Source organism: Brucella sp. HL-2, assembly GCF_025846885.2.
GTDB lineage: Bacteria > Pseudomonadota > Alphaproteobacteria > Rhizobiales > Rhizobiaceae > Brucella > Brucella quorumnocens.
Window position 1 is genome coordinate 1 of sequence record NZ_JAOYTK010000004.1, and the last position, 57,671, is coordinate 57,671.

Below are 57,671 nucleotides of genomic sequence, written 5' to 3' on the forward strand. Positions count from 1 at the left end.
TCTCAAGGCAACACTGATCGCCATCGCAGCCGGACACCCCCAAAGCCGCATCGACAACCTGCTCCCATGGAACTTTAATACGTCAAGCTAGATCACAGGTGCTCCGCAGCGAACGCTTACGTTTCTTTGGCCTGATGTTGAATTCTTCGTTCGCAACACTCAACGTTGTTGTTTTGCCGGTGATGTTAACCTTACCTTCGATGCTCCCTGCACAACCAGGTTGGTTTTCTTTGATTGGTACGTTTGTCGATAGTTAAACAGGATAATGGTCTTCAGCCTTGCGGACCAAATGAGCATCTAACATAGCGGCCGTATTGTTGTTTGAATAATGGCCTTCATAAGATGTTTGATTTTAAGTAGCAGCGGACAATGCTGCAATTGCAAACGACATTCCCATCAGAAAAACTCGAAGCATATGTCACCTGTTGCTCGTTGCGGTCATCTCAAGCTTAATACTATCCAGAAAATACAATGTGGATAGCGACCGGTACCCTTTTGTGTTTAACCGTATGGTGAAGCACACACAATATAGTCAAGCGCTCATAAGCCGATGAACCGCCTAAGAGAAAGATCTGCAGATGAAAAGCTGGATAACCATTCCGATTTTTCTGTCTGTTTTTGCGGCGGGATGCAGCCCGAACAAAATTATTGCCATTCTGCCTTCTCCGAGCGGACAATATCATGTTGAAGTTCGCAAATGTCCTCAAAGCGGGTCCCTGACACGGACGGAAAAGACGCAGGTTTCTGTTCTTAAAACGGGCACATCAGAAAAGTGTCAATCAGCCATAAATGCTCTGGTACAATTCGACGGACCAGCACCTGCCGATCAGCTGCAAATCAAATGGGCATCCAATACAGAACTGACAGCTTGGCATCCGAGCTTCAATGCGAAGTACGGACCTTCTACTGCAACCTTTAAGCATAATGCTCCGGTTAAGGTAATTTTTTTACCGGAAAACTAAGTGGGCGAGTTGCTTCCCTATAATTGAACGGTCTACGTACAAAAAGAACGCACTTCACATTGGCGCGTTGATTAATTGTCCTCACGGCTATATTTTGAAGCCATCACATCCGTCCAGTCGTCGATGAACCTTTTGCGCTGCGCCGCATCTTGGGTTGCAAGGAGGGCGGGGCCAATACGGACTGGACGACCGACACCGCTTTCAATGAGCGATGGCGGCCCGTCAATTCCCACGGGTAGGGTGCCGTCGCGTGAGAAGAAGAAAGCTTTTTCTTTCGCTACCCGACGTCCGCGTTCGGACAGAAGATAGTCTATAAAACGCGCGGCAAGATCAGGTTGTTTTGCATTCTGTGGAATGAGCGTAGCACGGCTCAGAACCAGCGTGTAATCGCGCGGCAAGATTATTTTCAGCTTTGGATTACGCAGACTAGCTGCATAGGCATACGACCCTATGATATTGTAACCTATATATATTTTCTGATCTTCGATGTCAGTCAGGATTGAGTTGTTGCAACAGCGCAGCTGGGTGTCGACACGGCTCATGCTCTCGAGCAGCCGTCCATAGGCAGTGGAGTTTTGTTCGGAGTCCAGGAAAGCAAGAAGGTAGCCAACTCCAGATTGGCGCAGGTCATATGTTGCAACATGGCCCCGAAAAAATTCCTGTTTGCGGCGCAGAAGATCGGCAAGCTCACCGCGCGTATGAGGAACGTCCTGTGGCAGCACATAATCACTGTGATATACGATGACGGATGGCTCAAAGGTGAAACCATAGACCTCATCGCGCCAATTATTGGCATGGTTCTCGATTGCCCGCGTTTCAGCTGAAACATGCGGTACAGCACATCCGTCATTAGCAAGTTTTACCATCTGGTCCACAGAGGAAGACATCAGAAGATCGCCGAAATTCTTCCTTTCACGACAAGCTGCATCCGATTCGCGATAGAGATCATTGGTGACAAAGTCGGTATAATCGACTGAGATATGAGGCTCTACTTCCTGAAAATCTCGTACCAATGGCTTCAGAGCTGAAGTATCAGCGGCACCATTTATGACAAGTCGTCCCGTTTCCTCGCGCAATGCAGGAAAGTGCGTCGTGGTCCCTTCATCTGACTGAGCGTGTGCTACGCCCATTGCCATGGTTGTGAACAAAGCGGCCAGAAGACAGATTTTCATTATGTCGTCTCCTGTGCACGGGGCAGGTCCAGTATCACTGTAAAGCCTGTTGAACCGTTTTCGCGAAAGCGGATCAAACCATCATGTGCAGCAGCAACTTCTGCCGCTATGGCAAAGCCTAGTCCTGAGGCGGCTGCAGCTTTGGAAGAGGTGGCGTTAAAACGACGCGACATCTGATCCCATTTTTCTGGGGGAATACCTGGGCCATCATCTTCGACTTCAACACAGATACGCTGTTCAAATTGCATCACACGCACATCCAAACGCGAGATTGCACCATGGCGCAGTGCATTACTAATGATATTGGCAATAGCTTCCCGCAAACTGACCGGATCGCCATTAACGAACAGAAGAGGTTGTCCTGCCTCAAAAGAAATGACCATGTCGGGGTCAACGGTCAGCGGAATGGTATGATGGAAGGCCATGCGTGCCACATCAACCAGGTTCACTTTCTCAAGCTGTATAACCCCTGAACGGTGAATGACCATAGCGTGGCTGAGCAATTGATTGGTCAATTGTGCCAGCTCGCCGGTTCGCGTTTTAATACGTTGTGTGCGTTCCCGATCCGCCTGGCTCATACAATCTTCGTCCAGCATATCTACCTGAGCCGAAAGAGCCGTCAACGGCGTGCGTATTTGGTGTGCAGCATCGGCAATGAATTGCTGAAGCCGAACAACACGTTGATCCAGCCGTGTCATGAAATGGTTGATTGCGCCCACAAACGGCTGCAATTCCTGCGGGGCAGATGTCCGCATGGGCGTCAAATCCTCAGGATTACGCCGACGAAGTGCGTGAGCCAAGCTCGTTACGGGTTTAAGTGCATAACGCACAGCCAGAATTGTTCCGCCCAGCCCAAGTAAAATCATGATACCAACGATGAGTATGGCACCTTGGGTAACTTCTCCGGCAAGCGCCCGGCGCGCCTCGGTAGTTTGGGCCAGAACGACATAAACCCATCCACTTTGTGCTTGATCGGCAAGCGCCCGAGCGACCGTAATAACGCGGACTTCCGACCCGCGATATGTCTCAGTTTCAAGTTTCGGATCGCGACGCGCAGCAATCAGATCATCATTGATGCTGAGATCAGGATAGCCACTGACAACCGCACCGTCGGGGCCAACGATGCGATAGAAAATGCGGTCTCTTTCGGCAAAGCCAAGCAGTTCAAAAGCGGAAGGTGGCAGATTGACAATCAATTTGCCGTCGGTCTGCGTAATTCCATCGGCGATCTGAAGGGCCGCTCCACGCAACAGCTGATCATAGGTTTTATTGGAGGCTGTCTGACCATAGTACCAGGCCGCAGTGATAAGTGTGCTCGCCCCGACAAGCAGAACGAGCCCGACGCGTATGACGAGGCGCGAGAACAGTGAGGGTTCAGGCGTTCTCATCGATCACCAGTTGATAGCCGATACCGCGCTGAGTAATGATTGATACGCCTGATCCCTCGATCTTCTTGCGTATTCTGGATATGTAAAGCTCGACCGCATTATGATTGACGCCTTCATCGAAGCCGAACAACGTGTCCATTAACTCATCTTTGCTAAACAAACGGCCTGGGCGGGTAGCGAAAACTTCCAGAATAGCGATTTCTCGCCGTTTCAGCTGAACCTCACGATTGCCTATACGGACATTGCGGCTTTGCCGATCGAGCTGAAGATTGCCAAACACGATTATATTTGTTGTCTCACCGCTATTCCGGCGCAGTAAAACACGAACCCTAGCTTCAAGTTCTCTAAAGTCGAATGGCTTGACCAGATAATCATCCGCACCAAGGTCGAGTGCACTGACCCGATCCTCTATCTCCGAACGTGCTGTAAGAACCAGAACCGGAACAGTTTTTTTAGCGGCTCGCACACGACGCAATATCTCAAAGCCGCCAAGCCCGGGGAGCATGACGTCAAGAATGATTAGATCATAATCGGTAAAGTCGAGAATTTCAGCCGCGGCTAACCCGTCTGTCTCCCAATCAACCGAGTGTCCCACTCGCTCCAACCGTTGATTGATTGCCTCCCCGACATCCCGGGTGTCTTCGACCAGAAGGATGCGCATAATTCATAATTTGCATGGAAATTTAATCATGACAACAAAAACCTGTTCAGTTTTGACAGGTTGCTGACAGTTTGGACAATCAATCTATGTATTATGGCGAACTGCTCGTGGGAGCGAATGGTTTTCCTATATCCTTGGGAGGATATCGATTTGCTGAAAGCTTTGGTCTGCTTTGTAAGAGGCGGAGATACTTCTGCTTTGTCCGGTATAATCGAAATGTAGAGTGTTAGATTCGCAGTATAAATTCTGCTATGTCGCGCCACATGTCCTTCCTTGAGATTAAGAATCATTTTGGGAGGACTATGGAAGTGAAGCATTCTTTCTCTTATGCCCTGATAACAAGTGCGACCACTCTGGTAATGGTAATGCCTACCCTGGCGGCAAGCGACGATCTGTTGGAAGCGGCACGTAAAGAAGGTTCAGTCACCATTTATTCGGCGACTGATCAGGCACAGGCGCAGGCAGCTCTTGAAGCCTTTGCAAAAAAGTATCCCGGCATTCGGGTCGATTATAACGATATTGGTACAAACGGCGTTTATAACCGTGTGATTTCAGAAGCTGCTGCAAAACAAGTCAGTGGCGACGTGTTCTGGACCTCGGCGATGGATCAGGGCGTTAAGCTCGCAGTTGATGGTTATCTGGAAACCTATAAGTCGACGGAGAGCGCCTCACTGCCAAGCTGGGCTGTCTACAAAGATATCGTTTATGCGACGTCAATCGAGCCAATCGGCATGATCTACAACAAGACTGCGCTGTCGAAAGACACGGTTCCACAGACGCGTGAAGACCTGATCAAATTCATTTCCAGCGGCGAATATAATGGTCGTATTGCGACGTTTGATCCGGAAAAATCCGGCGTCGGCTTCCTTATTCAGACCAATGATATGGACAATACAACAAATTTTTGGGATCTGACCAAAGCGCTTGGCATGGCTAAGGGCAAATCTTACTCTTCGACTGGCTCCATGCGTGAAACTGTGGTTTCGGGTGAGAATGTCCTCGCTTACAATCTGATCGGCTCCTATGCACTGGATTGGGTGAAGAGTGCACCAAACCTTGGTGTTGCCTTCGGCAAGGATTACACGCCTGCCTTCTCACGCGTTGCTGGTGTGTTGAAAGATGCGCCGCATCCAAATGCCGGAAAGCTGTTCATCGACTTCCTGCTTTCTCAGGAAGGCCAGACAGCACTTGCGTCTAAGGGCATGCCTGCGCTGCGGAAGGATGCAACAGAGGGTTATAACATCGACACGCTCAACGAGCTGGTTGGTGGTAACCTCAAGCCAATCGCGCTTGATGAAACCTTGCTGCAATTCATGGACCCCATGAAGCGCCTGAAATTCCTCAACGAATGGCGTGCAGCGTTGAAAGGCTGATCAAACTCAAACCCAATACTTTTGCCCTTGTTGCCTAAATTGGCTCATCCCGGAGCGGGGCCAGTGCATCGGGTCTTTACCCCTGAAAACCCAGATGCCTGGCCCGTTCTGAGAGCACTATAGCCCCACGGCAGTTCCATTCTTGCAAATCGCTTGTTTTCCCGGAGGTAACAATCCATGCTGGCGGATACCTACACCCAAAAAATAACTCAGGAATCGCCCCGCCAGATGCGCTTGAAAACACCTCGCGCACCCGGTGAAGCTCGCTTGTTCAGGCGCCTTGTTATCGGGTTGCTGACATTAAGTGTGCTCACACCCATTTGCCTGATTATCTATCAAAGTTTTCTGGATGGCCCATTTTTTAGCGCGAATGCAAAAATGGGGCTGAGCGCTTATGAATACATCCTCGTTGATCCGATGTTTTACGATGCGCTATGGAACACGGTCATCATGGCTGTGGGCATGGTGGTGATCGCTGTGCCGCTTGGCGCGGCGCTCTCCTTCCTGCTCACTCGTACTGATGTTCGGTTTCGCAAAGCACTCGAAGTCATTGTGCTGGTCCCGATGTTCATTTCGGCACTGGTGCTTGCATTCGGTTATACGGTCGCTATTGGGCCTTCCGGCTTTGTATCGATCTTCGCACGTGACATCTTCGGCTTCGTACCATGGAATATCTACTCGCTGACCGGCATTGTACTGGTTACCGGGCTTGCACATGTTCCCCATGTCTATCTTTATGTGTCGGCTGCAATGCGTAACTTGCCTTCTGATCTGGAAGAGGCTGCACGCATCACCGGTGCACCCATCTGGCGTGTATGCTGGGACGTCACAGTTCCTATGGTTTTGCCTGCACTCATCTTCGCAACAGCACTCAACCTGCTGATTGGCTTTGAGATGTTCGGCGTGCCTCTGGTTCTCGGTGATCCAAGCGGCATTAATGTTCTGACCACCTATATTTACAAGCTCACAACGCTCTTCGGTGTTCCAACCTATCAGCTGATGGCCGTTGTGGTCGTGTTGTTAGTGCTCTTAACTCTGCCTTTGGTGTGGTATCAGCGCCGGTTGTTGCGTCACAGCCGTCGATATGCCGCACTTGGCGGAAAAGGTTCACGCACAACTGTCATGCGCCTTGGTCGTGCCGGGCAGATAATTGCGCTTTCAATCATCGGTTTCTGGTTATTCCTGTCGGTAGTCTTGCCAATCGGCGGCATTATTCTGCGCGCTTTTGTTGATGCATGGGGACAGGGCGTCAATCCTTTTGCTCATCTGACAACAAAGCACTTCAACGCCCTTTTTGAAGTCCCTAGCCTTTATCGTGGCGTTCTCAATACCATCATGCTGGCTGTCGTGGGTGGAGCGGTAGCGGTTGCATTCTATCTGCTTGTCGGTCTGGCAGGTCACCGCAATCGCGATGTATCCAATACCGTTCTTGACTATATGGTCTTGTTGCCGCGCTCGATGCCAAGCCTGATCATCGGTCTCGCCTTCTTCTGGCTTTTCCTGTTCATCCCGTTCCTCGTACCGCTGCGCACAACACTGATAAGCCTATTCATCGCGTATCTGATTGTCGGTCTTTCCTACGGCCTTCGTCTCCTGCAGGGCACACTCATTCAGGTCAGTCCTGAACTTGAAGAGGCAGCACGTACGACCGGTGCAACCATTGGCCAGACCTGGCGAGATATCGTCATTCCGATCGTGCGTCCGGGACTTGTCGGCGCATGGGCACTGATCATGATCGTGTTCTTACGCGACTACGCAACCGGCATCTATCTCATGAGTGCTGGAACTGAAGTGATCGGTTCGCTGATGGTTTCCATGATCCAGTCCGGTGCAATGGACACCATTGCAGCACTTGCATTTGTCAGTATCGTTCTTACCGGCGCAGGCCTTGGCCTCGCCCTTCGTCTGGGAGCAAAAATCCATGACTGAACTAGTTGTACGCGACGTTCACAAATACCTTGGTGGCCTGCATATTCTTCAAGGCGCATCGTTTTCTGCCGAACGCGGTTCCATCGTCTCGCTACTTGGTGCATCTGGCAGCGGCAAGACGACCTTGTTGCGTTGTATTGCGGGCCTTGAGCAGCCTGAAGAGGGTCTGATCAGCATCGGTGGTAAGCCGATGCTCGACGGCAGCAAGGGCCTAACTATTGCACCGGAAAACCGCAATATTGGCCTCGTATTTCAATCTTACGCGCTGTGGCCTCATCGTACCGTGATGGAAAATGTCGCATATGGTCTGAAATTGCGCGGCGTCAATAAGATGGAAGCAGGTAAGCGAGTGCAGGCAACGCTGGAAAAGATCGGGCTTGGCCATCTGGCAGAGCGCTATCCGGATCAGCTTTCCGGGGGACAGCAACAGCGTGTCGCCATCTGCCGCGCGTTGGTGTATGAGCCGCGTGTGCTTCTCATGGACGAACCGCTTTCCAATCTTGATGCGAAGTTGCGTGAGGAAGCCCGTTATTGGATACGTAAATTGATCCTTGATTTGGAAATCTGTGGCGTGCTCGTCACGCATGACCAATCAGAAGCCCTTGCTGCATCTGACAACATCCTGCTGCTGCGCAACGGTGCCATTGTACAGGAAGGAACACCTCAAGACATCTACACGAAGCCGAAAAGCTTCTACGCAGCTGATTTCCTCGGGGCGAATAATATCGCCAATGGCGTGATTCGTCGGATAGGTGAAGAAGCCAGCATTCATGGAACCAACTGGCAATTGGATGGAGTTATCGTTGGGAAAAGCGATGAAAATGATGACAAGGCCGTGATCCGGGTCGAACAGATTGCCGTTTATGATGCACCTAGCCAGCATCGTAAGGAAATGCATCTCGACGCATGCTTGTATCTCGGTGATCGTTGGGAATATCGTCTGCGCGCTGGAGATTTTGCCGCGAAAGCCTTTGGTTCCAAGGCTTTACCAGAAGGTCCGGTTTGGGTCGATATCCCCCGCGAGAGTGTCTGGCTTTTTGCACGTGCCGCTTAACGAGAGCTGTGTCCGTGAACAGGGGACCGGTTTCGAGGTGATGATATGCGCTAAAGCAAATAGATAGCACCCTTCCAAAGGTTGATCTTTTACCGTTAAAGAATCCAGAAGGCGTTTTTGGGTTGAACCCAGTTGGTTGATTGGCCAACTGGGTGTCGTCATTTAATTAATGCACGCCCCATGTTCTCAATCAGATAATCTATGTTTTGAGCATTTTGAGAAACTCGTCGCCAAAGCCAAATCATCAGGCAACACATAAGTCCCCATGCGATGATAACGTCAGAGAGAAAATGGGCGCCAAACATTACGCGATTAAACGACGCAAACAGCAAAACTGGTACAATAACGGCAGTTGCAACGGGGCGCCATTTTGCGGGTATCAGTATGAGCACTGAAAGTGTTGCCGCCGCAGTTGCGGCTTCGCCTGATGGAAATGAGCAATTGCGACTGCATTGAGCAGCGTATTGCCAAACAGGTGTAAATTCTGCAGAGCCCCCAAATTCAAGTAGGCTACGTGGTCGTGCACGAGCAAAAAAGTTTTTGAGAAATTGTACAGTAAGAAATGGCCCAATAAGAAAAGTTAAAATGACAAAGAAAGCCTTATGGGGCTGAAAAAATTTAAATCTTAGCGGCTTAACAGCATAAAGAATGATTATCATAATCATCAGAATGAGCAGGTAAATTATGGAACGACGGTTCGCGTCACGGACGGCCAGGAGCACCGGATTTTCCGACCAAGGAAAACTGTGTGTGTTTGCGAAAAAGCGAGTGACCGCTAAATCGAACGTGGGGAACATGATAAAAATTAAACTTGACACCAATAAAAAGCTGACGGCCGATGTAGTCCATCCAGACAGCCATATGCTATTGACGTAGCGCGCCCGATAAGGAGCGTCGCCTCGGCTGGGAGCAGGGTTGCGCATTTTTAAAGCCTTGCAAAATTAACATGGCCGCGATTTGAACCCCGATTGTCAAGAAACGGTGGAGAGCACACCTGTGCTTTGTCAAAATACAACAACAGACCCGTCAATCTGTTGTTCGGAAATTGCGTGTTGGTTTTTTCTACGGCATAACTTGCCTGACACTACCAAGATTAAACATGAGAAAATAAAGAAGTTCGGAGCATAAGGTGGAAAATAGCCTCGTTCTAATCGTAGAGGATGAGCCCGAAATCGCACAAATTTTAAGCGCTTACTTGGAACGGGAAGGATACCGGACAGTGCGTGCTGGAGATGGTGAAACTGCACTGCAACATCATGCGCTCCTCTCGCCAGATCTTGTTCTGCTGGATATCCGCCTCCCGAAAATGGATGGTTTTTCTGTGCTTGGTCGTTTGCGTCAGACGGAAAACACACCCGTGATTATGATAACCGCCTTGGCGGAGGATCTGGATCGGTTAAGTGGTTTGCGTCTAGGGGCCGACGACTATATTGTTAAGCCGTTCAATCCGCAGGAGGTTGTAGCGCGCGTAAGGGCTGTACTTCGCAGAACGAATGGAGCTCAACCCGAAACGGTCCGGCGCTTTGGTAATTTCGAAGTAGACTTTAAGGCTTATTCGGCTTTTGTGTATCAGGATGAGAGGCGAGTCACCTTACAACTCACCCTAAGTGAATTTCGAATTCTTGCTTACATGATCCGCCGCCCGACCCACGCTTTTGAACGCGCTGACATCCTTGACGCATGTTTGCCTGAAAGCGATGCATTGGCCCGGACTGTGGACACCCATATTTCAAATCTTCGACGGAAGCTTGAAGAACTCGGGCAGAGTGGCTTTTTCTCCGCAGTCCGAGGCATCGGCTATCGGTTCTGTGATCCAAAATGAAGCTTCCGGCTCTTTCACTTGCAACACTGACCGCAATCATCATCACAGCAATGCTTTTGTTGAGTGTTGGTTTGGCGTATCTCGGCGTCAACTGGTATTCGTCTTATCTTGAAGAAGGACTCTTACAGCAACTCCCCACGGATGCGGCGCGTGCCTACCGAGAAATGAATGCGGGCGTGGTGCCAGACACCGCGGCGCTCAAGGAGCTTTTTGAGTATCTTAACGGGTTTTCAGAACCGTTGGATTGGAATCTTTATATCTCGGTTCTGGTATCGGGACTTATCTCAGCATTGATCTGTAGTGCGATCGGGGTCTTTTTGGCCAGAAAGATTGCGCAACCACTAGAGCAATTGACGGCTGTTGCGGAAGCGTTGAAGTCGGGTGATTTTTCCGTCCGCATGACGGATCCCCACAAAAGCACTATAGAAGTGTCCAGCCTCATAGATAGCTTTAATGCGCTGGCTACGAGTCTTCAAAACATGGAAAACAGACTGCATTTCAACAATATGGCAGTAGCGCATGAACTGCGTACCCCGCTCACGATTCTGAGGGGCACGATGCAGGGTATGGTCGACGGTGTATTCCCTATGGAAAAGAAGTCCTTGGGCAACCTTCTTTTGCAAGCTGAGGGATTATCCCGGATTGTCGAAGACCTCCGTACTTTATCCTTGGCGATAGGCCAAAAGCTGGTCATGCACCTTGAGCAGATTAATCTGGCTCAGTTGATCGAAGGAGTTCTACATTCGGCTCAACCGATGCTCGATACAAACAATATTAAAGTGGCAGCAGAACTGCCGCCAACTGTTGTTCTGGTTGATTCACAGCGCATAAGACAAGCTATCCTCGCACTTGTTGAAAATGCTTGTCGTTATGCTGCGGAAGGCACGAGCTTACGATGCGAAATTGATAAGTTGGCTGACGGATTTCTGGCTATTCGGCTTCTGGATCGAGGCCCCGGATTTCCGGATGATATGTGTGGAGTTGAAGTGAAGCCCTTTTGGCGTGGGGAAGTGTCCAGATCACGCGCTACTGGCGGCACGGGATTGGGTCTCTCGGTGGTGCAGGCTATCGCTGTCGCGCACGGTGGAAGGCTCGAGTTGCAAAACAGATCTGGCGGTGGCGCCTCACTGTCAATTGTCCTCCGCAGAATGGATGATGACACTCGGTAGAGCGCGTTTCGCTGTGTTTAATGTAATTTGTAGTTTCATGAACAGATGCGATCGAAATGGCTTAAGCAGCTTCTATATCCCGCAGTGGCGGGTTACCGTAAAATCGACTGTACTCGCGACTAAACTGCGAAGGGCTCTGATATCCCACACGATGGCCCGCGGTGCCAGCATCGAGCCGTTCAACTAACATTAGTCTTCGCGCTTCATTCAGTCGTAATTGCTTTTGATATTGAATTGGTGTCATCGCAGTGATTGCTTTGAAGTGATGGTGAAATGATGAGACACTCATATTCACGTGTTCAGCGAGTTGTTCTATCTTAAGTGGAAGAGCAAAGTTCTGCCGAAGCCACGAAATTGCACGTGCTATTCTGTTTGCCTGGCTATCGACGGTTGCGATATTGATAAGCCGCTCGCCGTCCGAGCCGGTCAACAACCGGTATAGGATCTCTTGTTCTACAAGAGGTGCCATAACACGTATTTCACCGGGGGTCTCAAGAAGACGTAGCAATCGGATTGTAGCATCGAGCAACTCAGTAGGGGCAGCATTCACAGCTATACCCCTTTTTACCTCGGACGTATTCGAATGTCGACGAATATCCATCTGACCAAGGAGATGAACGAGTTTCTCGCTATCGATTGCCAGCGACAGACATAAGTGTGGTGCCTCAGGGCTCGCTTCAGAGACGCGCCATGTAACGGGTAAGTCCAGCGATGTCACCAGATACTCACCTGTTGTGTAGTTGATAGTTGCAGATCCAAGCTGCAAAGACTTTGCGCCCTGTAGGACCATTGCGAGGCAAGGCTTGTAACTACTATGACACGGAGTACTTGGCGTTGAACGTCTGCTCAACGAAAGCCCCTCGATGGCTGTTCGGACTTCACCGTCTTCCTTTACAAAGCGAGCCGCCAGTGATGCAAGTTCGCTATAAGCGTCTGCCGGTGATCTCATATGTGTCTCGTTTCATAACTAATTGAACTGCCACTTACTTATGTCTGGCTGTTCGACTTGCGAAGAGGATACACCAATTTTTGCAGGATCGTGCAAGAAGCTTGTAGGATTGGTATACCTCATGGCGCGAAACTCGTTCATATTTCGATGTCCCTTCTCCCCCCAATTTCACTTCAATGATTGGAGTTCATTATGGCTATTGCAAGAGGTTACGCCGCTACCGACGCGGATCAGCCGCTGGTTCCGTTCACATTTGAACGTCGCGAACCAAATGCCGACGATGTGGTGATTTCAATTCAGTATTGCGGCGTCTGCCACTCCGATATTCACACTGTCCGCAACGAATGGAAAAATGCAGTCTATCCGATTGTGCCGGGACATGAGATCGTCGGCATCGTAACGGCGGTAGGTGCGGATGTAACCAAGTTCAAAGTTGGCGATAAAGTAGGTGTCGGATGTTTTGTCGACTCCTGTGTCGGTTGTGCCACGCGCGATCTCGACAACGAACATTATCTGCCTGGTCTCGTACAGACCTATAACAGTGTCGATGCGGACGGAAAAACACCGACACAAGGGGGTTATTCTGATCAAATCGTCGTCAGGGAAGGATATGTTTTATCCATACCTGATAATCTGCCGCTTGACGCCTCAGCGCCTCTTCTTTGCGCTGGCATTACTCTTTATTCGCCATTGCGTCACTGGCAGGCTGGTCCTGGCAAAAAAGTTGCGATCGTTGGTATGGGTGGTCTTGGACATATGGGCGTGAAACTGGCAAATGCCATGGGCGCGCATGTCACTGTGCTTAGCCAGTCGCTCTCAAAGAAGGACGACGGACTGAAGCTCGGAGCAAAAGAGTATTATGCGACCAGCGACAGTGAGACCTTTGAGAAACTTGCAGGAACATTTGATCTGATCATCTGCACCGTAGGCGTAGCGATTGACTGGAACGCCTATCTTGGTCTGCTCAAAGTAAATGGCACCATGGTGGTCGTTGGTGCGCCAGAAGATATGGTGCCAGTCCACGCATTTTCGCTTATTCCGGGCCGTAAGAGTCTTGCTGGATCGATGATTGGGTCGATTAAAGAAACACAGGAAATGCTCGATTTCTGTGGTCAGCACAACATCGTTTCGGAAATCGAGAAGATTAATATCCAGGACATCAATGAGGCTTACGAACGGGTTCTCAAAAGCGATGTGCGTTATCGGTTCGTTATCGACATCGCATCTCTAAATGCATAAAAAATGGGCGGCCTTTTGGTCGCCCTTTTCTTGACCTGTTTAAGCCCTCAATGAGTCCCGACAGCTTTGCCATATGTGCGAATGACATTGCGGACGGCTTCCACCATCAGCGCATGTGGAGTGGCTTCAACGTTACCTGAGACAACAGCGGGGTAAAGCGTACCGAGATACTGGCTGATCAAGGTTTCCGGAATTTTGCGACCTTCAAGACGATTCATGAGTAAATTGACGGCAGCGGTCGCTTCGGGATGTGGCCAGTAATAGCGAATGCGGTCGCTATAGGAGAAATGGCGCTGAAGACGTAGCTCTTCTGCATCGCCATGATAGTATTTCTCCCAGTTTTTGGGCTCGTTGAGAAGCAGCTTTTCAAGCTTGCCGCGAACGGTTTCTTCTTCTGGTAGCTTGTCGAGAAAGGCTGCAATCTGGTCGAGACCATAAAGCGCTTCACGCAGTGCAAACGTCAGGCCCGGACCGACTTTGAGAATGGCAAAACCGTCATGAACGAGATCGGTAAGCGCTTCCACCGGCTGATAGTCGGTTGAATGTGCTTCAAAGACAAATTGTGGCATTTCATTGAGCGTGCTGCTTAGCGCAGTTGCCTTGTCGCTATCGTAATAGACGACATTCTCATTTCCAAATTCCACGCCTGGCTGCACGACAACGCCAATGGCACGCGCAAATGCATCTTCTAGTCCAAGCGCTGTGAAAGCCTTGCGGTGAATGGCAACGGTTTCAAGGGCTGCTTGCGGGGTGGTTAGTTCTAGCTCTTCGATTTCTTCCATCGCACCGCCGGGGATCGGAACTTCCGTGCCCACAATATAAACCGGTAGATCAAAACTGCATTCGGCGGATGCTTTTTCTGCAACTTTGGCAAGCCGTGCCGCGCGTTCTGCGGTGATTGCATCAGGCAAAGCGACAGGTTCGCCGGCGCAGCCCATGGAGGTGTCAAGGTGGATCTTGGTGAAGCCGGCACGCACAAAGCCATCCATCATGACTTCAGACTTTGCCAGCGCTTCTTCAGCGGGCAGATGCTTCCATGGATTTGGACCAAGATGATCGCCACCTAGAATGAGACGCTTGGTATCAAAGCCTAGACGGGCGGCAATTTCCTCGACAAAGTGGCGGAAATCCGCCGGTGTCATGCCAGTATAGCCGCCATCCTGATTGACCTGATTGCAGGTGGCTTCAATCAACACATCGGTGTTGGTGGCAATACCTTCCAGTAATGCTGCTTCAATGACCAAAGGATGCGCCGAACAGATCGAAGTGATGCCTCCGCGTGCGCCGCTCGAGAACCGCGCGGGAAGGGTGCTCAAGGTTTGGGTACTGCTCATGACGATACTCCTTTATTTGCAATGAAGGCTTCAATTTCTGCCATAGTGGATGTGCCTTCCATTGGGCCTTTTACGCCCACCGCCCGCGCGCCTGTTGCGTTGGCGAGGTGTAGCGCATGCGCAGGTTTCATGCCGCGCAACCAGCAAGTGACGAAGGCTGCTCCGAAGCTGTCACCAGCACCGGTCGGATCGATTTCTTCGACCCTGAATGCAGGTGAGGAGATTTCACCAGACTGGTCGAAATAGCTTGCACCATCAGCACCACGCTTGACGACGATTGCTTTGATGCCACGTGACAGTAATTCTTCGATCGCAGCCTTTTCTTCAGTTGCTTTGGTGAAAAGGAAAATCTCCGAGCCACTTGGCATGAACAGATCGGTGTTTTCGAGCGCATGGGCGAGTGCTTCCCGCAGGCCAGGCAGATCCAGCATTTCCTTGCGGATGTTTGGATCAAAGGAAACGGTACCGCCTTTGGCCTTGATGCGGACAGTTGCCTCGTGGATTGCTGCGACGATACCGTCTGAAAACAGTGCCGATCCCATGATGTGCAAGTGATCGGCAGTCTCGATCAATGCTTCGGCTTCTGGTGTTAGTTCAATTGCGCTGCAGGCGCTGTGCTTGATATTGAATATGAAATCGCGATTACCGTCCGGACGATAGCGCACGAAGGCGCTGCCTGTGGCTGCGGTCGGATGTATGCCGATGGCCGACACATCGACGCCGTCCTTTTGCAGTCGCTCAATATTGAGCGTACCGAAATCGTCATTGCCAACAGCACTGACGATACCGCATGGTTGGCCCATTTTTGCGGCCTGATCAATGAAGATCGCAGGTGCGCCAGAGGCAAACGGCCCGATCAGCGGAATAGCGCTCTTGAAACCGTTACCAGTTTCCACGGCCATGATCTCAACGACGATTTCGCCGATGGTGATGATCTTTTTCATTTATGTATACCGCTGCTTATGTTCTGACGGACTTTGAACGGACATCGAGCCAGACGGCGACAAGAATGACGACACCTTTGACGATGAGCTGATAGAAATAGGGCACGGACAGCATGTTCATGCCGTTGTTGATGACGCCGATAATGAGCGCGCCAAGAATGGTGCCCACCATAGTGCCAACTCCGCCTGCAAGCGAGGTTCCGCCAAGAACGACAGCTGCAATTGCATCAAGTTCGTAGCCCATACCGGCATTAGTCTGTGCGGAGGACAGGCGCGACGAGAGCAGAATGCCGCTGATGGCCGCCATGATACCGGAAAGCATGAAAACAACGATCTTGATGCGATCAACCCGGATGCCGGAATAGATGGCGGCTTCCTTGTTCCCACCAGCCAGATAAATGCGGCGGCCGAATACGGTCTTAGACAGCAGGATATAATTGACGATGAAGAGAACGCCGACAATCCAGATGATAATCGGAAGGCCAAGCCAGGTTTCAGAACCGATGGCAAGCCACGTGTCGTTATCGATAATTTCAGGTGCGCCATTGGTAGGCAGACTGACCATGCCGCGATAGATTCCCATCGTTGCGACGGTGACGATGAAGGACGGCAACATAAGCTTGGCCGAGAGGACACCATTCAAACCGCCCATGATCGCGCCCGCAGCGAGTGTGAATATCACTGTTGGCGCAAACCCGAAGCCCATTGTAAAGGCCTGGGCTGCCACCATACCGGATACAGCGGTTATGGAGCCGATGGAAAGATCAATTTCGCCCAGTAAGATCACATAGGTCATGCCGTAAGCGGCAACCGCAATCACCGCGACCTGCTGCATGATATTCATGAAATTGTTAAAGGCGAGGAAGCGCGGGTTCAACACAGCAAAGACCACGCAGAGCACTGCTAGCGAAATGACAATGCCGCCATACTGGCGGATCATCGGCGAGGAGAACAGCGAACGGCGGACTTCTGCGTCCGCTGCTTTTTTCTGAATTTCTTGTACGTTGCTCATTTTTGCATTCCTGCTGCATAGCTCATGACGGCTTCTGGCGTGAGGCCATCGGCATCAAGGACAGCGGCGACATGCTTGTTATGCATGACGGCTACGCGGTCACTGAGACCAAGCACTTCCGGCAGTTCGGAGGAAACCATCAGGATCGCCGCGCCATTGGCGGCTAGTTTACGGATGATGCGATAGATTTCGAATTTCGCACCGACGTCGACGCCGCGCGTTGGCTCATCAAGGATCAATATGCGTGGCTTCATCTGAAGCCATTTCGCCAGCACGATTTTTTGTTGGTTGCCGCCGCTGAGCGAACCCGCGATCGTATCAAGCGAAGCGGTCTTGATGGCAAGGCGTAGCACTTCCGCTTTAGCACTAGAGCGCTCTGCGGATGAGCGCATCATGCCAAATGGACCTGCAAGCTGACCAAGCGCAACCATATTGATGTTGCGCTCGACGCTATGAGGCAGGACGAGACCTTCTTCTTTGCGGTTTTCAGTGACAAAAGCGATGCCGTTGCGGATTGCATCCGTTGGTGAAGCCAGTGTAATCGGCTTATCATCCAGTATGATTTCGCCGGTTGGCTGAAGCATGCCGAACAAGGCCTTCATGACATCCGAACGACCTGAGCCGACGAGGCCGAAAAGGCCCAGCACTTCGCCCGGTTTCACATCGATAGAGACATTATGAAATTTACCCGGCACGCTGAGGCTTTGGGTTGCCAGGATTGGTGGGACGATTGCCGATGGACGAGGAGCCTCACGCGGGGGGTAGATGTCGGTCATCTCACGCCCAACCATCAACGCAATCAACTTATCGATGCTGGTCTGATCTTTTTCCGTGGTCGTTACATATTCACCATCACGAACGACAGTAATGTCATCAGAAAGTCGCATGATTTCTTCCATGCGATGGGAAATATAGATAACGGCCGTGCCACGTGCCTTCAACCGTTTGATGATCGTGAAAAGGATTTCTGCTTCGCTGTCGGAAAGGGAGGACGTGGGTTCATCGAGGATAACGACGTCCGCGGGCTGGCTCAACCCTTTGGCGATTTCTACGAGCTGTCGCTGCGCAATTGAAAGGTCACCGACTTTCGCGTGCACATCGACCGGCAGACCGAGCTCATTGATCAGTTTGTCGGCTTCCGCGTTCAGTTCGGAATTGCGGATGAACCCAAAACAACTTGGTTCATTATTCGCAAAAATATTTTCGGCGACGGAGAGGTTGCGGCAGAGACTCAGCTCCTGAAAGACGATCGAAATTCCATGGGAACGGGCATCAAGCGGGTTCTTGGGCACATAAGGCGCACCCTTGAGTATGACCGTGCCAGATGTTGGTTTGAAAACACCGGCTAGGATTTTCATCAGCGTGGATTTACCCGCGCCGTTTTCACCCAAAAGTGTGTGCACACGCCCACGGCGCACAGTCAGGTTCATGCGCTTAAGCGCAATTACCGAACCGAACGACTTCGCGATGTCGCGGATCTCCAGCACAGTATCGGTCATCAAATTTGGACTTATATCTTTTGCGGAACTGGTGGCTGTCATTTTAGGCCTCCGCTCTCCGTTGTACTGCAGATGAGCGCGCTGGGAAACGATGAGCGTTTAGTGTCTGCTGTCGATGATTGCGCAGCGGCAGCTCTGGCGTATGGTGCCGCTCAAGCTGCCGCGCGCGGAATGGAAACGGCGACTGGGAGGAGTGCCGCCGTTTCACGCGGTGTTACTTAGTTTCGCCGTCTTTGGTGACAACGCCAGGTACGATTGGCTGTTTGGCCGGCACGCTTTCGCCCTTGATCACTTTGACAGCTGTTTCAACTGCAACTTTACCCATCTGGTCCGGATACTGGGCGATAACGCCAACCATGACCGGATCATTTTTCACAGCGTTTCGGGCTTCTTCCATGCCATCAAAGCCGATAACTTTTACCTGCTTCTCAAGCTTGGCAGCTTTCACAGCGGACGCCGCTGCGAGCGCTGCGTCATCACCAAAGCCAAAAATACCGACGATGTCGGGATTGGCTTGAATGATGTTTTGTGCGACAGCAAGTGCTTCAGAACGAGTGATACCGGGCTGGACCGATACGATTTTGATGTCCGGATAGTTGGCAATGGTCTTCTTGAAGCCTTCAACGCGGTCCACGACCGACTGTACGGTCGGGTATTCGATGACCGCAACATTGCCTTTTTCACCGACGGACTTTGCCATCAGATCGCCAGCCTTTTCCCCGCCAGCAAAATTATCTGTCCCGACAAAAGACGTGACATCAACATTGTTGGCAGGAACGTCAACGGTTATGACTTTGATGCCTGCTTTCTCAGCCTTGTTGATTGCCGAGCGTACGCCCTTGCTGTCAACCGGCGAGATAATGATGACTTCAACGCCCTTGGTGATGAAATCTTCGACATCGGCGAGCTGCTTGCTCAGATCCTGATTGGCGATAGACACTTCGAGCGGCACATTCTGGGCCTGCGCTTCCTTCTTCATCGCGTCTGCGAGCGAAATGTAGAAAGGATGCTGCTGGGTTAGGAGTGACGCGCCGATGCCTTCAGCATAAGCAGCACCCGCCATCATAGCGATAGCGACACCGGAAAAGAGAATGCGGCCGAGCGATTTGCGAAACATGATTTCCTCCGAATAGAACCGGCATTTGCCAGATCGTCCTTCTGACTGGGGACACAAATAACATTTTCCTGCGGGCTCAAGACTGTTTCCATCTTGAAACCTCCCTGAAGGGCAGGTTCCTTCACTAGCCCAACACCGAGTTTTCCTTAGACATGATAGAGCTTGTTCAACGAGTCAATATAAAAATTATCACGTGTAAAAATTATAACGATTTAAAGCCTGTAAATTCACCGATTTCCGTTGAAATTCTCATGGGAAATCAGGGGCAAAACGGTGTGGAAGATAAATTCGTGTTGCTTCTATGTAAAAATAAATTTACGCATAGAAAGAAAATGGACCTGCCAGTTATTGTTCTGGCTGGATCGGGAAGAGCGCATAATGGGTGATAACAGGATCAGGACGATGGAGGAGTTTGCCGTGGCAAGCGGCCTGTCTCGTCCAACTGTGTCCAAGTATTTTGACAATCCTGAGAGTGTTAAGCCTTCGACCCGTGCCCGCATCGAAAAGGCGCTTAAAGATTACAACTATCAGCCCAATATCTTTGCTGTAAGCCTTAACCGCAAGAAGCCCAAAAACATCGGCGTCATTGTTCCGCATATTTCAGATCCCTTTTACGCGGAAATAATCCGTCAGATCGAAATGCGTTGTCTGGCTGAAGGCTATTGGACAATTGTGTTGTCCTCGCATGGAGACAGAAAGCTGGAAGCACGCGCTATGCGCACGTTGATGTCGCTCAAGATTGCGGGCGTTCTTATGGCGCCGCTCGGTTTTGATACGGACGCCAAATTACTGGCCAGTCTTGCGAATTCAATGCCGGTAGTCTTCCTCGATAATCGCATCAGCGAGGATCAGCCTTTTGTCGGCACTGATAATCGTCAAAGCATCGGTAATATAACCGAATATTTGTGTCGTACGGGTGAGCATCCATGTTTTTTGGAGATGCCTGCCGTTAATCAGAATGCGCTCGACCGTCGTGCGGCTTATATCGCAACTATGGAACGACTTGGAACTGAACCCATTGTTCTGCCAATGAATGCCAAGAACTGGAATTTTGAAGAGCTTGGATATCAGGAAGCAGGGCGAATTCTTGACCGCGGCGGCTTTCCGACCCGAACTGTACTTTGTGCGAATGATCGCCTTGCCTTCGGCGTGATCTCCGCTGCATTTGAACGCAGGCGCCATGTCGGGCGCGAAGAAGGTTGTGATTTCCGCGTGGCTGGCCACGATGATCACCCTCTTAGTCGCTTCACTTGTCCGCCGTTGACAACTGTAGCGCAGGATTATCGCAATATTGCTCAGCTCGGGCTTGATAATCTGTTCTCACGGATCAATGCCCAAGAAAGCGGTGTGGCCATTGAAACCGAAGTGCGCTGGCTTGATAGTCACCTTATCATGCGCGGCTCAGCCTAATGCTGAATTCAGGTTGTTAGTTTGCAGAGAGATTACCACCAAAGTCGTATGTCGTATGATCACTGTCGCTGATTGATGTCTGGCTTCCCGATGTGCGGAAGTCGCAATGGCGGTGGTTGAACCTCATCACTTATGATCTAAAATTTTGAATGCGATGTATTCCATATAACTATTTGAAGTAAAACTAATAACCTCATTTGCCCGGAGATGGACGAGCGCGAATACCGTGCATGTGCGTGCAAAAAACAGAATATTTCTTATCGTAAATGAGCTTTTGCTGATAGCATATCAGTCCTCGGAACTTGCATAAAAGCCTCCCTTGACAAGAAGCAAACTACTGTTCATAAATTTTACACATGTAAGAATTTTGCTATGCTTTCGTAAAGGAGGAGACGAGATGCGAACCAAATCTTATGTAGCTGGGCTAATTGCGTCAGTTGCGGGGCTAGCCATTCTTTCGGGGGCTGCTTCAGCTGAAGAATTGACAATTGCCACCGTCAACAACGCTGACATGATCATCATGCAGAAGCTTTCGTCGGAATGGGAAAAGGAAACCGGCAACAAGCTTAACTGGGTAGTTCTTGAAGAAAATGTTCTGCGCCAGCGTGTTACCACCGACATTGCAACCAAGAGCGGCCAGTTCGACATTATGACCATCGGTGGTTATGAAGCACCGATCTGGGGCAAAGCAGGATGGCTGCTTGAGGTTGACGATCTTGGCGACGATTATGATTATGACGATCTGATCAAACCCGTCCGCGCAGGCCTGACGGTTGAGGACAAGCTTTACGCTGTTCCTTTCTATGCAGAGAGCTCATTCACACTTTACCGCAAGGATCTGTTTGAAGCTGCTGGTCTTAAAATGCCGGATGAGCCGACCTATGAGCAGATCAAGGATTTTGCGACCAAGCTCACCGATAAGTCCAAAGAGCAATACGGTCTCTGCCTCCGTGGTAAGCCGGGCTGGGGCGAGAACATGGCTTATCTGGGCACGCTCGTGAACACATTTGGCGGCCGTTGGTTCGATGAACAATGGAAGCCGCAGATCAACTCAGATGAATGGAAGAAGGCAATTAACTTCTACGTCGATCTGATGAAAGAAGCAGGCCCTCCCGGGATCACGTCCAATGGCTTCAATGAAAACCAGGCACTGTTCTCAACTGGCCATTGCGCCATGTGGATCGATGCTACATCTGCAGCCGGACGTATTTACGACAAGACACAGAGTCAGGTAGCAGACAAGGTGGCGTTCACCAAGGCACCTGTTGAAGTGACACCGAACGGTTCAGCATGGGCCTGGTCGTGGAACCTCGCAATTCCGGCCTCGACCAGCAAGGCAGAAGCTGCAAAATCATTCCTCAAATGGGCAACCTCCAAGAAGTATGTGGAGTTGGTCGGCGAGAAGGAGGGTTGGGTTGCTGTTCCTCCGGGCACGCGTCAATCCACGTATTCCAATGAGAACTATAAGAAGGCGGCACCCTTCGCTGAAACTGTTCTCAAGGCGATCGAGTCGGCTGATCCGACAAAGCCAACCAAAGACCCTGTTCCCTACACAGGCATCCAGTTTGTAGCTATCCCTGAATTCCAGGCAATAGGTACGATTGTAGGTCAGGCGATTTCTTCGGCTGTGGCTGGTCAGCAAAGTGTCGACGCGGCTCTCGATGGTGCGCAGCGACAGGCTGAGCAAATGATGACGCAAGCTGGTTACATCAAGTAGTCAGGAAGCCAATGCTTGCTGTCCGATTGCAAAAAAGGGCAGCAAGTTTGGGACATTTCAAACAAAATCGTGAGACGGCTTTGTTGGAATAATGCGTCGAAAAGAAGAGTTAGAGCGGTTCCGTCGATTTAATCTCAACCGGAACCGCTGTAATTTTCGCAGGCTCTTAGTGGAGTGAGAGCATGAGCGGGAAGGGAGGGGCATTCAATGCCATCTGACAGCGTTGCCGTCACCGGCATCAAATCTCGTTTTGCATCCAGATCGCGCCGTAGTATCCGTACCGGTCCTCTGCTCGCGCCAGCTGTGATTGTACTGCTTTTGTGGATGATTGTGCCGCTGGCAATGACGCTGTGGTTTTCATTCCAGTATTATAATCTTATCAATCCATTTGTGACGGGCTTTGCGGGTGTATCGAACTATTCGTTTCTTCTTTCGGATCCAGGACTATGGTCTGCCATTGCTAATACATTGATCCTGCTTGGATCTGTCCTGGCCATATCTATTGTGCTGGGTGTTTTATTCGCCGTTATTTTCGATCAGGATTTCTTTGGCAAAAACATAGCGCGGCTTCTGGTCATTGCGCCATTTTTTGTTATGCCAACCGTGTCTGCGCTGATCTGGAAAAACCTTCTGATGCATCCGGTGAACGGCTTCTTTGCTTTTATTTCGCGCAGCTTTGGCCTGCCGGTTATCGACTGGTTTTCGCAATTCCCAATGACTTCGATAATCATGATTGTTTCATGGCAATGGGTACCGTTTGCAACACTTATTCTGATGACGGCGATGCAGTCGCTGGATCGTGAGCAGATGGAAGCCGCCCGCCTTGACGGAGCCAAGGGGCCGGCGATGTTTTACTACATCATACTGCCTCACTTGTTGCGGCCGATCTCAGTGGTCATCATGATTGAGACGATCTTCCTTCTATCGATCTTTGCAGAAATTCTTGTGACCACTTCGGGCGGTCCGGGTATTGCCACCACCACTCTCACCTATTTCATCTATCTCAAAGCGCTGCTGCAATGGGATATCGGCGGCGCATCGGCTGCGGGCGTTATTGCTATCGTCCTTGCCAATATTGTCGCCTTTTTCCTCATCCGCACAGTCGCGCGCAATCTGGATAATTAGGAGGCTGAGATGGCTGCAAAACGTAAATTCAATAAGGCCACAGTCTCCGCCGGTATCATTGGCTGGATTGTGGCGCTCCTGATGTTCTTTCCGATCCTTTGGATGTTGCTCGCAGCATTCAAATCTGAAATCGACGCTGTGGCACCGCCAAAGCTTTTATTTTCTCCAACGCTTGAGAACTTCGAGGCAGTCAATCAACGAGCGGATTATTTCCGTTATGCGATGAATAGTGTCGTTGAAAGCTTAGGTGCAACGATCCTCTCACTCATCATCGCGGTGCCTGCGGCTTATGCAGCGGCATTTTTCCCGGGTAAGCGAACCAAGGACCTTTTGCTTTGGATGCTTTCAACCAAGATGCTTCCAGCTGTGGGCGTTTTGGTCCCGATCTATCTGCTCGCCCGCGACAGTGGAATGCTAGACACCCGCACTGGCCTTATTATCATCTTCACATTGTCCAATCTGCCTATTGTGGTCTGGATGCTCTATTCTTTCTTCAAGGAAGTGCCGCACGAAATTCTTGAAGCCAGTCGCATGGATGGCGCAAAAGTAAGCCAGCAGATACGTTATCTGCTACTGCCGCTCAGCTTGCCAGGCATCGCCTCCACGGCACTTCTCTCGATTATTCTTTGCTGGAACGAAGCATTCTGGAGCCTCAATCTGACGGCATCCAAGGCCGGTCCTCTAACCGCCTTCATCGCGTCGTTCTCGTCGCCGGAAGGGCTGTTCTGGGCAAAACTCTCGGCGGCTTCCACGCTCGCCATCGCGCCCATTCTTGTCTTTGGTTGGATAACCCAGCGCCAGCTGGTGCGCGGTCTCACCTTCGGCGCCGTGAAATAAAGGGAACCCCATGGCCACGCTTTCTTTCCATAATGCGACCAAATCCTATGGCAATGTCGATGTTATCAAAGGCGTCGATCTGAATATTGAAGACCGTGAGTTTGTGGTTTTTGTCGGTCCATCGGGATCAGGTAAGTCCACACTATTGCGGATGATTGCCGGGCTTGAAGAAATTACCGGTGGTGATCTCACCATTGATGGCCAGCAATGTAATGATGTGCCGCCTGATGAACGCGGTTTGGCAATGGTATTCCAGACATATGCGCTTTATCCGCATATGAATGTGCGTGACAATATGGGCTTCGCACTCAAACTAGCAAAAATTCCCAAGTCGGAGCGTGACCGGAAAGTCGAAGATGTGGCGAAAACACTTCAGCTCGATCAGCTTTTAGATCGCAAGCCCGGCCAGCTTTCAGGTGGTCAACGCCAGCGCGTCGCCATTGGTCGCGCCATGGTTCGTGAGCCGAAGATTTTCCTCTTTGATGAACCGCTGTCGAACCTTGATGCAGCGCTGCGCGTGCAGATGCGTATCGAGCTTGCTCGTCTTCATGATCGCCTGAATGCAACCATGATCTATGTGACACACGATCAGGTCGAAGCGATGACGCTTGCTGATAAGATTGTCGTTTTGCGTGATGGCAAGGTTGAGCAGCTTGGCTCACCGCTTGAACTCTATCATCACCCCGTCAATCAATTCGTTGCGGGCTTTATCGGTTCGCCAACCATGAACTTCATCGATGTTAAGGTAAAAGCAGTGGATTCAGACGGCGTTACCGTCGTACTTGCGAACGGCAATAGTGTGACGGTGCCAGTCAAGAGCAACGGTGTCGATATCGGTGCATCACTGGTTCTTGGTGTTCGTCCTGAACATCTTCATCCGGCAAGTGATGGCACTCTGGATGGTGAGATTATGGTCGTGGAACGTCTGGGTGGCGAAACATACCTTTATGTACAGAATTCGGCTGCGAAGGACCTGATCGTCGCTGAAGCTGGCGGTGGCAGCACCGCACGCACCCATGAAGCCGCCAAGCTTGGCTTTAACCCGGCTGATGCACATCTCTTCAAATCTGATGGATTGGCGCTTGAACGGCGTGAGCGTCATCCACTTCTGCTTTCTGAAAAGAAAACGCACCGTTGAGTGCAGTGATAACTCTCTCGGAGACTTCCCATGAGCATGCCCACTAGACTAAAAGACAAAGTTGCCCTTATCACCGGTGCCGCACGTGGTATCGGTCTTGGCTTTGCAGAAGCCTATGCGCGTGAGGGCGCGAAAGTCATCATCGCCGACATCAATATTGAGCGCGCAGAAGAGGCGGCGCGCAGTCTGGGCAGTGCTGTGAAGGCGGTTAAGCTCGATGTGACTAACCTTGCAGATATCGAGAAAGTCGTGGCCGATATCGATAAGGAATATGGTGGCATAGACATTCTGGTCAACAACGCGGCTATTTTCGATATGGCACCGATCAATGCGATCACCGAAGACAGTTATGAACGCGTACTCGGCATCAATCTCAAAGGTCCGCTTTTCATGATGAAAGCGGTGTCGAATGTGATGATAGAGCGCGGGCGCGGCGGTAAAATCATCAACATGGCGAGCCAGGCTGGCCGTCGTGGCGAAGCATTGGTGACGCTTTATTGCCTGTCTAAAGCTGCGATTATCTCGGCTACCCAGTCGGCAGCACTTGCTCTCGTCAAGCACAACATCCAGGTCAATGCGATCGCACCGGGTGTTGTCGATGGGGAACATTGGGAAGTGGTCGATGCAAATTTTGCCAAATGGGAAGGACTAAAGCCCGGTGAGAAGAAAGCGTCCGTTGCTAAATCGGTACCAATTGGCCGCTTTGCCACGCCCGAAGATATCACAGGCATGGCCATATTCCTTGCTTCATCTGACAGCGATTACATCCTCGCTCAGACTTTTGGTGTCGATGGTGGCAACTGGATGGCTTGAACCATCTCTTAGAGTACGGTTGAATCAGATCCGTGTTCTAGCCGTTTGTTCTAACGTGAATTTTTGTCGAAAGCCGTTTCTGGCTTTCGCAATGTGCTCCAAGGTGGAGAAATGAAAGCCATATATTTTACCGGGCACGGCGTTGCGGAGCTCGCCCAATTGCCCGACCCCGAGCTAAAGCCCGGCCATGCCCTGATCGATGTCAAAGCGTCGGGTCTGTGTCATACCGACATCGACGTGCTGCATGGACGCTATGGCTCTAGTTCATTTCCGCTGGTGCCGGGACATGAATATGTTGGTGTTGTGCTTTCTGTTGCTGAGGACGTAACCAACGTTAAGCCCGGGGATCGCATCGCGGTCGATCCGAATATACCTTGTGGGCATTGCCGTTCCTGTCAGCAGGGTCTGACAAATCTTTGCTCGGACCTGAAGGCTTATGGCGTGACGCATAATGGTGGTTTCGCGGACAAGAGCCTTGTGAACGCGCGACATCTGCATCCCATCGGTGATCTGCCTTTCGATGTTGCGGCTCTGGCAGAGCCGCTGGCTTGTGTGCTCAATGGGCTTGGAGCAGCCGAACTGAAACCCGGTCCGCAAGGAGCTGAGACAGCATTGGTATTTGGCGCCGGGCCGATTGGCTTGTTGCTTGCGCTGTCGCTTAAAGCACAAGGTGTGGCGAACGTTGCTGTTGCCGATATTAATGAACACCGGCTTGCATTCACTGAGAGCCTTGGGCTTGAGCCAGTCATTTCTGGCTCAGATGAACTTGAAGCGCGGAAGAAAGGCTTCGATTTTGTCGCTGATGCAACTGGAATTGCCAAGGTTGCAGAAGGTATGGTCGGCTTTACGGCAGATGGTGGAACGGTACTGGTGTTTGGCGTATGTGCACCTGACGCGCGTATTTCAGTGGCGCCGTTTGAGATTTTCCGCCGTCAGATACGCATTGCTGGTTCGCATTCGCTAAACCGTAATATTCCGCAAGCGCTGGAAATTCTTCAGAACGATCAGGACCACATGGCACGTTTGGTATCGCATCGACTGCCGATTGAAGAAATGTTGCCATTTTTTACAAAGCAAAGTGGCGACCCTGCCACGATGAAGGTGCAGTTCGTCCCCGCTTGAGCCACCCTAGCTCAGATTAGTTCGGTCAGGGTTATGCCTGACCGAACTAACTCAAGTCGGCTTAACGCTGCGCCACAGGACGGACCAGTGGTGTTACGCGCCTGATTGTTACGCGGCGGTTTTCCTGTTCGGCTGTTTGCGTACGGATTTTCAGAAACCGTTCGCCATACCCTTGCGTTACAAGATTTTCTGCTGGGATATCATAGACTTCCGTCAGCAGGCTTGCGACAGATTCCGCTCGTTGGTCGGAAAGCACAAGATTTGAACGATCAGAACCCACGGCATCTGTATGACCTTCGATGAAGAAGGTTTCGCCTGGATCTTTAGCGAGTACTTTTTGCATTGCATTTGCAACTTTGCGTAACGTTTTGGCTTGAGACAATGAAACCTCTGCACTGCCGGTCGCAAAATGGATGGTGTCGAGATCGATACGGCGCACTTTGTCACGCAAACGAGCGGAGTGGCGAACCTCATCGATTGTGTAGACGCGCTCTACACGTTCGACAGGTGGCAAAGCGAGGAAATCATAGAAGTCGCGTTCAGGGTCTGCCGCAACGTCAATGATATAGTCGTTAACTGGAATGGTCAGCCGCATAGGAGGCAGATCATATCCGACATCGAAGATCGCTGCGCGGGGATTATCGTCGTACTCTGGCGCATAGATCATCAGATATTCATTTCCATCACGATCAATACGTGAGCGCTGTAAAATATCGCCGTAGCGGTCATAGACCGTCACGATCTCGTATCCACCGGGACGCACAATGGTTTCGCGCAAGCGACCACGCGGCAACTCATCATAGTAAGTGCGCTCAGCGTCGCGGCGCAGGCGAGGGCGATCATCTCCGCGGACGAATATACGGTCGCCTGTCTCCAGTAAGACGCGGTTATCGACCTGCTCGATAACTTTTACATTCGTCACATTGTTGACGGTTGTGTTGTTAATGACGGTATTATTTATAACCGTGTTATTGACGATATTTGTAGTATCTGGAACGATGAATGCTGGCGCATCCTTGATGCGCGTACCTTCTTCCTTCAGATTGGCTTCGATTTTCTGAGGCAGAGCCGCCTTCAAATCTGCGGGAATTTCTACCTGAGCTGCAGCGTCGTCTGTAGGTGGTGGTGTCTTTTGTTCGTCAGCCGCGCGTTGTTGTTCACGCTGTCTACGGCGCTCTTCCCGAGATTGATTACCACCGGAATTGTCCGCATCCTTGTCACTATCAAGAATTGCAGCGCCGTTTTCAACTGGCAAAACAACGGTTTCATCGGTGCTGGCAGGATCTTTAGCAATCTCCTGATTTTGCTCGGTTGTTCGTTCGTCAACAATTACAGCCTTAGGTTCTGCTGGCAAATTGTTCACAGGCTGTTGCGCTTCTTGTTCGGGCTCCGGCTGTGGTTGCTGTTGATCTGGTAGTTCCGCTGGATCCGGTTCAGCGGCCTGAGGCTTTTCATCTGAGGCGGGCGTCTTTGGGGCAGGTTGTTCAGGCTGCACCTGAGGGGCGGTTGGCTCTTCCGGCAACTTTACGGGTTCCTGATCAGTGGGTGCCGCGGGCGCCTCTTCGGATTGAGTTGGCTCCGATGGCTGATCCGGCTTTTCCATTGTCTTGGATTGCTCTGCAGCCTCTCTCGCCTGCCTTTTTGCTTCTTCGTCGATTGCCTTCTGCTGCTCAGCACGCATCTGCTGTTCTGCAGCTTCCCGTTGGGCATGTTCGGACGCACGTTTTTGTTCTTCTGCCTGACGATCAGCCTCTTCCTGAGCGGCTTTCTGCTGCTGATCAGCTGCGCGTTTGGCCTCTTCTTCTGCTGCTTTCTGTTGCTCGGCAGCTTGTCGGGCAGCATCTTCAGCTTCTTTTCGACGCGTTTCCTCTGCGATTACATTTTGCTCATCGGCTTGACGTTGCTGTTCGGCTGCTTCTCGCTGCGCCTGTTCGGCCGCACGTTGCTGCTCGGCTGCCTGACGGTCCGCTTCTTCCTGAGCCGCGCGCTGCTGCTCTTCCGCTATCCGGCGGTTTTCTTCTTCTGCTGCGCGCTGCTGTTCATCGGCTTGCCGGCGGGCTTCTTCTGCCGCCCGTTCCATTTCTTCAGCCTGTTGCTGACGCAATGACTGATCATCGGAGGGCTGCTCGCTGCTATCTTGCGCGAGGATGATTGGCGCACCAGACGTTTCTGCCCGAACCGGCTGCATCATGATGGTTGCTGAGAATGCCGGTAAAACAACAGTTGCTAAAAGCTTGGAACGAATAGTCATTATCCCTCTCCTTGAAGGCAGAAATTGTACACGCCACATTTCATCAAATTCGCTTGAACATGGCGCTTTGTATCGTCATCATTATTGGTCGATTTAGAGCAAAGTTCGGCGTCATCACGAAATCGTTAGCTAAAAGTTTATGAACCTTTGCTGAATATCAGCGCGCTAATATATTTTGAGATACATTGATCATCGAATTATGAAGTTCCAATTAGTTTGGGGAGGTGCATTCGTTTGGAGGTTCGAGTGGCAATTCATATGACCCAGTGTGTGCGGGCGAAACAACATAACATGGCGATCACACTTTCGACGTGTTGAGAGAATTCTTAAGCTGACTGCACTGAGTAGGGGCAGATCGAATTGATTGGGGGGAGGGAGAGGTGGACGCTAAATCGGTTTTTCTAACCGTCACTTTGATTATCCTTGCCAACGGCGCTATGCTGAGCGCCATCAATCGCGATTTTCCGGTGTCACTGCGACCTGCTGCAATGAACTGGATGTGGGCGACTTTGCTAGTCGCGTTCGGGTGTGCAATTTTTGCAGCCAGTAAAATTGCGCCTCCCGCCGTGACGGTAACCTCAGCAAACGCCTGCCTCTTTGCGGGTCTGTGCCTGTATTATACGGCAATACGGCAGTTTCATAACCTGAAAAGCATTCTGTTCCCTTGGGTGGTTTCCATCCTCGCAATGATACCTTTCACGTATTTTGTGATTGTGATGCCCAATACACTGGTGCGTATCGTTATCGTCTCCATTGTATGGATTTGGTTGATGGCAGCCAGTATTCGTATCCTCGCCAACCGACGTTATAGCGATGGATCGCGCAGCCGTGTGATGTTGCTATCTCTATATATTGCCGCTCTGAGCGCCACTGCCGCCCGTGCACTTTTTTACGTGGGTATCAGTCCCAGTGCTGCTTTGGACATTGCAGACAATACCAACTGGATGAACGCAGTCACGCCGCTGTTCCTTGCCGTTCTTCCCATCATTGGAACAACCGCCTTTATATTGATGTGCACCGACCAGATAAGGCGCCGATGGGAGCGGGCCGCCTCCAAGGATTATTTGACGGGACTGCCCAATCGCAGAACTTTGAATGAAGTCGGCGCAGACAGATTTGAAGCCACCAGCAAGTGTGAAGTTCATCACGCGGTGGCAGTCCTTGATATCGATAACTTCAAGCTGATCAACGACAGCCATGGCCATGATGTTGGCGACAGGGTTCTCAAACATGTTGCCTTCCGCTTGCAGGCGTCGATGGAGAGCGGAGATTTCGTCGCGCGCTCTGGCGGGGAAGAGTTTGTGATAATTTTTGGTGAAGCCAACAGTCAGCTGGCCATAACGGCGACAGAAGCGATCCGAAAGAAAATTGAAAAAGATGTGTTTTTCATCGGTAATGCCGAAATAAAAGTGACGGTATCGATCGGTGTGGCTATGCAGAAAAATTCATCGTCCTCATTTGACAGCATTCTGCGTAAAGCCGACATGGCACTTTATGAAGCGAAATCACACGGAAAAAACCGTGTTGAAAGCGCGTCTTCATAGTGTTTTTTTAGACGCTTACGTCAAAATTTGCGTAACGGAGCGCGTCGCTGAAATCATCATAGGAACAAATTGCCTTATCAGAGTGTCTTCGTTGTAGCGCAGGTTTGATGCGGCAAGGACCGCGGCAGCGGTTGTATGCCCATCCGGCAAGTAAATTGGCGCTGCCAATGCGATATCGTTAGTATAGACCTGTTCTTCTGCGATAGCGAAACCGCGCTGGCGCGTTTCATATATCCGCCGCCAGATTTTCTCCGGATCAAAAACAGTTTTAGGCGTATAGGCTCGTAAGTCGCTGCGCGCCAGAATGTCGTGGATTTTGCTATCATCAAGACCAGCCAGGAATACCAATCCGGCTGCAGAGCAATATGCCGGCAATCTGCTGCCAACAATTACATCATTATCAAGCGTATTTGAGGAAAGATAACGTGCGAGATAGATAATGTCGGTGTCGTCGAGCAAGGTGAGAGAAATTGTCTCTCCTGTGCTGCGATTAAGATGGAGTAGATAAGGATGCGCTCTCTGCACGAGTAAACTCGAGCGTGTATAGCGGTAAGCCATGTTAAGAGACTTGGCCGCCAGCTCATAGGTCTTGCTACCCGGCACTTTCTGAATATAGCCAAGATGTAGCAATGTATGGGCAAAACGCTGTGCCGCTGAGCGGTCGATACCGGCGCGTTGAGCCAGTTGCGTCAAAGTTTGTCGAGAATGAACCGGGTCGAATGTCTCAAGAACACGAAAAGCTTTTTCAACCGCTCTGACCATCATAGGGTCGTCATGTTCTTCATCGTTCTTTGCCATTATTAGCTCAACCTCTCCTCTGACATGGCATTCCCGATACCATCCATCTAGTCAATAATTATTACTTATTCTCAGATAGCTTAAAGATTCTCCTGATCGTTGCTAACTGAATGCTGCACATAACGAGACAGGAGGAAGAAAGGTGTCGATATTGACACCCTTCCCGTTTGTTTTAGAAACGAATGCCTTCAGGCAGGGCGGAAGTATCCATGCCGGCGTCCTTGAAGCCTTCAAGGAGTAACGGAACAATTGCCTGGTTCGAGCGGTTTTCGTCTGCCCATTTCTGGAGGAATTCCTGAACGCGGCTGTCTTCGTCCTTGCGGGTCGCCGCTGAAACAGGAATACCGTGGACTGGTTCTGGCACGGTGTAACTTGAGAAGACACCACGTGCGCTTTCAAAAGTTTTTACGCAGATCGGCAGTTCCTGCAGCATGTAATCAGCACGGCCAGACTGCACAGCCATGATCGCCTCGCTCATTTCCTTAAGATTCATGATCTTGGCGTTTGGCATGTCCTGCTTGATGAAAGCAGTTTGTGCTGCGCCTGTGACCATCGCGAATGTAACATTGGGCGAATTGTATTCTTCCCATGTCGCCATAGGCTCTTTGCCCTTGGCGCCAATGACACAATCCGACATCTGCCAAACGGGGCCAGCCATGGCCAAAGCTTTTTTGCGCTCTTCCGTTGCCGTCATACCTGGAAAAATATCAAGGCGACCAGACTGCAAATCGAGTACAACGCTCTGCCATGTCACTTCACGCCATTTCAGCTTGAGCTCTTTACCCATGGCCTTACCCAGATCCGCTGCCATCTTGCGGCAGACCCGTGGTCCGTAACCGGCATATTCGAGTTCTCCCCCCACATGAAACGATGTCGGTGGATAGTTTCTTACTCCGCCGCATACAACTTCACCGGTACGTTCGATCTTGTCCCATACCGATTCAGCCCTTGCTGGCGCACTCGTTATAATGCTTGCACAAGCCAAAAGCGCAGCTGCAACCGTCTTCATCATTATCATATTCCCTTCAAGTGCCCTTCTATGGAGGGCTTTAAATTGCCTGGCTGCACCTTGTGATTTTCTCATCAACTACGACAAGCGAAAAATCATTTCTCCAAGAAATTCCATCATTAAAAATCGAAATTAAGCACTATAGATACATAATTAATCGTATATAGATTACATTTAATCACAGTACGATTAAATAGCGATTATTTGCGCAAAATTACTTTTCTTCAACTTCGAATCAAGTTAGCTGCGAAAAAAGGCTGCTTGATCGGGATTCAGGGTGGTCGCAAAAATGGGAGTGCATTCGGATGTACCAATTTGACTGGTCCGTTATTCTGGACGGACAATTGTGGCTCAATGCTATTGGTGTGACGGTGGCCTATGCTTTTGTTACGTCGCTGGCAGGTCTTCTCATAGGTGTCGTATTAGGGCTCGCCTTAGTATCCCGCATTCCGGTTCTGACTTGGGTCATCAATGCCTACATACATCTCTTTCGCTGCACACCACTGCTCGTGCAGATCGTCTGGTTCTTCTATGCATTGCCGATGCTCACCGGCTACACATTGCCAGATTGGTTCGCAGCTGGACTGGGCCTGACGCTTTACATGGGTGCGTTTGCAGCTGAAATTTTCCGGGCCGGCGTGATTTCAATTGATCGCGGACAATGGGAAGCATCGACCGTATTGGGGTTCTCGTATTTTACGAAAATGCGACATATCATTCTGCCGCAAGCGACGCGACGCATGATCCCGCCAATTGTCAGTCAGACAATTCTGCAACTAAAGAACACATCGCTTCTTTCAGTGGTAGCGGTTCCTGATCTTATGTATGCGGCTGGCAGCTTGACGATGGAAACGTACAGACCGCTTGAGGTCTATACCTTTGCGGCATTGCTGTATCTGGCGATCCTCACTCCCGTGACGTTAATTGCGAACCGTTTCGAAATCAAACATTGAGGGTCATGCGATGATTAACGTCAAAAGCTTGCGCAAAACATTTGGTACGCATGAAGTTCTCAAGGGGATAGATCTTTCAGTAGATCGTGGCGATGTGGCCGTGCTTATTGGGCCATCAGGCTGTGGTAAATCTACATTACTTCGTTGTCTTGATTTGCTCGAGCAGCCAACGGAAGGTCTTATTGAGATTGCAGGCAACAGCCTGGATTTTCACGCAAAGAGCGAGTTCTCGGAGCGAGTCAAAGCCGAGTTTCGTGCCAAAACTGGCATGGTTTTTCAGGGTTTCCATCTCTTCCCACACATGACTGTTCTGCAAAATGTCATGTCCGGCCCACTGCTGAACAAGCTGAAGACGAAGCCTCAAGCGCAAGAACTGGCCATGCAACTCCTTCAGCGAGTTGGGCTGTCTGACAAAATCAGTCTCTATCCGCATCAGATTTCCGGTGGTCAGGCGCAGCGTGTGGCTATCGCACGTGCCTTGGCGTTGGAGCCAGAAGTTATGCTGTTTGACGAACCAACATCAGCGCTCGATCCAGAGCTGGTGGGTGAGGTTCTTGATGTGATGCAGGGATTGGCTGCTGACGGAACAACAATGATTGTCGTTACGCATGAAATGAGCTTCGCACGCAATGTCGCATCAAAAGTCATTTTCATGGAAGGCGGGCATGTTGTTGAGATAGGCGCACCGGAAGAAGTGCTGCGCCAGCCTAAAACTGACCGTCTGAAGAGCTTCCTTTCCAAAGTTGAGCACTAATCAAAATACCAGACAGAAGCGGATATTTGACAATGAAGCACTATGATCTGCATGGAATGTACCCCGCAATTCCAACACCACTGACTGAAGCCGGACAACTCGATGTTGCAAAGCTGGAAGTTCTTATTGAGGCAAATCTGGCTGGTGGTGCGAAGGGGCTTGCGCCTGTGGGTGGCACGGGCGAATTTACCGCATTTTCCTCCACAGTAAGGCTCGAAGTCGTGCGGGAAACGGTACGGATTGTGAATCGCCGCGTTCCGGTTGTCGCCGGCGTCGTCTCGCCGGGCTGGGCCGAAGCAGTAGATCATGGCAATGCGTTTAAAGAAGCAGGCGCTGATGCGCTGCTGCTGATAACCCCGTTTTACGTTATTCCGAGCCAGCAGGGCGTGATCGACTATTTCCGCGCTTATCGAAAGACTGTTGATCTACCGCTTGTCTATTATGATGTTCCTGCGCGAACCAGCTTTGTAACAACGGTCGAAACGCTGAGGACGCTGGGTGAAGATGGTACGATTATCGGTGCAAAAATTTGCAATACCGATGCTTATTACTTCAACCGTTTGGCTGCGGCGATTGGTGATCGTATCGCGTTGTTGTCCGGCGACGACATGATGTACGCTATCCATATCATGCATGGTGCTAAGGGGGGCATTCTTGCCAGTGCTCCGATGTTGCCCGCTTACTGGACACGAATTCATAACACACTTGCTGATGGGAATTATGCGGAAGGGATTGCGCTGCATCGGAAGCTCCTTCCAACATTCGCAGCTCTGTTCAACGAAGTTAATCCCGGTCCGTTAAAAGCTATGATGGCTCAGGTGGGCCTGCCAGTGGGACCAGTCTCTTTGCCTTTGAAGGCACCCAATGATGCAACCCAGGCACTGATACTCAAGGCTATTGATGGCCTGCTCGCCGAAGGGATCGCATAGTCCATGACAGGCGGGGCAGCATTTCTGGATTTTGCAGAAGCGCGGGAACAAGCAAAGGCCTTTCTCCCCCGCGCTTTGTTTGAATATATTGATCGGGGGACAGAAGCAGAAACCGCCCTCTCGGCACTTCATAACGGCTTCGCCAAGCGCCGTGTTGTTCCACACGTCCTGCGTCCGGTCACCACGCCTGATCTGTCTGCACAATACCTTGGGAGCACACACAACTGCCCGTTTGTGATTGCTCCTACCGCTCTGGCGGGCATGGTCCGCTATGATGGGGAAGTTCTCATGGCGAGCGCAGCAAAAGCAGCTGGGCTGCCTTTTGTTGTGGCAACCCAGTCATCGACCAGTATCGAACAGATTGCAATCGGAGCACCCGATAGCGACTTATGGTTTCAGCTCTATGTCTGGCGTGATCGTTCAGAAACATGGAAACTGCTTGAGCGTGCAAAAGCATGTGGTATTGATACTTTGGTATTGACGGTTGATACGCCAGCGTCACCTAAAAAGATTCATAACCGACGCAATGGTTTTGGGGTTCCACTACAATTTTCAGCCACGCTGGCAGTGGACTTGATGCTTCATCCACATTGGACACTTGGCGTCATGGGACGATATCTATTGCGCAAAGGATTTCCGTCCTATGCGCATTATCCCGGGGATGTGGCTAAAGCAGTGACAGATTCCATCCGCGATCCGCGCTTCGCTCTCGATACTGTGCTTGATAGAGATTTCGTCAAAGAGCTTCGTCACCGCTGGCCGCATAAACTTCTGATCAAAGGAGTTTTGTCTGCGGCTGACGCAATTGAGGTTTTCGATTTAGGTTGCGATGGCGTGGTGGTATCGGCGCATGGCGGCCGCAATCTCGATAGTGCGGCTCTGCCATTGGACGTTCTGCCAAGGATACGGGACGCTGCGGGACCTCACAAAACGCTTTTTGCAGATAGCGGCGTGAGACGCGGGTCTGATGCAGCAAAACTACTGGCGGCTGGTGCTGATGGCGTGTTTCTTGGACGCGCGCCACTCTATGGCCTTGCAGCAGGGGGAGCAGACGGCGTTGTGCGCATGGTTGAGCAGTTAAGGGACGAACTGCGTTTGTTTCTCGGCTTTGCCGGCGCCCAGTATATTTCAGCACTTCGCCAATCCGAATGGGTTGGTTGACCGCCACTTCCCAAAATACGTGCTTTTCAAATTCACAGGTAAAAAAATGTTGTCCAAGTCTAGCTCCAATGATGCTTTCCTGAACGATCTTCGTCAGGCCGTTGGCAACCAGTATGTGTTGACTGATGCTCATGATAAAGAGCCGTTCCTGACTGACTGGCGTGGCTATGAGAGCGGACAGGCAATCGCTGTTGTTTTACCAGCAACCACTGGACAGGTTTCTAACGTAATGCGTATTGCCAGTGAGCATGGCAGCACGATCGTTCCTCAAGGGGGCAATACCGGATTGTGCCAGGGCGCGGTCCCTTTAAGTCTGGGACGTACCGTTGTTCTGGGTCTACGTCGTCTGAATGCAGTTCGTGAAATTGACAAAGCGTCGAACGTAATCGTGGTTGAAGCCGGATTGACCCTGACGGCAGCTCATGATGCCGCAGCTTCCGTTGATCGTCGTATTCCATTGCATCTTGGCAGCGAAGGCAGCGCACAAATCGGGGGGCTGGCATCAACCAATGCTGGAGGAACCAGTGCTCTTCGTTACGGTCCTATTCGTGACCTGATCTGCGGCATCGAAGTGGTGCTGCCGGATGGTCGCATATTGAACGATTTGAAGGCATTGCGCAAAAACAACACCGGGTATGATTTAAAGAACCTCTTCATCGGAGCTGAAGGCACGCTGGGGATCATCACGGCGGCCGCTCTGCGTTTACAGCCAGTGCTGCGGTCATCAGGGCATGCTTGGATTGCTTTGCCAAATCTCGATGCTGCAGTAACCATTCTGATGGGCTTGCAGGATCGGTTTGATACTGCGGTCCAGGCCGCGGAGCTCTTGTCTGGTGATCAGGTTGATCTGGTTCTGCAATATATACCGCGTTCGAGGCATCCGCTTGAAAGCCGACCGGATTGGTCCTTACTTGTCGAACTGGGTAGTACAGACGCGACGACAGAGCTTCATGTCGCTCTCGAAGAATGGTTGGCAGAGCAGTTTGACGCCGGATTGGTTGAAGATGCCTTCATTGCTCAAAGCGAAGCACATGCGGAAGACATCTGGCACTTAAGGCACTCGGTGTCTGAAGCCAATAAATTGCATGGACATAGCTTGTCACATGACGTTGCGGTGCGTCCGACACTCGTACCGCTGATGATCAAGCGCGCTACTGCAGCTGTCCATACAATCTATCCTCAGGCAACGATCCTTATTGTGTCTCATATTGGTGATGGAAATATTCATTTCATCGCACATTTCACACATGATGAATGGGCGACATTTGCTGATCCAGCAGACGTGACAGCTAACGTCATGAAGGAGGTTCATGATGTTGTTGACGAACTCGGCGGCACTTTTTCTGCTGAGCATGGGATTGGGCGTAAGTTGGTTTCCGAGCTTGCTACGCGCTCTGACCCCGTTCGTATGGAACTCATGCGATCACTGCGTAGTGTTTTGGATCCCAATGGACGCATGAATCCGGGAAGTGTCTTTGCGAACTAGTGGTCTGCTTCCGACATTTGCATCGCTCAATGACGGGCGTTGAGCAAATGTCGGAATCTAAATGACCACTTGCAAGCTTATGAATCGAGTGGGTTTTTCGAATTTGACAATTGAAGCAGCATGTATGTCAGTCGGGATTCAAACGTTAAATTCAATCCACTAGAGTTACGCTTGAAAAATATGAAACTGCTTTCGACGTTCTTTAGCGGGAGAGACTGTTTTCGTCATCAATCAAGGTTAGGCGGGAAGGGGGCGATGGCCCCCACCGCCAAAGAACGAGATTAAGATCATCCTTGTTTGTACCTTTTGCAAAACTGCGCACCAACAAGCCACTATAACCGGCTGCGATTAAGCGTCTCGCAAAAATCTGCGTCGTGGCTTCGCCTTTCAAACGCATTTGCTCTCGCCAACCATCATCTGCAAGCATTACTGCGTCCATTCCCATTTCTTCTAATGCAAGCTCATTCCTGCAGTCGAAAATGGCTTCGACCTCTGCATCATAAGACACAATTGTCGTTGGCTGCAGGTTGCCAACCTGATTGGCCTCGCGAAGTGCGGTCATGATGCTGAGGGACGCGTAAAGCGTCGACCCCCCCTTGGGGTTGAAGCGCCCGCCGTAAAGCTCAGCGCCCCTCCCGGAAAGAGGCTCCCGCGCAAAAACAGGATTCAAGGCTCGATAAAGTTTGTCTTGATAGCTGATTGGCACGGTTAGGCATAAACCCCGGCATCAACAGCATCAATATAATCAAGAACTTCGCTGGCCTTGCCATTGAGCACCAGTTGCATAGCTGTCTGACCTGAAAAGCCCGTCAATGGTTCGGAACGATACCAGGCATAAGCCATAAGAGCTGAACCAAAACGCGGCTCGACCTTGTTTAAAATCTCGACCATCTCGCGTAGCCGCTTCTGCGTCTTGTCAGATTGTACGCGGTCTTTCCGCTGTACGGCATCGCGTCCCAATCCTGCCGAACGGGCAACTTCATCGCTTGTCGTACGTAACGCATCAGCGATTTTCCGTGGTGCAAACAGACCGTTATCTGAATATTGTGCGAGACCCATGATTCGTCTCCTTACCGAGATGCCACTTATTATGGCGCAATATGGCGTCATAATAAGTGGCATTCAAGGTGGCAAGCTGACTTTAATTTAACTCACGATCAATATCGCGTCTCAGAACAATGGCGGTTGTAAGATCTTCGACCATGTCATGCCCTGCAATCAAATCGCGTACCCGATTAAGGCCGTCGATTGAACCCGTCTCCAGTTCGACGATCAGATCAAGCTGACCGCTCACTGATGATACCCGGCGCACTTCCGGGTGTCGTGCGAGGATATCCAGCAAATCATGTGCGGGAGTCCGTCGCAGATTGATTAAAAATGCCGCGCGAATAACATTTGCGTCAATTTCGCCGATATCGGCGCGGTATCCTCTTATGACTCCGCTGCGCTCAAGATTTGTGACGCGTTCACTCGTAGCACTACGCGACAACCCAATACGCCCCGCAAGCGTTTTCAACGCGATACGCGCTTCCTTAGACAGGATTGCCAGTATTTCACGATCTTTCGCATCAAGTTCGCGCATCATCACCCTATTCACGTCGCCGGACATATGTCGGTCTATTCCGACAATGTGCCGGTTATCCCGACAGGATACTTGATGCCCGAAAATCCTTTGCATGCCAAGCTGCAGCTAAGAAATGTAACCTGGAAAAATACTGGCTATGACCGATCTCTCCCATCCCGCACCACAGTTTTCAGCGATTGATGCCGAAAGGCTTGCCAAAGAAGTTTTTGGCGTAAGCGCCAGCGCGTCTGAACTCGATAGTGAGCGTGATTGTAATTTCCGTCTGAAAACCGGAACGGAATCTGATTGGATCTTAAAGATCGTCAATGCCAGCGAACCAAAAGTTGAGAGCGAGTTTCAGACCGCTCTGCTGCATCATCTTTCCATTGCAAAGTCCAGATTGGCCGTACCGCATCTCAAAGCAAGCCTTGCCGGTGACGTCCTCGCCCAAGCCGTTGCTGATGGCGGCGAAAAGCATGCGCTGCGTTTGGTTGGCTGGCTCCCTGGAACACCGCTGGCGCAAGTAACCAGAACATTCGATCTGATGCGCAATCTGGGCCGTTCATTAGGTGAACTGGATCACGCGTTACAGGGGTTCATTCATCCCGGTGCGCTCCGAGACCTGGATTGGGACCTTCGTCATGCAGGTCGTGCGCGTACACGCCTGCACTTCATTGATGACGCAGAAAAAAGAGCACTGCTTGAGCGGTTTATCACTCGCTTTGAAACTCTGATCGAACCCAAGCTTGCAGGTCTACGCGCACAGGTTATTCATAATGATGCAAATGACTGGAATGTTCTGGTCGATAACAAAGACAACGAAAAGATTGCTGGTCTCATCGATTTTGGTGATGCCGTTCATACAGTGCTGATCGCGGAAGTTGCGATTGCATGTGCTTACTCAGCGCTCGACATGGAAGATCCCATAGGCGCGGCGGCGACACTTGCTTCAGGGTTCCATGAAAAATACCCGCTCAAAGCGGAAGAAATTGATCTGCTGTTCGACCTTATTGCGATGCGGCTCGTAACGAGCGTCACAGTTTCAGCCTCACGCCGGGAAAAGACTGACGATAATCCATATCTAGCCATCAGCGAAGCGCCAGCATGGCGTCTTTTGGAGAAGATGGATGCAATGAACCCGCGCTTTGCGACAGCCATTTTGCGCAAAGCTTGCGGCTTTGACGCAATAGATGGAGCAGGGGCTATCCGCAAATGGGTCTCCATTAACGCCAAGACATTTGCGCCAATCGTGCGTCCCGCGCCAGCGACCATGACCAAAGCGATTGTTCCTTATGGTGATGCATCCCATTTCATGACGGTTGCATCAGCGGAACAACGCGCAAGAGAGGCCACACAATGGTGGGACGATTTCTGTGCCCAAAGTAACATCGAACTGGGCATTGGTTCTTGGGGCGAGAAGCGAACTGTCTATACCGATAAGGCTTTTGAATCGCATTTCATCAAGGGTCAGCGCCGCATCCATCACCTCGGGGTGGATTTGTTCATGCCAGCAGGTACTCCGCTTTATACACCACTGGCGGCAACCGTCATAAGCGTTGAAATCGAATACGAACCGCTTGGATACGGCGGTCTGGTCAAGCTGGAACACCGCCCCGAGGGTTGTCCGCCTTTTGTAACGCTTTGGGGGCATATGGCTCACGAGGCGCTGGAGCGTTTGCGGCCTGGTCAGAAACTTCTGGCTGGCAATCTCGTCGGTCATATGGGCGATATTCACGAGAACGGCGGATGGACACCACATCTGCATTTTGGAATGACCACAGACGTCAATCTTACGGCAACCGAGATTTTGGGCGTCGGTGAATCTGCATATCTTGATGTATGGGCAGATTTGTTCCCGGATGTCGCTGAACTGGCTGGCATTCCACCAGAAACGTTCCATCAGGATGGTCGTACCCGAGCCGAAATCATCGAGAAGCGCAAAGAAATCCTGCTGCCAAACCTGTCGATTTCTTATTCCGAACCGATAAAGTTTGTTCGAGGGGAGGGCACATGGCTTATCGATAACCATGGGCGTGCCTATCTCGATTGCTTTAACAATGTCTGTCACATTGGCCATGCGCATCCCGAAGTGGTTGAGGCAATCGCCCGACAAGCGGCAGTTTTGAATACCAACAGCCGTTATCTGCATGACAACATTGTGGAATATGCGGAGCGACTGACAGCAACTTTGCCAGAAGGGCTCACCGTCGCATCATTTGCCTGTTCAGGCAGCGAGGCGAATAGCTTAGCCTTGCGAATGGCGCGCAATCATACCGGACGCGATGAAGCGATGGTGCTTGATTGGGCTTATCACGGCACAACACAGGAACTCATCGAGCTCAGCCCTTATAAATATAAGCGCAAAGGTGGAAAGGGTCGCCCTGCACATGTGTTTGAAGGCGTCATTCCTGATAGCTATCATGCTCCGGAAGATTGGCCTGTTGAAGAACATGCCAAGCGCTTTGCCAGCAACATTGCCGAGCATATCGATACAATGCGCAGTCAGGGCCGGACACCCGCATACTTCCTGGCTGAATCCATTCCAAGTGTTGCCGGTCAGGTTTTCCTGCCGGAAGGCTATCTCAAAGAAGTCTACGCTATGGTTCGCGCTGCGGGCGGCGTGTGTATTGCCGATGAAGTGCAGGTCGGCTTTGGTCGTGTGGGGAGTCATTGGTGGGCTTTCGAATTGCAAGATGTTGTCCCTGATATCGTCACCATGGGCAAACCCATTGGAAACGGTCATCCGATGTCGGCGGTTGTCACAACGCGGGAAGTGGCTGACAGCTTTAACAATGGCATGGAGTATTTCAATACATTTGGTGGCAATCCGGTTTCGTGTGCCGCAGGCCTAGCTGTACTCAATGTTATTGAACGCGATGGCTTGCGCAAAAATGCGCTCGATGTCGGTAATTATCTGCTTGATGGCTTTCGCGAAATGCAAACGCGTTTTGACATCATCGGCGATGTTCGTGGCCAGGGTCTGTTTCTCGGAATTGAACTTGTTGCGGATCGGAAGACCAAGGCACCCGCGACCGCTCTCGCAAAACGCATCAATGATGGTGCAAGACAGCGGGGCATTTTGATGGGCACTGAAGGCCCACATGATAACGTGTTGAAGATGCGCCCATCTATGGTTTTCAATCGCGACAATGCCGATCATCTGCTCAGTGTCCTGAACGATAGTTTTGCAGCCGCTCTGCGGTAGAACGCCTGAACGACATCGCTCCAAATGCCGTACTTTCGCTCGGATAGCCCGGCGGAAATACGGCTACATTGTTTAGCCTGTTCACTTCAATGTCCGCGGAAGAACCTGAGTGGAGCTCTATTAAACGCCGTGGAAGCGCTCGTGTCTTAAGCCGACAATATGCCGGTTGATTCCGTCAATGTGTCGGGCTGGCAGACATATTGCAGGATGCTTGCAAAGTAAGCCTGTGCCAAGCTCACAAATGAAGGTTAGTGGCAAACCATAACCTAAAACAAAAAGACAAATCCAGAGGAAACGGAAAGTCATGAGTTCAAAGCTGAAGAGTCTCATTGCAATCGCAGCGGTTGCTATTACTGCAAGTTTTTCGAGTGTGCCAGCGCAAGCTGATGAGCTGGAGAAGCTCAAAGAGTCCGGCGAGATGCGCATTGCTATGAGCGGTCAGTATCCACCGTTCAGTTTTACGAACGAACAAAACGAAGTGGTTGGTTTTGACGCATCGATCGGTTCTGCAATTGCAGAAAAAATGGGGCTCAAACCAAAGATCATGACAACGCCGTTTGATGGCATTATTGCGGGTCTTCTCGCAAAAAAATACGATGCTGTTGTTGCATCCATGACAATTACATCAGAGCGTGAAAAGGCCGTAGACTTTGTCGGTCCTTACTATCATGCTGGACGTACTATCGTTGTAAAAGACAGCTCAGACATTCAGAAACTCGAAGACCTGAATGGCAAGACCGTTGGCGTCACAATGGGCGACGCCCATGAAAAATGGGCAAAAGCGCAGGGTGATCTGACGGTTCGCACCTATAAAGGCCTGCCTGAAATGCTGATCGATCTGGAGGCAGGTCGCATCAACGCGCTTGTCATGGATAGTATCCCTGTAATGATTGCTGTGAAGGAAACAGGCCAGAAGGTCCGTATTCTGGACACACCAAACATCGAGGGTGGTCGCGTTGCGCTCGGTATTGCAATTCGCAAAAACAATCCGGAACTTAAGGCCGCGATGCAGAAGACCCTCGACGAGATGCTCGCTAACGGTGATTACGAAAAGATCTCCATGCAGTGGATCGGTAGCGACATTCGCTAATCGAGTTTAAATCCGGCCGGGAACAACCTGGCCGGTTCACATGGCTTTCCGGAGTATCTTTATGGATCTTGCGTTAATGCAGCGCGTCCTCCCATTTTTCCTGGAGGCTGCATGGGTCACTGTGCAAATTTCTGTGCTGGCTCTTTTGTTGGGATTCGTCGTCGCAGGCATACTGGTGATCGCACGTCTGTCGAATAGCGCTATACTGCGTTTTTTGTCCGGTGCATATGTTAGTGTGTTTCGCGGCACTCCATGTCTGGTTCAATTGTTTGTTCTGTATTTTGGTGGCCCGCAGATTGGTCTGGAACTGGAGCCTTATTCCGCAGGAGTTATTGGGCTCGGACTGAACATCGGTGCCTATATGGCTGAATCCATTCGCGGAGCAATCGCGAGTGTGGACCGCGGACAAATGGAGGCGGCACGCTCCATAGGCTTTGATAGGGAAAAAACATTACGTTTGATCATCTTGCCCCAAGCCGCCCGTCTCATGATCCGACCATTGGGCGTAAACGCTGTTGCTCTTGTCAAAGGATCGGCATTGGTTTCAACAATATCGGTCGTGGAACTCACCTATACAGCGCAGCGCTTTATCAGTTCAACATACAAGCCTTTCGAGATATTTGCAGTCGCGGCTGTTCTTTACATGATCATTGTTTATGTCGTCGTCATGATTGTCGATCTGCTCGACAAGCGCTTTGCGCCGCGTTGAGGGAGGACACATCATGCCAACACTCGATTTCAGTATCGTTATTCCTTATTCCGACCTTCTTTTGGTCGGACTTTGGTGGACGGTTATTCTAGCCATTGCATCCAGCATTCTCAGCTTTGTTTTCGGCATTCTGTTTGCTCTGGTCGTTCTTTACGCGCCGTCTGTACTTGCATATCCCGTACGCTTCTTCATGTGGCTTTTTATGGGAACGCCTCTGCTTTTGCAGCTCTACCTCATCTATTATGGGCTTGTGCAAATCGGCATTGATATTCCGGCACTTTTTGCAGGTATTGTCGGTCTGAGCCTGCATTTTGCAGTCTATAATGCGGATGTCATTCGTGCAGGTATTGTTTCGGTTGATCCCGGACAAACCGAAGGTGCCCGTTCAATCGGCCTGAGCCGCGGACAAGCACTACGTTATGTCATCATTCCGCAGGCGATCCGGAACACTATTCCGCCTATCGGCAACAACATGATCGTTTTGCTCAAAGATACATCGCTTGTTTCGATTATCGGAATTGCTGAACTGGTCAATAGTGCACAGATAGCCATCAGCGAAACCTATAGCCCATTTGAGTTTTATCTCACTGCGGCTGCACTCTATTATCTGGTAAACCTCGCTATGGAAGCAGGGCTGCGGCATATTGAAAGAAAAGTGGAGGTAACGCGATGAGCACGCTGAAGCCAATGGTTGAAGTTAAAGGTGCCCGCAAAGCCTATGGCGAACTGGAAGTTCTGAAGGGAATTGATCTTTCGGTATCGCGCGGACAGATCATAGCAATTATAGGTCCAAGCGGTTCAGGAAAGAGTACGCTTCTGCGTTCCATCAACCATCTTGAAACGTTAAATGGTGGCGAAGTCTGGCTCGATGGGACACAAGTCAACCAACCGCTCAAAGGGCAGGCCTTTGAAAAGCACATCAACTCTGTGCGCCAGCAAATGGGAATGGTTTTCCAGCACTTTAATCTGTTCCCACATTTGACTGTTCTGGAGAATATCACGCTTGGTCCGATCAAGCTTAAGAGCATGGCCAAGTCGCAGGCACGTGAGCTGGCGCTTGAGCTGCTTGCCAAGGTTGGATTGGCCAGTAAGGCAGATGTCTATCCTTCCCGCCTCTCGGGCGGCCAGAAGCAGCGCGTGGCGATTGCTCGTGCATTGGCGATGCAGCCCAAGGTTATGCTGTTTGATGAAGCGACGTCGGCACTCGACCCCGAGCTGGTTGATGAGGTGAATCTTGTCATGAAGCAGCTTGCTGCCGAACACATGACCATGCTGATTGTCACGCACGAAATGCGTTTTGCTGGCGAAGTTGCCGACAAGATCTTGTTTATGGATTGCGGCGTGGTCGTTGAAGAAGGGACACCTGATGAACTCTTGCGTAACCCTCAGCAGGATCGCACACGCACATTCCTGAAAAATTATCTGGCGGTGTGAGCTTTTTAAGGGCGTCGCCATGTAATTAATATGCATTAAGGCGCTGATCAAAATCAGCGCCTTAATGCTTGCTGCCCAACGGACATTTCATTTGTGGCAATGCAACACGGTTGTTTTCACGCGTTTGTGCCCTAGTTTCCTTTGTATGCCAAAGTATAAAGAATCCAAAGAGCCGATGGAACAAACTGCGCCGTCGCTATTTTCCTTTCCCGGGTTTCACTATTTAAAGACCGATGTGTCTACGAATAGAGCAGATTTTTCTGACCTGACAAGATTGTCTTTCTTTTTTGATCTTGATGGCACCCTCCTTGATTTTGCATCCACGCCTGATGCTGTTCGTGTAGAAGCAGGCCTGCAAGAGAGACTGGAACTCTTGTCTAAGCGCACATCAGGTGCGGTCGCCATTGTAACCGGTCGTTCAATCAAGTTTGTTGATCAGCTATTTCCTCGGCATTCGTTTTTCGTAGCCGGCCTTCACGGTGCCGAGTTTCGCTTCGGGTCAGAAAAATCTTCGACATATGAAATGGCTCACTCGAACGCCGAGTGCCATGACGAATGGTATTTGACGGCCCTCGATATGGCCAAAGGAGAGGCGGATCACCTTGAAGGTGTCATTTTCGAAGACAAAGGCGGAGCCTTTGCCCTTCATTATCGTTTGGCACCAGACAAGGAAGAAGCTGTGCGTCACATCATGACGGCAGCTGTGGAAAGTGCCGGGGGAGCGTATTCGCTACAAGGTGGGAAGTTTGTTTTTGAGCTCAAACCAGCTGGCAGTGACAAGGCTCAGGCGTTGCGTCGTTTCATGCGAGTAGCCCCTTTCAAAGGCAAGCGTCCGGTTGCCGCGGGAGATGATCTCACCGATGAAGCGATGTTTCTTGAGGCCAACTCGATGGGAGGCGTCAGTATTCGGGTTGGCCTGCATGACGTCGGAAACAAAACCAACGCTTCGATATTTACCGAATCGCCAGAAAAATTCAGGTGCTGGATAGGGGGGCTTTTGTAAGTGAAGCAGTTCAATGATGAATTAGAAAATGCAATTTCGATACCGCATTTGAATCTGCCGGAGGATATTTCGTGAGTCGCCTTATCGTTGTTTCCAACCGCGTGCCCAATCCGGACCGTCCGCCATCTGGCGGCCTTGCGGTTGCCGTTCAGGCCGCGCTTAAAGAGCGAGGTGGAATCTGGATGGGGTGGTCAGGCAAGTCAAGCGGTGAGAAGGAGCCCGGGCCCCTTGTGATAAGAGAAGAAGGTGAGATTACCTATGCTTTGTCAGATCTTTCGGATCAGGACCTGTCCGAATATTATGAGGGTTTGGCCAACAGTGTTTTATGGCCACTCTGTCACTACCGCATTGATCTGACCGATTATACACGTCGAGATATGGCAGGGTATCTCAGGGTCAACCGCTTGTTTGCGGAGAGATTGCTGCCGCTAATTGAACACAATGACATTATCTGGGTGCACGATTATCACCTGCTGCCTTTGGCTGCAGAGCTTCGGCAAATGGGGATCAAGAACCGCATTGGTTTTTTCATGCATATACCATGGCCGTCGCCGGATGTTTATCTGACATTGCCTGTACAAGGAGCATTGTTAAATGCGATGACAGCGTTTGATCTCATCGGATTTCAAACGGACGACGATGCTGAAAATTTCGCCCTATGCCTCCGCCGTGGTGGGGTAGCAAAGCCTGTCGAGGGCGAAACCGGATTGTTCCGTAACCCAAGCCGCGAGTTTCGGATAGGCGCTTTCCCTATTGGAATTGATGTCAACTCCTTCTCCCACACCGCTCAATCGGCAATTATAAATCCTACAATCCAAAGGTTTAAGCAATCTCTGGAAGGAAGAGATCTGATTGTAGGGGTTGACCGCCTCGATTATACCAAAGGACTGCCTGAGCGATTGAAAGGTTTTCGCCGGTTTCTTGAGGTGAACCCGGCATGGCATGGACGCATAACATTACTTCAGGTCACCCCTAAGAGCCGCTCGGGCGTGGCAGAGTATGATGCTTTGCAACATGAAGTTGCTGAAATTGCTGGTCATATTAACGGTGCTATTGGTCGTCTCGATTGGACACCTGTACGATATGTGAACCGGGCTTTCGGCCAACAATTACTTGCTGCTGTCTATAGAATGGCCAAGTTGGCCCTTGTTACTCCACTTAGAGATGGAATGAATCTCGTCGCAAAAGAATTTGTGGCTGCACAAGATCCTCAAGATCCGGGCGTACTTGTTCTTTCGCGCTTTGCTGGCGCAGCTCATGAGCTTGGTGAAGGGGCACTATTAGTTAATCCATACGACGTGGAAGCGATCGCCGACGCTATTGCGCGTGCTGCTTCCATGACCTTGGATAAGCGGGTAGAACGCTATAAATTGATGATGGAAGCTGTTGAATCCAATGATGTTTTTCATTGGTGTCGCAGTTATCTTGATCAACTTGCCACTGAGGTAAAAGCTACTTGAAAACCGAAAAGAAAAGGCCGACCGGATGAAAACCCGGCCGACCTTGATACGCATACTATCGAGCTATTCAAGCTGCGAGTGCTTCGTCAGCTGTCGTTGGCACTTCAGAAATTGTCTTAAGAACCTGAGAGGCGATCTGATAAGGGCAGCCCTGTGAGTTAGGGCGGCGGTCTTCTAGATAACCCTTATAATTGTTCTGGATGAACGAGTGCGGTACGCGGATCGAAGCTCCGCGATCACCAACACCATAAGAGAACTTGTTCCAAGGCGCGGTTTCATGTTTGCCGGTCAGGCGCATATGATTATCAGGACCATAGACTTCGATGTGGTCCTGTAGGTTTTTGTCGAACTGAGCCATCAGAGCTTCGAAATAGGCTTTTCCACCAACTTCGCGCATGAATTTGGTCGAGAAATTACAATGCATTCCCGAGCCATTCCAATCGGTATCGCCGAGAGGCTTGCAGTGGAATTCGATATCGATGGAATACTGTTCACAAAGACGCAGAAGGAGATAGCGAGCAATCCAGATCTGGTCGGCAGCGCTTCTTGAACCTTTACCGAATACCTGGAATTCCCACTGACCCTTGGCCACTTCAGCATTAATGCCTTCGTGATTGATGCCAGCTGCAAGGCAGAGATCGAGATGTTCTTCAACAATCTTACGTGCGATCGATCCGACATTCTTATAACCAACACCGGTGTAATAAGGGCCCTGCGGTGCAGGAAAACCCTGCTCTGGGAAACCGAGTGGGCGACCGTTATCGTAAAAGAAATATTCCTGCTCGAAACCAAACCAGGCGTCTTCGTCATCAAGAACGGTCGCACGGCTGTTGGATGGATGCGGTGTAACACCGTCAGGCATCATGACTTCGCACATGACAAGCGCACCATTGGTACGGGCCGGATCTGGATAAATTGCAACAGGTTTCAATACGCAATCCGAGCTACGGCCTTCTGCCTGCATCGTAGAAGAACCATCAAAGCCCCAATAAGGAAGCTGGTCAAGAGTTGGAAATGCTTCGAACTCCTTGACCTGGGTTTTGCCACGCAAGTTTGGGGTAGGGGTGTAACCATCCAACCAGATATATTCGAGCTTATATTTTGTCATCGCCTAGTCTCTTTTGTTCTGCGTATTAAACCGGTTCTTTGCACTGCGGCATTCGTCATTTGCCCAACAATGCGCTTGATTTATTAGAAGCAAGTGCCGTGCCAATTGGGATCCTCAAGCTACAAATTATGCTTCTGCGGCCATAAGCGAACTTAAGGCGCTTTTTGGTTTAATTAGTAGAAATGGAAGGTGAGCTAAAGGCAATTCATAGGCATAACGCTCTCTAATAATTGCTTATAAAATAGGCAATTGTATAAAAACGCGTCATTATATGCGCTTAGATGAAATGCAATCCGATCGCTGCTTGAATTGTCTGTGTGATGCGTATCTTATCGGAAACGGGCGGAACCCTTCTCGGATGTTTTAGCTTCCTGGTAGAAGCTCAGAGTGCGGAGCCCACGTTTTCAATACTTTTCGCAATGTGGACAGGCTCTGATACCCTGCCTCCAAACCGGCTGCTGCCAAAGGCACACCTTCTGCTCGCCGGCGCATGACATGGGAGACCCTTAATCGCTGGCGCCATTCGATAAAACTCATACCTGTTTCCTGGCGAAATTTGCGGGTCATTGTACGGCGGCTCATGCCGACCTTATCAGCCCAGTCATCGATGGTCAGATCGTTTCCCGGATTGTCGAGTAGATCGCGGCAGAGTTTGCGCAGTTGCTTCTCGGCAGGCAACGGAACGGTATAAGGTTGTTGGTCAGCATTGCGAATTTCATCAAGGATAAGAGCTGAGAGATGTTTGCCCCTGCCAGTTTCATCATAAAGCACGGGTTCGTTTGCCAGTGCCTGTATACTGGCATCAAGCAGCGCCGAAACTTTCAAAATCCGCGTAGGCTCCCAAAATCCACGCAAAACACTTTCCTCTAAGTAGACGGAATGCATTTTTGTTTCGCCAAAGGTCTGCACCGCGTGCGGCAGGTCAGGTGCTATAAGAATTGCGTAGCCGCTAGGGAGCATGAATGCTCCTTCTTCGGTCATTGCTGTCATATAGCCGCTATTGCCGTAAAGAAGTTGTCCACGTCGATGACTGTGCCAGCCGAAGTTCATACTGACTGTATATTCACGGTGCATTACGGCCAGAGGTCGTTTGATGTTCTGATAATCAATTGCATGCTTCGGTCGCATTCAGTCTTCCATTTGGCCCAATTTGACTAAAAAAGTCATATTTGATGGAAATCGCAGAATTTTGACCCGATTGCAACCGAGTTTGGCCTGACTCAACGAGTGATGATGAATATATTCTGCTTCGCAACGCATTGATATGCGGGTGTAATTTAGAATTATTCTGAATTCTAGGATTACGCAACATCAAATTTGACAGCCAAGACCTGCGGTGTTTATCGCCAGCGGGAAATATCTCGTTCACGTGATGAACGACCAGGAGAGCCGAATTGAATACGAGTAGCACCGCTGCCCGCGAACCGAACGCTAAGAGCAAGACAGTGTGTTGCGGTGCACATCCCTTACTCAAGGCAGTACTTTTGGCAGGAGTGGCTACTATCGCTCTTTCCGCGCCAACCCTGGCGCAGGATGCGGGCTCCATCCAATTGCAAACTATCGAAGTTCAGACATCTGGCGGGAAGGGGCCGCTCGCTCCAGTCAAGGGATACATTGCCGATTACAGCCGAGCAGCCACCAAGAGTGACATTGCCATTCGCGAGGCTCCGCAAGCAATTTCTGTTGTGACCCGCGATAATATGAATGACAGAGCGGTTCAGTCGGTCAGTGAAGCGATGCTTTACAGCGCTAATGTGAATGCGCAGCGTTATGGCGCCGATGTTCGTTCAGATTATTTTACAGTTCGAGGCTTTCCGGCAGATCTCTATCTCGACGGTCTGCGTGTTCCCCAGATTGCCAGCCAGTCCGGCGGCTATTCCGGTTTTGTTGTCGAACCCTATTCGCTTGAAAGCGTAGAAATTATGCGTGGCCCAAGTTCGGCTCTTTTCGGCCAGAGCAATGTTGGCGGCATCGTCAATATGGTTAGCAAACAGCCGCAGGCTGAAGCAGCCCACGAGGTCTATTTGCGCGGCGGAAGCTTTGGGCGCAAGGAACTGGGCTTCGACACCACCGGGGCGATCAATAATGACCCGCGCTTTACATACCGTCTCAACGGCATGTTCCGCGACAGCGATACTTCCTATGATTTTGGCAAGAATAATCGATTTGCGATCAATCCAAGCTTCGCATGGCGTCCTAATGCAGACACAAGCCTGATCATATCGGGCGGTTATCTCAAAGACGATATGGGGCAAGCTGGTGTTATCGTTCCAGCTTACGGCAGTGTTTTGCCGAGCCCATCGGGACAAAGCATTTCGCGTGATTTCTCGGATGGCGACCCACGCAACGCCATTTATAAAAAGGAAATTGGCTACGTAGGATATGCGTTTGAACATCGTTTCAACGACACCTTCACGCTGCGCCAGAATTTCCGCTATTCGCACATGAAAACCGATTATCAAAATCTGTTTACAGGCGTTTTACCGACAAGCAGTTGGAATGGGCACACAATTCCCCGTACCAATTATCTTGCACAGCCTGAACTTGATGCAATTGCGTTCGACACGCAGCTGGAATCCCGGTTCGATACTGGTCCCGTGTCTCACACCTTGCTTTTTGGTGTTGATCAGCAATGGCAGCGTTTAGACAATTACACAGCTTCGGCGAGCGGCCCTTCGCAGGACCTCTTCAACCCGACCTACGATAAGTCCATTTCCAAGCTTTCGCCGACGACACGGCTTTTGCAAAAACAGTATCAAACTGGCATCTATGTCCAGGATCAGATTGAAGCAGGCAATCTTCGGATAACGCTTGGTGGCCGTAAGGACTTTACGCGCATTGATTCCGAGCAGACGACACTCTCCACCGGGCGCACCGTGGATTACGATCAGAACCCCGACAAGTTTACCGGTCGCGTTGGTGTGGCATATGTTTTCGATTCAGGCTTTGTACCTTATGCACTGTATTCGACATCTTTCTTACCAACGCTCACACTTGCAGATACCCCGCTCAAGCCGACAACCGGCACGCTGAAGGAAGTTGGTCTGAAATACGCGCCGGAAGGTGAAGATTATTCGGTCACGCTCTCTGCATTTGAAGCCGAACAACAGAATGTCGTCAATCGTATCTCCGGCGTATATTATCAGACCGATGAAGTCCGCGTTCGTGGTGTGGAGCTCGAGGGAACGGCACGCTTGTGGAACCGGCTGAACGTAACGGGCGGTTTAAGCTTCCAGGACCCGGAAGTCAGCGAAAGCCAAAATCCGGCGCAGATCGGCAAGTTGCCTTATACGGTTCCGAAGAACCAGCAGTCATTGTTTCTGAGCTATGATGTGCCGTTGCCTGACAGCATGAATGGCAATCTGGTTGTCGGTGGCGGGGTGCGCCGTATTGGTAAGACTGCGGGTGACACACTCAACACCTTCTACGTCCCGTCCTATACACTTGTTGACGCGTTCCTGCGTTACGATCTCGGTAACTATCGCTTACAGATCAATGCATACAATCTTGGCGACAAGAAATATGTGGCTGGGTGCAATTCAACAAGTCAATGCTATTTTGGCCAGGGCCGATCCGTTGTCGCAACGACGAGTGTTCGATGGTAGCAGCGTTTTCACGACGCGAGATTTTGGTGGGAGCAGCTTTGGCCGCTCTCACGCGCGTTGCCGGTGCGCAAATCCCACGCAAAATTGTTACCCTCGAATGGGCCGAGACAGAAATGGTTCTGTCGTTGGGGCTTATTCCATCAGGAGTGGCCGATCTCGCTGGCTATCGTCAATGGGTGGGTATTGAGAATGAAGCGCTTGTTGACGCTGTCGAAGTGGGCGGCCGTCAGCAACCAAGCCTTGAGGCGCTCATGCGCCTTAAGCCTGATCTTATAGTTACGTCTGTGCTGCGCCACGGTACGATTGCTTCTCGATTGAAAGAAATCGCACCTACCATTCTACTGGATGGAGGCTCTAACGCCTCAGATTTTTATGAAGCTGCCAAACACAACCTTTTGAGTGCTGCAGAAGCTACCGGCAAGGAAGTGGCTGGGCAGGCAGAATGGCAGTCATTTGAGGAGCAGCTTCTTGCCGTTCAAAAAAAGAACTGCAATTCCGTAAATGTGGTTGTTGCGCAGCCGTTACCTGGGGTTGCCCGGCTGCGTATTTTCACGTCCAATTCTCTGATTATGAGGACGCTTGCAAAAGCTGGGTTCTCTGAAGGAATTGATCGCGGCAATCAACCCTTTGGCTTTACGACATTTGGGTTGGAAGAGCTGGCAACACTGAGTTCCGATACGAAACTTCTGATACTCGGTGAGGAGATACCGATTGAGCTGAGCCAAAGCGCCATCTGGCCTGCTTTGCCGATGGTTGCTGCCAAACAAGTCTATACTATCGGCGGCAATATCTGGCCTTTCGGGTCCACGAGATCAATGTTGCGCCTCATTGCAAAAACAACGAGCGCTCTAGCGATTTGAATAGACGTGGTCTGATGATGTTGGCGTACTAACGCGATTGTTTACGCATCAACAGGATGAACAGTGGGGTACCTATAAAGGCCGTCACGATTCCTGCCGGGATTTCGTGTGGCGCTATTACAGAGCGTCCTATCATATCGGCTAAAACGGTAAGTATCGCGCCTATAAGTGCCGTAACCGGCAAGAGATGTCGATATCGTGCACCGCAGCATAAACGCGCCGCATGTGGTGCGATCAACCCTACAAATCCTACAGCGCCGATTGCAGCCACAGCGCCCGCAACAGACAAGGCAGCGAGAGCCATTGCCCACATTCTCGTTGCAACTGGATCAACCCCTAAAGATTGAGCGCCGTCATGACCAAGCGCGAGTATATCGAGCCGCTTTGCAAACGCCATTGCCGTTAGCACAAGAATGAGCCAAGGCGCGAGTGCTTCGACATCGTGCCAGCTGCGTCCATGCGTTGAGCCCGCCAGCCAAGAGAGAGCTTCCGCAACCTGTAGCTTTGCTTCAATAACGACAATCGTGCTAAGCGCCGAAAGACTGGCAGCAATTGCGAGTCCAGTCAATGCAATGCTTGCTGGCGAGAAACGAAGCCCGAGCACGGATATCAAGATAACGACGCTACCTGCACCTGCGGCTGCGAACAACGCAAAGAGTGGGCTCCCCGGAACAAAGCCCATCAAGAGTGCAAGCAGACTTGCGAGGGCGGCCCCTTGAGCAAGCCCGAGGGTTTCGGGACCCGATAACGGGTTACGGGTAACGGCCTGAAGCAACAAACCTGCGACTGCCAATAATGCCCCGGCGCCGATTGCTATGAAAACCCGAGGCATTCGCAGTGCATAGATTGTACTCCAATCTATTTGCCTACCGGCGATGCCGTCACCAAAGGTGAAGCCCGCAAAAACAGACACGCATAAGAGTAACGAGAGTGTGACGTAGAGCGTCAGCTTTCGCGCAAATAACACTTTCCCCAGCAGAATATTTGCGCGAGTGCTTGCCTCATTTTTTACCTTCCGAAGGATAAAAATCAAAACAGGTGCAGCAAGACAAGCAGCGAGAATTCCAGTCGGAATTACCCTACCTTCGCTGCTTAAAAATTGAGCGATAACGTCAGCACCCAACAATGCAACCGCCCCCCAAAGGCATGCAGAAGGCAACAGTACTCGATGTTTGATCAAACCACTTGCACGTAAAAAATTGGGGACGGCGAGGCCGATAAAGCCGATAGGTCCAGCGATGGAGACAGCCGCTCCAGCCAAGATAACTGAAATCAACAGCCCAATGATGGCTGTGGTTTTTCCAAGACCAAGGCTTGACGCAATATCACTGCCAAGTGCCATGATATCAAATTGTCTGCCGAGCAATGTCAGAAGCAAAATGCCCGTGAAGACTACCGGAGCGAGTGGCGCGATCTTGCTCCAACCCGTCTGATCCAGAATCCCTGCAGACCAGAGAATAACCCCCGAAGCCCGATCATCCGCAGTCAGAATAATAGCTGAGGAAATAGCTGAAAACGCCAACGAAACGGCCACTCCCGCAAGCGCGAGTCTGACAGTTTGTGCTTGCAAGCCTCCACCGACTGATAAGCAAACCAAGCCGCCGATTGCTCCGCCCAGGATGGTTGCCGCAAAACCCGGAAAAGCGAAGGGTAACAACAAGCTTGAGATTACGAGCGCAAGTTGTGCGCCGCTCGTGACGGCTAATATATCGGGTGCGGCCAGTGGGTTGCGCAGGATCGTCTGCATAACTGTGCCCGCCGCCGCGAGTGCCGCCCCGACGAGTATGGCTGCCAATGCGCGCGGGAGACGGATAGTTTCAATAATAATCTGCGCAACAGATTGCGGACGGGAGGGGGCCAGCAATACATCCTGCATTGTGACATTGGCGCTACCGACAACGAGCTCCGCGAATGTGAGAAGAAGCAATAAAATCAGCCCAACGAGGATAAGGCTCGCAGGAAGTAAGAAAGAACCAGATCTTACATGTGGAGCAGATTGCATGTTCAATTTTTCGACGGTTTATCGGCAGGGTTGACCCAACGCGGCAGGCAGAAGGGGATAGGTAAAACCGGATGTTGCGTTATGTCGATGTCGAAATCAAAGGCCTCTTTTAGATGCTGTTTGGTGAAAACCGTTACGGGTTCGCCAGATGCCATGACGCGGCCTTTGCGCATCAGGATCACATCATCGGCAAGTTCAATTACCTGATTGAGATCATGAAGCACTGCAACGATGGTCAAGTGTTGTTCGCGATTGAGCATTTTCAACAGAGTGAGGAGTTCGGCCTGATGGCGAATGTCCAAAAAATTAGTTGGTTCATCAAGAAACAGCACAGACGGGTTTTGCGCCAGAGCGAGTGCAACCCAGGCCCGTTGTCGCTCGCCTCCTGAAAGCGATGCGACATGTCTGTGACACAAGTCCTGTAATCCAACCTGAGCAATCGCACCTGCAATAAATGCGCGGTCTTCAGGTCCGAGGCGCGAAAACAAACGCCGGTGCGGATGTCGACCATTTTCAACCAGTTCCTCGACGGTCAATCCTGCTGGAACTTCAGGCATTTGGCCAAGCACTGCAATCTTTCGAGCAAGATCAAGCCGCCGTAAATGGCTTATATCGGTTCCTTCAAAGAACACCTTGCCTTGTGAGGGAGCTTGAAGGCGCGCCATGCTGCGCAGTAGGGTACTTTTTCCCGAACCATTTGCACCGCAAATAACGGTGATTTTCCCCGGCGCCACCGATACATTGACTGTTGCTAACGCCGGGGCGCCTTCATAAGTGACAGAGAGATCAGCGACACGAATGATTGCCTCTTCCATTGTGCTTCTAATCTTCCTGATGCCCTTTGTGTGCGTTCCGGGTTATTATAAATTCCCGTCTTGGGAATAATCAAAATGGCTGCGTTGGGCAAGGGTATTCGCTATTCTGACGCGCCCTTTTAGCACATCCGGTTTCGGCCAATCG

At 50.8% G+C, this 57,671-nt stretch carries 50 protein-coding genes (1 of these 50 running past the window's edge); 29 read left to right on the top strand and 21 right to left on the bottom strand.

The features are described 5' to 3' along the window. Positions 1-578 precede the first annotated feature (578 nt). Positions 579-962, top strand: coding sequence for a hypothetical protein (locus tag OIV19_RS07960; RefSeq protein WP_264231159.1), 384 nt, complete (start codon positions 579-581; stop codon positions 960-962). A 71-nt stretch (positions 963-1,033) separates the two neighbouring features. Here the strand turns inward: OIV19_RS07960 and OIV19_RS07965 are convergent, their stop codons facing one another. Genes OIV19_RS07965 through OIV19_RS07975 form a run of 3 tightly spaced genes read right to left on the bottom strand, consistent with a single transcriptional unit; the run spans position 1,034 to position 4,183 of the window. Next, positions 1,034-2,134, bottom strand: a complete 1,101-nt coding sequence (locus OIV19_RS07965; RefSeq protein ID WP_264231160.1) for an ABC transporter substrate-binding protein — start codon at positions 2,132-2,134, stop codon at positions 1,034-1,036. Further along, entirely contained in the window at positions 2,134-3,522 is a 1,389-nt protein-coding gene (locus OIV19_RS07970; protein ID WP_264231161.1) for a sensor histidine kinase, read from the bottom strand. The genes OIV19_RS07965 and OIV19_RS07970 overlap by 1 nt, the downstream gene beginning before the upstream one ends. Then, the gene (locus tag OIV19_RS07975; protein WP_264231162.1) at positions 3,509-4,183 is read right to left on the bottom strand and encodes a response regulator transcription factor; all 675 of its coding nucleotides are present in this window, start codon (positions 4,181-4,183) and stop codon (positions 3,509-3,511) included. Before OIV19_RS07975 ends, OIV19_RS07970 begins: the two co-directional genes overlap by 14 nt. 302 nt (positions 4,184-4,485) lie before the next feature. Here OIV19_RS07975 and OIV19_RS07980 point away from each other — a divergent pair, with 302 nt between their 5' ends. From OIV19_RS07980 to OIV19_RS07990, 3 genes are all read left to right on the top strand, one after another. Next, positions 4,486-5,556, top strand: a complete 1,071-nt coding sequence (locus tag OIV19_RS07980; RefSeq protein ID WP_264231163.1) for an ABC transporter substrate-binding protein — start codon at positions 4,486-4,488, stop codon at positions 5,554-5,556. Between the two features lie 228 nt (positions 5,557-5,784). Further along, positions 5,785-7,485, top strand: coding sequence for an ABC transporter permease (locus OIV19_RS07985; RefSeq protein WP_264231164.1), 1,701 nt, complete (start codon positions 5,785-5,787; stop codon positions 7,483-7,485). Next, on the top strand, positions 7,478-8,539 hold the full coding sequence (locus OIV19_RS07990; protein WP_264231165.1) for an ABC transporter ATP-binding protein: 1,062 nt from the start codon (positions 7,478-7,480) through the stop codon (positions 8,537-8,539). The genes OIV19_RS07985 and OIV19_RS07990 overlap by 8 nt, the downstream gene beginning before the upstream one ends. Before the next feature lie 158 nt (positions 8,540-8,697). Here OIV19_RS07990 and OIV19_RS07995 read toward each other — a convergent pair whose 3' ends face one another. Further along, a complete protein-coding gene (locus OIV19_RS07995) occupies positions 8,698-9,462 on the bottom strand; it encodes a phosphatase PAP2 family protein (protein WP_264231166.1) in 765 nt (254 codons plus the stop codon). 206 nt (positions 9,463-9,668) lie between these two features. Here OIV19_RS07995 and OIV19_RS08000 point away from each other — a divergent pair, with 206 nt between their 5' ends. Next, positions 9,669-10,361 carry a response regulator gene (locus tag OIV19_RS08000; RefSeq protein WP_111787958.1) on the top strand — a complete coding sequence of 231 codons (693 nt, stop codon included), beginning with the start codon at positions 9,669-9,671 and terminating at the stop codon, positions 10,359-10,361. Then, positions 10,358-11,530 (top strand): ATP-binding protein, encoded by a 1,173-nt coding sequence (locus OIV19_RS08005; protein ID WP_264231167.1) that lies wholly within the window; start codon positions 10,358-10,360, stop codon positions 11,528-11,530. Before OIV19_RS08000 ends, OIV19_RS08005 begins: the two co-directional genes overlap by 4 nt. A 61-nt stretch (positions 11,531-11,591) precedes the next feature. Here the strand turns inward: OIV19_RS08005 and OIV19_RS08010 are convergent, their stop codons facing one another. Next, on the bottom strand, positions 11,592-12,479 hold the full coding sequence (locus OIV19_RS08010) for an AraC family transcriptional regulator (protein ID WP_264231168.1): 888 nt from the start codon (positions 12,477-12,479) through the stop codon (positions 11,592-11,594). A 192-nt stretch (positions 12,480-12,671) separates the two neighbouring features. Between OIV19_RS08010 and OIV19_RS08015 the strand changes: the two genes are divergently transcribed. Next, complete coding sequence (locus OIV19_RS08015; RefSeq protein ID WP_264231169.1) at positions 12,672-13,718, top strand: NAD(P)-dependent alcohol dehydrogenase; 1,047 nt, start codon at positions 12,672-12,674, stop codon at positions 13,716-13,718. A 47-nt stretch (positions 13,719-13,765) separates the two neighbouring features. On the opposite strand, the gene OIV19_RS08020 is transcribed toward OIV19_RS08015, so the two are convergent. From OIV19_RS08020 to OIV19_RS08040, 5 genes are all read right to left on the bottom strand, one after another. Continuing rightward, positions 13,766-15,052, bottom strand: a complete 1,287-nt coding sequence (locus OIV19_RS08020; RefSeq protein ID WP_264231170.1) for a D-tagatose-bisphosphate aldolase, class II, non-catalytic subunit — start codon at positions 15,050-15,052, stop codon at positions 13,766-13,768. After that, the gene (locus tag OIV19_RS08025; RefSeq protein WP_264231171.1) at positions 15,049-15,996 is read right to left on the bottom strand and encodes a tagatose kinase; all 948 of its coding nucleotides are present in this window, start codon (positions 15,994-15,996) and stop codon (positions 15,049-15,051) included. Before OIV19_RS08025 ends, OIV19_RS08020 begins: the two co-directional genes overlap by 4 nt. Before the next feature lie 16 nt (positions 15,997-16,012). Next, positions 16,013-17,008 carry an ABC transporter permease gene (locus tag OIV19_RS08030; RefSeq protein ID WP_264231172.1) on the bottom strand — a complete coding sequence of 332 codons (996 nt, stop codon included), beginning with the start codon at positions 17,006-17,008 and terminating at the stop codon, positions 16,013-16,015. After that, positions 17,005-18,549 carry a sugar ABC transporter ATP-binding protein gene (locus OIV19_RS08035; protein ID WP_264231173.1) on the bottom strand — a complete coding sequence of 515 codons (1,545 nt, stop codon included), beginning with the start codon at positions 18,547-18,549 and terminating at the stop codon, positions 17,005-17,007. Before OIV19_RS08035 ends, OIV19_RS08030 begins: the two co-directional genes overlap by 4 nt. A gap of 172 nt (positions 18,550-18,721) precedes the next feature. Beyond that, positions 18,722-19,573: a substrate-binding domain-containing protein gene (locus OIV19_RS08040; protein WP_464554385.1), complete on the bottom strand. Its 852-nt coding sequence runs from the start codon at positions 19,571-19,573 to the stop codon at positions 18,722-18,724. A gap of 429 nt (positions 19,574-20,002) precedes the next feature. Here OIV19_RS08040 and OIV19_RS08045 point away from each other — a divergent pair, with 429 nt between their 5' ends. The 7 genes from OIV19_RS08045 to OIV19_RS08075 all read left to right on the top strand — a co-directional run bounded on the left by OIV19_RS08045 (position 20,003) and on the right by OIV19_RS08075 (position 27,786). Further along, positions 20,003-21,034 (top strand): LacI family DNA-binding transcriptional regulator, encoded by a 1,032-nt coding sequence (locus OIV19_RS08045; RefSeq protein ID WP_264231175.1) that lies wholly within the window; start codon positions 20,003-20,005, stop codon positions 21,032-21,034. A 397-nt stretch (positions 21,035-21,431) separates the two neighbouring features. Continuing rightward, on the top strand, positions 21,432-22,751 hold the full coding sequence (locus OIV19_RS08050; RefSeq protein WP_264231176.1) for an ABC transporter substrate-binding protein: 1,320 nt from the start codon (positions 21,432-21,434) through the stop codon (positions 22,749-22,751). Positions 22,752-22,958: 207 nt separating this feature from the next. After that, the gene (locus OIV19_RS08055; RefSeq protein WP_264231177.1) at positions 22,959-23,876 is read left to right on the top strand and encodes a carbohydrate ABC transporter permease; all 918 of its coding nucleotides are present in this window, start codon (positions 22,959-22,961) and stop codon (positions 23,874-23,876) included. 9 nt (positions 23,877-23,885) lie between these two features. Continuing rightward, entirely contained in the window at positions 23,886-24,713 is an 828-nt protein-coding gene (locus OIV19_RS08060; RefSeq protein WP_264231178.1) for a carbohydrate ABC transporter permease, read from the top strand. Positions 24,714-24,723: 10 nt separating this feature from the next. Next, positions 24,724-25,851: a sn-glycerol-3-phosphate ABC transporter ATP-binding protein UgpC gene (locus OIV19_RS08065; protein WP_264231179.1), complete on the top strand. Its 1,128-nt coding sequence runs from the start codon at positions 24,724-24,726 to the stop codon at positions 25,849-25,851. 36 nt (positions 25,852-25,887) lie between these two features. After that, positions 25,888-26,664, top strand: coding sequence for an L-iditol 2-dehydrogenase (locus OIV19_RS08070; protein ID WP_264231368.1), 777 nt, complete (start codon positions 25,888-25,890; stop codon positions 26,662-26,664). 111 nt (positions 26,665-26,775) lie between these two features. Next, positions 26,776-27,786 carry a zinc-dependent alcohol dehydrogenase family protein gene (locus tag OIV19_RS08075; protein ID WP_264231180.1) on the top strand — a complete coding sequence of 337 codons (1,011 nt, stop codon included), beginning with the start codon at positions 26,776-26,778 and terminating at the stop codon, positions 27,784-27,786. A 61-nt stretch (positions 27,787-27,847) separates the two neighbouring features. On the opposite strand, the gene OIV19_RS08080 is transcribed toward OIV19_RS08075, so the two are convergent. Next, positions 27,848-30,037 carry an OmpA family protein gene (locus OIV19_RS08080; RefSeq protein WP_264231181.1) on the bottom strand — a complete coding sequence of 730 codons (2,190 nt, stop codon included), beginning with the start codon at positions 30,035-30,037 and terminating at the stop codon, positions 27,848-27,850. A gap of 380 nt (positions 30,038-30,417) precedes the next feature. On the opposite strand from OIV19_RS08080, the gene OIV19_RS08085 reads away from it, so the two are divergent. After that, positions 30,418-31,581, top strand: coding sequence for a GGDEF domain-containing protein (locus OIV19_RS08085; protein WP_264231182.1), 1,164 nt, complete (start codon positions 30,418-30,420; stop codon positions 31,579-31,581). 15 nt (positions 31,582-31,596) lie between these two features. Here OIV19_RS08085 and OIV19_RS08090 read toward each other — a convergent pair whose 3' ends face one another. Together OIV19_RS08090 and OIV19_RS08095 are read right to left on the bottom strand one after the other, a co-directional pair. Continuing rightward, positions 31,597-32,379, bottom strand: coding sequence for an IclR family transcriptional regulator (locus OIV19_RS08090; protein WP_094573756.1), 783 nt, complete (start codon positions 32,377-32,379; stop codon positions 31,597-31,599). A 172-nt stretch (positions 32,380-32,551) separates the two neighbouring features. After that, complete coding sequence (locus OIV19_RS08095) at positions 32,552-33,391, bottom strand: transporter substrate-binding domain-containing protein (protein WP_264231183.1); 840 nt, start codon at positions 33,389-33,391, stop codon at positions 32,552-32,554. Positions 33,392-33,693: 302 nt separating this feature from the next. Between OIV19_RS08095 and OIV19_RS08100 the strand changes: the two genes are divergently transcribed. From OIV19_RS08100 to OIV19_RS08120, 5 genes are read left to right on the top strand one after another with little or no spacing between them, the layout of a single operon-like run. Continuing rightward, entirely contained in the window at positions 33,694-34,341 is a 648-nt protein-coding gene (locus OIV19_RS08100; protein ID WP_264231184.1) for an amino acid ABC transporter permease, read from the top strand. 10 nt (positions 34,342-34,351) lie between these two features. Next, positions 34,352-35,095: an amino acid ABC transporter ATP-binding protein gene (locus OIV19_RS08105; RefSeq protein WP_264231185.1), complete on the top strand. Its 744-nt coding sequence runs from the start codon at positions 34,352-34,354 to the stop codon at positions 35,093-35,095. 32 nt (positions 35,096-35,127) lie between these two features. Next, a complete protein-coding gene (locus OIV19_RS08110) occupies positions 35,128-36,024 on the top strand; it encodes a dihydrodipicolinate synthase family protein (protein ID WP_264231186.1) in 897 nt (298 codons plus the stop codon). Between the two features lie 3 nt (positions 36,025-36,027). After that, positions 36,028-37,185, top strand: coding sequence for an alpha-hydroxy acid oxidase (locus OIV19_RS08115; protein WP_264231187.1), 1,158 nt, complete (start codon positions 36,028-36,030; stop codon positions 37,183-37,185). A gap of 46 nt (positions 37,186-37,231) precedes the next feature. Continuing rightward, positions 37,232-38,671, top strand: a complete 1,440-nt coding sequence (locus tag OIV19_RS08120; RefSeq protein WP_264231188.1) for an FAD-binding oxidoreductase — start codon at positions 37,232-37,234, stop codon at positions 38,669-38,671. Between the two features lie 202 nt (positions 38,672-38,873). Here the strand turns inward: OIV19_RS08120 and OIV19_RS08125 are convergent, their stop codons facing one another. The 3 genes from OIV19_RS08125 to OIV19_RS08135 form a co-directional block, all read right to left on the bottom strand. Then, the gene (locus OIV19_RS08125; protein ID WP_264231369.1) at positions 38,874-39,371 is read right to left on the bottom strand and encodes an RES family NAD+ phosphorylase; all 498 of its coding nucleotides are present in this window, start codon (positions 39,369-39,371) and stop codon (positions 38,874-38,876) included. A gap of 8 nt (positions 39,372-39,379) precedes the next feature. Continuing rightward, positions 39,380-39,730 carry an antitoxin Xre/MbcA/ParS toxin-binding domain-containing protein gene (locus OIV19_RS08130; RefSeq protein ID WP_264231189.1) on the bottom strand — a complete coding sequence of 117 codons (351 nt, stop codon included), beginning with the start codon at positions 39,728-39,730 and terminating at the stop codon, positions 39,380-39,382. Positions 39,731-39,812: 82 nt separating this feature from the next. Beyond that, positions 39,813-40,253: an Lrp/AsnC family transcriptional regulator gene (locus OIV19_RS08135; RefSeq protein WP_094573748.1), complete on the bottom strand. Its 441-nt coding sequence runs from the start codon at positions 40,251-40,253 to the stop codon at positions 39,813-39,815. Between the two features lie 139 nt (positions 40,254-40,392). Here OIV19_RS08135 and OIV19_RS08140 point away from each other — a divergent pair, with 139 nt between their 5' ends. From OIV19_RS08140 to otsA, 7 genes are all read left to right on the top strand, one after another. Further along, positions 40,393-43,440 carry an aminotransferase class III-fold pyridoxal phosphate-dependent enzyme gene (locus OIV19_RS08140; RefSeq protein WP_264231190.1) on the top strand — a complete coding sequence of 1,016 codons (3,048 nt, stop codon included), beginning with the start codon at positions 40,393-40,395 and terminating at the stop codon, positions 43,438-43,440. A gap of 304 nt (positions 43,441-43,744) precedes the next feature. Then, positions 43,745-44,530 (top strand): ABC transporter substrate-binding protein, encoded by a 786-nt coding sequence (locus OIV19_RS08145; protein WP_264231191.1) that lies wholly within the window; start codon positions 43,745-43,747, stop codon positions 44,528-44,530. A gap of 61 nt (positions 44,531-44,591) precedes the next feature. Further along, a complete protein-coding gene (locus tag OIV19_RS08150; protein ID WP_094573745.1) occupies positions 44,592-45,239 on the top strand; it encodes an amino acid ABC transporter permease in 648 nt (215 codons plus the stop codon). 13 nt (positions 45,240-45,252) lie between these two features. Next, the gene (locus OIV19_RS08155; protein ID WP_264231192.1) at positions 45,253-45,912 is read left to right on the top strand and encodes an amino acid ABC transporter permease; all 660 of its coding nucleotides are present in this window, start codon (positions 45,253-45,255) and stop codon (positions 45,910-45,912) included. Beyond that, on the top strand, positions 45,909-46,673 hold the full coding sequence (locus OIV19_RS08160) for an ATP-binding cassette domain-containing protein (protein ID WP_319637590.1): 765 nt from the start codon (positions 45,909-45,911) through the stop codon (positions 46,671-46,673). The genes OIV19_RS08155 and OIV19_RS08160 overlap by 4 nt, the downstream gene beginning before the upstream one ends. Positions 46,674-46,737: 64 nt before the next feature. Then, entirely contained in the window at positions 46,738-47,676 is a 939-nt protein-coding gene (otsB, locus tag OIV19_RS08165) for a trehalose-phosphatase (protein ID WP_264231193.1), read from the top strand. Between the two features lie 71 nt (positions 47,677-47,747). Next, positions 47,748-49,136 (top strand): alpha,alpha-trehalose-phosphate synthase (UDP-forming), encoded by a 1,389-nt coding sequence (otsA, locus tag OIV19_RS08170; protein ID WP_264231194.1) that lies wholly within the window; start codon positions 47,748-47,750, stop codon positions 49,134-49,136. A gap of 67 nt (positions 49,137-49,203) precedes the next feature. Here otsA and OIV19_RS08175 read toward each other — a convergent pair whose 3' ends face one another. Both OIV19_RS08175 and OIV19_RS08180 read right to left on the bottom strand, forming a co-directional pair. Further along, positions 49,204-50,244: a glutamine synthetase beta-grasp domain-containing protein gene (locus tag OIV19_RS08175; protein ID WP_094573740.1), complete on the bottom strand. Its 1,041-nt coding sequence runs from the start codon at positions 50,242-50,244 to the stop codon at positions 49,204-49,206. A gap of 363 nt (positions 50,245-50,607) precedes the next feature. Further along, complete coding sequence (locus OIV19_RS08180) at positions 50,608-51,372, bottom strand: AraC family transcriptional regulator (RefSeq protein ID WP_264231195.1); 765 nt, start codon at positions 51,370-51,372, stop codon at positions 50,608-50,610. A 266-nt stretch (positions 51,373-51,638) separates the two neighbouring features. On the opposite strand from OIV19_RS08180, the gene OIV19_RS08185 reads away from it, so the two are divergent. Together OIV19_RS08185 and OIV19_RS08190 are read left to right on the top strand one after the other, a co-directional pair. Beyond that, on the top strand, positions 51,639-53,849 hold the full coding sequence (locus OIV19_RS08185; protein ID WP_319637591.1) for a TonB-dependent siderophore receptor: 2,211 nt from the start codon (positions 51,639-51,641) through the stop codon (positions 53,847-53,849). Between the two features lie 83 nt (positions 53,850-53,932). Then, complete coding sequence (locus OIV19_RS08190) at positions 53,933-54,709, top strand: iron-siderophore ABC transporter substrate-binding protein (protein ID WP_498831033.1); 777 nt, start codon at positions 53,933-53,935, stop codon at positions 54,707-54,709. Positions 54,710-54,737: 28 nt separating this feature from the next. Here the strand turns inward: OIV19_RS08190 and OIV19_RS08195 are convergent, their stop codons facing one another. From OIV19_RS08195 to OIV19_RS08205, 3 genes are all read right to left on the bottom strand, one after another. Next, positions 54,738-56,636, bottom strand: coding sequence for an iron ABC transporter permease (locus OIV19_RS08195; protein WP_264231197.1), 1,899 nt, complete (start codon positions 56,634-56,636; stop codon positions 54,738-54,740). 77 nt (positions 56,637-56,713) lie between these two features. Further along, positions 56,714-57,526, bottom strand: a complete 813-nt coding sequence (locus tag OIV19_RS08200) for an ABC transporter ATP-binding protein (RefSeq protein ID WP_264231198.1) — start codon at positions 57,524-57,526, stop codon at positions 56,714-56,716. Between the two features lie 119 nt (positions 57,527-57,645). Next, positions 57,646-57,671, bottom strand: partial view of an ABC transporter ATP-binding protein gene (locus tag OIV19_RS08205; protein ID WP_264231199.1) — the final stretch only. 772 nt of this gene lie beyond the right edge of the window; only the last 26 of its 798 coding nucleotides appear in the window; its start codon lies off the right edge, out of view — the gene reads right to left on this strand; it ends in the stop codon at positions 57,646-57,648.

What these genes read in the sequence shown, in the direction of transcription:
- OIV19_RS07960 (WP_264231159.1), top strand. Translation starts at nt 579, where the DNA reads ATGAAAAGCTGGATAACCATTCCGATTTTTCTGTCTGTTTTTGCGGCG.
- OIV19_RS07965 (WP_264231160.1), bottom strand. Translation starts at nt 2,134, where the DNA reads ATGAAAATCTGTCTTCTGGCCGCTTTGTTCACAACCATGGCAATGGGC.
- OIV19_RS07970 (WP_264231161.1), bottom strand. Translation starts at nt 3,522, where the DNA reads ATGAGAACGCCTGAACCCTCACTGTTCTCGCGCCTCGTCATACGCGTC.
- OIV19_RS07975 (WP_264231162.1), bottom strand. Translation starts at nt 4,183, where the DNA reads ATGCGCATCCTTCTGGTCGAAGACACCCGGGATGTCGGGGAGGCAATC.
- OIV19_RS07980 (WP_264231163.1), top strand. Translation starts at nt 4,486, where the DNA reads ATGGAAGTGAAGCATTCTTTCTCTTATGCCCTGATAACAAGTGCGACC.
- OIV19_RS07985 (WP_264231164.1), top strand. Translation starts at nt 5,785, where the DNA reads ATGCGCTTGAAAACACCTCGCGCACCCGGTGAAGCTCGCTTGTTCAGG.
- OIV19_RS07990 (WP_264231165.1), top strand. Translation starts at nt 7,478, where the DNA reads ATGACTGAACTAGTTGTACGCGACGTTCACAAATACCTTGGTGGCCTG.
- OIV19_RS07995 (WP_264231166.1), bottom strand. Translation starts at nt 9,462, where the DNA reads ATGCGCAACCCTGCTCCCAGCCGAGGCGACGCTCCTTATCGGGCGCGC.
- OIV19_RS08005 (WP_264231167.1), top strand. Translation starts at nt 10,358, where the DNA reads ATGAAGCTTCCGGCTCTTTCACTTGCAACACTGACCGCAATCATCATC.
- OIV19_RS08010 (WP_264231168.1), bottom strand. Translation starts at nt 12,479, where the DNA reads ATGAGATCACCGGCAGACGCTTATAGCGAACTTGCATCACTGGCGGCT.
- OIV19_RS08015 (WP_264231169.1), top strand. Translation starts at nt 12,672, where the DNA reads ATGGCTATTGCAAGAGGTTACGCCGCTACCGACGCGGATCAGCCGCTG.
- OIV19_RS08020 (WP_264231170.1), bottom strand. Translation starts at nt 15,052, where the DNA reads ATGAGCAGTACCCAAACCTTGAGCACCCTTCCCGCGCGGTTCTCGAGC.
- OIV19_RS08025 (WP_264231171.1), bottom strand. Translation starts at nt 15,996, where the DNA reads ATGAAAAAGATCATCACCATCGGCGAAATCGTCGTTGAGATCATGGCC.
- OIV19_RS08030 (WP_264231172.1), bottom strand. Translation starts at nt 17,008, where the DNA reads ATGAGCAACGTACAAGAAATTCAGAAAAAAGCAGCGGACGCAGAAGTC.
- OIV19_RS08035 (WP_264231173.1), bottom strand. Translation starts at nt 18,549, where the DNA reads ATGACAGCCACCAGTTCCGCAAAAGATATAAGTCCAAATTTGATGACC.
- OIV19_RS08040 (WP_464554385.1), bottom strand. Translation starts at nt 19,573, where the DNA reads ATGATGGCGGGTGCTGCTTATGCTGAAGGCATCGGCGCGTCACTCCTA.
- OIV19_RS08045 (WP_264231175.1), top strand. Translation starts at nt 20,003, where the DNA reads ATGGGTGATAACAGGATCAGGACGATGGAGGAGTTTGCCGTGGCAAGC.
- OIV19_RS08050 (WP_264231176.1), top strand. Translation starts at nt 21,432, where the DNA reads ATGCGAACCAAATCTTATGTAGCTGGGCTAATTGCGTCAGTTGCGGGG.
- OIV19_RS08055 (WP_264231177.1), top strand. Translation starts at nt 22,959, where the DNA reads ATGCCATCTGACAGCGTTGCCGTCACCGGCATCAAATCTCGTTTTGCA.
- OIV19_RS08060 (WP_264231178.1), top strand. Translation starts at nt 23,886, where the DNA reads ATGGCTGCAAAACGTAAATTCAATAAGGCCACAGTCTCCGCCGGTATC.
- OIV19_RS08065 (WP_264231179.1), top strand. Translation starts at nt 24,724, where the DNA reads ATGGCCACGCTTTCTTTCCATAATGCGACCAAATCCTATGGCAATGTC.
- OIV19_RS08070 (WP_264231368.1), top strand. Translation starts at nt 25,888, where the DNA reads ATGCCCACTAGACTAAAAGACAAAGTTGCCCTTATCACCGGTGCCGCA.
- OIV19_RS08075 (WP_264231180.1), top strand. Translation starts at nt 26,776, where the DNA reads ATGAAAGCCATATATTTTACCGGGCACGGCGTTGCGGAGCTCGCCCAA.
- OIV19_RS08080 (WP_264231181.1), bottom strand. Translation starts at nt 30,037, where the DNA reads ATGACTATTCGTTCCAAGCTTTTAGCAACTGTTGTTTTACCGGCATTC.
- OIV19_RS08090 (WP_094573756.1), bottom strand. Translation starts at nt 32,379, where the DNA reads ATGGCAAAGAACGATGAAGAACATGACGACCCTATGATGGTCAGAGCG.
- OIV19_RS08095 (WP_264231183.1), bottom strand. Translation starts at nt 33,391, where the DNA reads ATGATGAAGACGGTTGCAGCTGCGCTTTTGGCTTGTGCAAGCATTATA.
- OIV19_RS08100 (WP_264231184.1), top strand. Translation starts at nt 33,694, where the DNA reads ATGTACCAATTTGACTGGTCCGTTATTCTGGACGGACAATTGTGGCTC.
- OIV19_RS08105 (WP_264231185.1), top strand. Translation starts at nt 34,352, where the DNA reads ATGATTAACGTCAAAAGCTTGCGCAAAACATTTGGTACGCATGAAGTT.
- OIV19_RS08110 (WP_264231186.1), top strand. Translation starts at nt 35,128, where the DNA reads ATGAAGCACTATGATCTGCATGGAATGTACCCCGCAATTCCAACACCA.
- OIV19_RS08115 (WP_264231187.1), top strand. Translation starts at nt 36,028, where the DNA reads ATGACAGGCGGGGCAGCATTTCTGGATTTTGCAGAAGCGCGGGAACAA.
- OIV19_RS08120 (WP_264231188.1), top strand. Translation starts at nt 37,232, where the DNA reads ATGTTGTCCAAGTCTAGCTCCAATGATGCTTTCCTGAACGATCTTCGT.
- OIV19_RS08130 (WP_264231189.1), bottom strand. Translation starts at nt 39,730, where the DNA reads ATGGGTCTCGCACAATATTCAGATAACGGTCTGTTTGCACCACGGAAA.
- OIV19_RS08135 (WP_094573748.1), bottom strand. Translation starts at nt 40,253, where the DNA reads ATGCGCGAACTTGATGCGAAAGATCGTGAAATACTGGCAATCCTGTCT.
- OIV19_RS08140 (WP_264231190.1), top strand. Translation starts at nt 40,393, where the DNA reads ATGACCGATCTCTCCCATCCCGCACCACAGTTTTCAGCGATTGATGCC.
- OIV19_RS08145 (WP_264231191.1), top strand. Translation starts at nt 43,745, where the DNA reads ATGAGTTCAAAGCTGAAGAGTCTCATTGCAATCGCAGCGGTTGCTATT.
- OIV19_RS08150 (WP_094573745.1), top strand. Translation starts at nt 44,592, where the DNA reads ATGGATCTTGCGTTAATGCAGCGCGTCCTCCCATTTTTCCTGGAGGCT.
- OIV19_RS08155 (WP_264231192.1), top strand. Translation starts at nt 45,253, where the DNA reads ATGCCAACACTCGATTTCAGTATCGTTATTCCTTATTCCGACCTTCTT.
- OIV19_RS08160 (WP_319637590.1), top strand. Translation starts at nt 45,909, where the DNA reads ATGAGCACGCTGAAGCCAATGGTTGAAGTTAAAGGTGCCCGCAAAGCC.
- otsB (WP_264231193.1), top strand. Translation starts at nt 46,738, where the DNA reads ATGCTTGCTGCCCAACGGACATTTCATTTGTGGCAATGCAACACGGTT.
- OIV19_RS08175 (WP_094573740.1), bottom strand. Translation starts at nt 50,244, where the DNA reads ATGACAAAATATAAGCTCGAATATATCTGGTTGGATGGTTACACCCCT.
- OIV19_RS08180 (WP_264231195.1), bottom strand. Translation starts at nt 51,372, where the DNA reads ATGCGACCGAAGCATGCAATTGATTATCAGAACATCAAACGACCTCTG.
- OIV19_RS08200 (WP_264231198.1), bottom strand. Translation starts at nt 57,526, where the DNA reads ATGGAAGAGGCAATCATTCGTGTCGCTGATCTCTCTGTCACTTATGAA.